This is a genomic window from Enterococcus moraviensis ATCC BAA-383, from assembly GCF_000407445.1.
Classification (GTDB): Bacteria; Bacillota; Bacilli; order Lactobacillales; family Enterococcaceae; genus Enterococcus_L; species Enterococcus_L moraviensis.
This window is the reverse complement of record NZ_ASWB01000005.1, coordinates 1-57,671: the sequence shown is the minus strand read 5'-3', so window position 1 is coordinate 57,671 and position 57,671 is coordinate 1. Positions and strand designations below refer to the sequence as shown.

Annotated in this window: 48 protein-coding genes, 25 tRNA genes, 1 riboswitch and 3 other annotated features (1 of these 77 running past the window's edge); of the genes, 10 read left to right on the top strand and 63 right to left on the bottom strand. The window is 36.5% G+C overall.

What is annotated here, in order from left to right; genetic code table 11:
* A protein-coding gene (locus I586_RS15770) for a peptide ABC transporter substrate-binding protein (RefSeq protein WP_010763850.1) crosses the window boundary here: on the bottom strand, nt 1–825 show its beginning. It extends 825 nt beyond the left edge of the window; only the first 825 of its 1,650 coding nucleotides appear in the window; its start codon is at nt 823–825; the stop codon falls past the left edge of the window.
* A 62-nt stretch (nt 826–887) separates the two neighbouring features.
* Entirely contained in the window at nt 888–1,610 is a 723-nt protein-coding gene (locus I586_RS15765) for a gamma-glutamyl-gamma-aminobutyrate hydrolase family protein (RefSeq protein ID WP_010763849.1), read from the bottom strand.
* Nucleotides 1,611–1,865: 255 nt separating this feature from the next.
* Nucleotides 1,866–2,096 (top strand) — a binding site (T-box leader).
* Between the two features lie 147 nt (nt 2,097–2,243).
* Nucleotides 2,244–2,489 (top strand) — a binding site (T-box leader).
* Between the two features lie 67 nt (nt 2,490–2,556).
* Here I586_RS15765 and I586_RS15760 point away from each other — a divergent pair.
* Genes I586_RS15760 through I586_RS15750 form a run of 3 tightly spaced genes read left to right on the top strand, consistent with a single transcriptional unit; the run spans nt 2,557 to nt 4,710 of the window.
* Nucleotides 2,557–3,198, top strand: a complete 642-nt coding sequence (locus I586_RS15760; RefSeq protein WP_010763848.1) for an amino acid ABC transporter permease — start codon at nt 2,557–2,559, stop codon at nt 3,196–3,198.
* A 42-nt stretch (nt 3,199–3,240) separates the two neighbouring features.
* Nucleotides 3,241–3,876, top strand: coding sequence for an amino acid ABC transporter ATP-binding protein (locus I586_RS15755; RefSeq protein ID WP_010763847.1), 636 nt, complete (start codon nt 3,241–3,243; stop codon nt 3,874–3,876).
* Between the two features lie 18 nt (nt 3,877–3,894).
* Nucleotides 3,895–4,710 carry an amino acid ABC transporter substrate-binding protein gene (locus I586_RS15750; RefSeq protein WP_034702834.1) on the top strand — a complete coding sequence of 272 codons (816 nt, stop codon included), beginning with the start codon at nt 3,895–3,897 and terminating at the stop codon, nt 4,708–4,710.
* Between the two features lie 80 nt (nt 4,711–4,790).
* Here the strand turns inward: I586_RS15750 and I586_RS15745 are convergent, their stop codons facing one another.
* From I586_RS15745 to I586_RS15695, 11 genes are all read right to left on the bottom strand, one after another.
* Nucleotides 4,791–5,399, bottom strand: coding sequence for a flavodoxin family protein (locus I586_RS15745; protein ID WP_010763845.1), 609 nt, complete (start codon nt 5,397–5,399; stop codon nt 4,791–4,793).
* Between the two features lie 174 nt (nt 5,400–5,573).
* A complete protein-coding gene (locus I586_RS15740) occupies nt 5,574–5,891 on the bottom strand; it encodes a rhodanese-like domain-containing protein (RefSeq protein ID WP_010763844.1) in 318 nt (105 codons plus the stop codon).
* Between the two features lie 182 nt (nt 5,892–6,073).
* Complete coding sequence (locus I586_RS15735; RefSeq protein WP_010763843.1) at nt 6,074–7,540, bottom strand: glycoside hydrolase family 1 protein; 1,467 nt, start codon at nt 7,538–7,540, stop codon at nt 6,074–6,076.
* 307 nt (nt 7,541–7,847) lie between these two features.
* A complete protein-coding gene (locus I586_RS15730) occupies nt 7,848–8,174 on the bottom strand; it encodes a hypothetical protein (RefSeq protein ID WP_010763842.1) in 327 nt (108 codons plus the stop codon).
* A gap of 24 nt (nt 8,175–8,198) precedes the next feature.
* Nucleotides 8,199–8,855, bottom strand: a complete 657-nt coding sequence (locus I586_RS15725) for a hypothetical protein (protein ID WP_010763841.1) — start codon at nt 8,853–8,855, stop codon at nt 8,199–8,201.
* A gap of 63 nt (nt 8,856–8,918) precedes the next feature.
* Nucleotides 8,919–9,449 carry a hypothetical protein gene (locus tag I586_RS15720; RefSeq protein WP_010763840.1) on the bottom strand — a complete coding sequence of 177 codons (531 nt, stop codon included), beginning with the start codon at nt 9,447–9,449 and terminating at the stop codon, nt 8,919–8,921.
* Nucleotides 9,450–9,459: 10 nt separating this feature from the next.
* Nucleotides 9,460–12,135, bottom strand: a complete 2,676-nt coding sequence (locus tag I586_RS15715; protein ID WP_010763839.1) for a fibronectin type III domain-containing protein — start codon at nt 12,133–12,135, stop codon at nt 9,460–9,462.
* A gap of 345 nt (nt 12,136–12,480) precedes the next feature.
* The gene (gene abc-f / locus I586_RS15710; protein ID WP_010763838.1) at nt 12,481–14,076 is read right to left on the bottom strand and encodes a ribosomal protection-like ABC-F family protein; all 1,596 of its coding nucleotides are present in this window, start codon (nt 14,074–14,076) and stop codon (nt 12,481–12,483) included.
* 440 nt (nt 14,077–14,516) lie between these two features.
* On the bottom strand, nt 14,517–14,918 hold the full coding sequence (gene fosX, locus I586_RS15705) for a FosX/FosE/FosI family fosfomycin resistance hydrolase (protein WP_010763836.1): 402 nt from the start codon (nt 14,916–14,918) through the stop codon (nt 14,517–14,519).
* A gap of 153 nt (nt 14,919–15,071) precedes the next feature.
* On the bottom strand, nt 15,072–17,585 hold the full coding sequence (gene leuS, locus I586_RS15700; protein WP_010763835.1) for a leucine--tRNA ligase: 2,514 nt from the start codon (nt 17,583–17,585) through the stop codon (nt 15,072–15,074).
* 293 nt (nt 17,586–17,878) lie between these two features.
* Nucleotides 17,879–18,104: a binding site (T-box leader), on the bottom strand.
* 51 nt (nt 18,105–18,155) lie between these two features.
* Nucleotides 18,156–20,198 carry a LysM peptidoglycan-binding domain-containing protein gene (locus I586_RS15695; protein ID WP_010763834.1) on the bottom strand — a complete coding sequence of 681 codons (2,043 nt, stop codon included), beginning with the start codon at nt 20,196–20,198 and terminating at the stop codon, nt 18,156–18,158.
* Nucleotides 20,199–20,506: 308 nt separating this feature from the next.
* On the opposite strand from I586_RS15695, the gene I586_RS15690 reads away from it, so the two are divergent.
* The 5 genes from I586_RS15690 to mnmM all read left to right on the top strand — a co-directional run bounded on the left by I586_RS15690 (nt 20,507) and on the right by mnmM (nt 24,521).
* Nucleotides 20,507–21,163 carry a DUF1700 domain-containing protein gene (locus I586_RS15690; protein ID WP_010763833.1) on the top strand — a complete coding sequence of 219 codons (657 nt, stop codon included), beginning with the start codon at nt 20,507–20,509 and terminating at the stop codon, nt 21,161–21,163.
* A 1-nt stretch (nt 21,164) separates the two neighbouring features.
* Nucleotides 21,165–22,196 carry a DUF4097 family beta strand repeat-containing protein gene (locus I586_RS15685; RefSeq protein ID WP_010763832.1) on the top strand — a complete coding sequence of 344 codons (1,032 nt, stop codon included), beginning with the start codon at nt 21,165–21,167 and terminating at the stop codon, nt 22,194–22,196.
* Between the two features lie 129 nt (nt 22,197–22,325).
* Complete coding sequence (locus tag I586_RS15680; RefSeq protein ID WP_010763831.1) at nt 22,326–22,976, top strand: phosphatase PAP2 family protein; 651 nt, start codon at nt 22,326–22,328, stop codon at nt 22,974–22,976.
* Nucleotides 22,977–22,989: 13 nt separating this feature from the next.
* Nucleotides 22,990–23,958 carry a tRNA modification radical SAM protein MnmL/YtqA gene (gene mnmL, locus I586_RS15675; protein WP_010763830.1) on the top strand — a complete coding sequence of 323 codons (969 nt, stop codon included), beginning with the start codon at nt 22,990–22,992 and terminating at the stop codon, nt 23,956–23,958.
* Entirely contained in the window at nt 23,958–24,521 is a 564-nt protein-coding gene (gene mnmM / locus I586_RS15670) for a tRNA 5-(aminomethyl)-2-thiouridylate-methyltransferase MnmM (RefSeq protein ID WP_010763829.1), read from the top strand. Before mnmL ends, mnmM begins: the two co-directional genes overlap by 1 nt.
* A gap of 124 nt (nt 24,522–24,645) precedes the next feature.
* Here the strand turns inward: mnmM and I586_RS15665 are convergent, their stop codons facing one another.
* Together I586_RS15665 and I586_RS15660 are read right to left on the bottom strand one after the other, a co-directional pair.
* Nucleotides 24,646–26,415: an ABC transporter ATP-binding protein gene (locus tag I586_RS15665; RefSeq protein ID WP_010763828.1), complete on the bottom strand. Its 1,770-nt coding sequence runs from the start codon at nt 26,413–26,415 to the stop codon at nt 24,646–24,648.
* A complete protein-coding gene (locus tag I586_RS15660; protein WP_010763827.1) occupies nt 26,408–28,117 on the bottom strand; it encodes an ABC transporter ATP-binding protein in 1,710 nt (569 codons plus the stop codon). Before I586_RS15660 ends, I586_RS15665 begins: the two co-directional genes overlap by 8 nt.
* A gap of 234 nt (nt 28,118–28,351) precedes the next feature.
* Between I586_RS15660 and I586_RS15655 the strand changes: the two genes are divergently transcribed.
* On the top strand, nt 28,352–28,999 hold the full coding sequence (locus I586_RS15655) for a TetR/AcrR family transcriptional regulator C-terminal domain-containing protein (protein ID WP_010763826.1): 648 nt from the start codon (nt 28,352–28,354) through the stop codon (nt 28,997–28,999).
* Between the two features lie 55 nt (nt 29,000–29,054).
* On the opposite strand, the gene I586_RS15650 is transcribed toward I586_RS15655, so the two are convergent.
* The 11 genes from I586_RS15650 to I586_RS15595 form a co-directional block, all read right to left on the bottom strand.
* Nucleotides 29,055–29,843 (bottom strand): alpha/beta hydrolase, encoded by a 789-nt coding sequence (locus I586_RS15650; protein WP_010763825.1) that lies wholly within the window; start codon nt 29,841–29,843, stop codon nt 29,055–29,057.
* Nucleotides 29,844–30,086: 243 nt separating this feature from the next.
* Nucleotides 30,087–31,550 carry a DHA2 family efflux MFS transporter permease subunit gene (locus I586_RS15645; protein WP_010763824.1) on the bottom strand — a complete coding sequence of 488 codons (1,464 nt, stop codon included), beginning with the start codon at nt 31,548–31,550 and terminating at the stop codon, nt 30,087–30,089.
* Between the two features lie 670 nt (nt 31,551–32,220).
* Entirely contained in the window at nt 32,221–33,408 is a 1,188-nt protein-coding gene (gene metK / locus I586_RS15635; RefSeq protein ID WP_010763823.1) for a methionine adenosyltransferase, read from the bottom strand.
* A riboswitch (SMK box riboswitch) is annotated at nt 33,406–33,546 on the bottom strand. Its footprint overlaps the gene before it by 3 nt.
* A 153-nt stretch (nt 33,547–33,699) precedes the next feature.
* A complete protein-coding gene (lepB, locus tag I586_RS15630) occupies nt 33,700–34,236 on the bottom strand; it encodes a signal peptidase I (RefSeq protein WP_010763822.1) in 537 nt (178 codons plus the stop codon).
* A gap of 174 nt (nt 34,237–34,410) precedes the next feature.
* Complete coding sequence (locus tag I586_RS15625; protein WP_010763821.1) at nt 34,411–35,073, bottom strand: hypothetical protein; 663 nt, start codon at nt 35,071–35,073, stop codon at nt 34,411–34,413.
* Nucleotides 35,074–35,140: 67 nt separating this feature from the next.
* Nucleotides 35,141–36,211 carry a WxLIP family cell surface protein gene (locus tag I586_RS15620; RefSeq protein WP_010763820.1) on the bottom strand — a complete coding sequence of 357 codons (1,071 nt, stop codon included), beginning with the start codon at nt 36,209–36,211 and terminating at the stop codon, nt 35,141–35,143.
* Between the two features lie 116 nt (nt 36,212–36,327).
* Nucleotides 36,328–37,101 (bottom strand): WxL domain-containing protein, encoded by a 774-nt coding sequence (locus I586_RS15615; protein WP_010763819.1) that lies wholly within the window; start codon nt 37,099–37,101, stop codon nt 36,328–36,330.
* Between the two features lie 50 nt (nt 37,102–37,151).
* Nucleotides 37,152–37,961, bottom strand: a complete 810-nt coding sequence (locus I586_RS15610; protein WP_010763818.1) for a WxL domain-containing protein — start codon at nt 37,959–37,961, stop codon at nt 37,152–37,154.
* The gene (locus tag I586_RS15605; protein ID WP_010763817.1) at nt 37,958–38,320 is read right to left on the bottom strand and encodes an LPXTG cell wall anchor domain-containing protein; all 363 of its coding nucleotides are present in this window, start codon (nt 38,318–38,320) and stop codon (nt 37,958–37,960) included. The genes I586_RS15610 and I586_RS15605 overlap by 4 nt, the downstream gene beginning before the upstream one ends.
* 22 nt (nt 38,321–38,342) lie before the next feature.
* On the bottom strand, nt 38,343–41,699 hold the full coding sequence (locus I586_RS15600) for an isopeptide-forming domain-containing fimbrial protein (RefSeq protein ID WP_010763816.1): 3,357 nt from the start codon (nt 41,697–41,699) through the stop codon (nt 38,343–38,345).
* 345 nt (nt 41,700–42,044) lie between these two features.
* The gene (locus I586_RS15595; protein WP_010763815.1) at nt 42,045–42,734 is read right to left on the bottom strand and encodes a winged helix-turn-helix domain-containing protein; all 690 of its coding nucleotides are present in this window, start codon (nt 42,732–42,734) and stop codon (nt 42,045–42,047) included.
* A gap of 358 nt (nt 42,735–43,092) precedes the next feature.
* Here I586_RS15595 and I586_RS15590 point away from each other — a divergent pair, with 358 nt between their 5' ends.
* The gene (locus I586_RS15590) at nt 43,093–43,410 is read left to right on the top strand and encodes a hypothetical protein (protein ID WP_010763814.1); all 318 of its coding nucleotides are present in this window, start codon (nt 43,093–43,095) and stop codon (nt 43,408–43,410) included.
* Nucleotides 43,411–43,615: 205 nt separating this feature from the next.
* On the opposite strand, the gene I586_RS15585 is transcribed toward I586_RS15590, so the two are convergent.
* The 37 genes from I586_RS15585 to I586_RS15405 all read right to left on the bottom strand — a co-directional run bounded on the left by I586_RS15585 (nt 43,616) and on the right by I586_RS15405 (nt 57,659).
* Nucleotides 43,616–44,047, bottom strand: a complete 432-nt coding sequence (locus tag I586_RS15585; RefSeq protein WP_010763813.1) for a hypothetical protein — start codon at nt 44,045–44,047, stop codon at nt 43,616–43,618.
* A gap of 239 nt (nt 44,048–44,286) precedes the next feature.
* On the bottom strand, nt 44,287–44,721 hold the full coding sequence (locus I586_RS15580; RefSeq protein WP_010763812.1) for a GNAT family N-acetyltransferase: 435 nt from the start codon (nt 44,719–44,721) through the stop codon (nt 44,287–44,289).
* Nucleotides 44,718–45,257: a GrpB family protein gene (locus I586_RS15575; RefSeq protein WP_010763811.1), complete on the bottom strand. Its 540-nt coding sequence runs from the start codon at nt 45,255–45,257 to the stop codon at nt 44,718–44,720. The genes I586_RS15580 and I586_RS15575 overlap by 4 nt, the downstream gene beginning before the upstream one ends.
* A gap of 10 nt (nt 45,258–45,267) precedes the next feature.
* Entirely contained in the window at nt 45,268–45,969 is a 702-nt protein-coding gene (locus I586_RS15570; RefSeq protein ID WP_010763810.1) for a DUF1003 domain-containing protein, read from the bottom strand.
* Nucleotides 45,970–46,078: 109 nt separating this feature from the next.
* The gene (locus I586_RS15565) at nt 46,079–47,716 is read right to left on the bottom strand and encodes a peptide ABC transporter substrate-binding protein (RefSeq protein WP_010763809.1); all 1,638 of its coding nucleotides are present in this window, start codon (nt 47,714–47,716) and stop codon (nt 46,079–46,081) included.
* 22 nt (nt 47,717–47,738) lie between these two features.
* The gene (locus tag I586_RS15560; RefSeq protein WP_010763808.1) at nt 47,739–48,056 is read right to left on the bottom strand and encodes a cupin domain-containing protein; all 318 of its coding nucleotides are present in this window, start codon (nt 48,054–48,056) and stop codon (nt 47,739–47,741) included.
* Between the two features lie 196 nt (nt 48,057–48,252).
* Nucleotides 48,253–48,735, bottom strand: a complete 483-nt coding sequence (locus I586_RS15555) for a nucleoside deaminase (RefSeq protein WP_010763807.1) — start codon at nt 48,733–48,735, stop codon at nt 48,253–48,255.
* 28 nt (nt 48,736–48,763) lie between these two features.
* Entirely contained in the window at nt 48,764–49,525 is a 762-nt protein-coding gene (locus I586_RS15550) for a tyrosine-protein phosphatase (RefSeq protein WP_010763806.1), read from the bottom strand.
* Nucleotides 49,526–49,661: 136 nt separating this feature from the next.
* Entirely contained in the window at nt 49,662–50,480 is an 819-nt protein-coding gene (locus I586_RS15545) for a histidine phosphatase family protein (protein WP_010763805.1), read from the bottom strand.
* A gap of 20 nt (nt 50,481–50,500) precedes the next feature.
* On the bottom strand, nt 50,501–51,934 hold the full coding sequence (locus tag I586_RS15540) for a 6-phospho-beta-glucosidase (RefSeq protein ID WP_010763804.1): 1,434 nt from the start codon (nt 51,932–51,934) through the stop codon (nt 50,501–50,503).
* 74 nt (nt 51,935–52,008) lie between these two features.
* Nucleotides 52,009–53,910: a beta-glucoside-specific PTS transporter subunit IIABC gene (locus I586_RS15535; RefSeq protein WP_010763803.1), complete on the bottom strand. Its 1,902-nt coding sequence runs from the start codon at nt 53,908–53,910 to the stop codon at nt 52,009–52,011.
* 156 nt (nt 53,911–54,066) lie between these two features.
* The gene (gene licT, locus I586_RS15530) at nt 54,067–54,906 is read right to left on the bottom strand and encodes a BglG family transcription antiterminator LicT (protein WP_010763802.1); all 840 of its coding nucleotides are present in this window, start codon (nt 54,904–54,906) and stop codon (nt 54,067–54,069) included.
* A gap of 243 nt (nt 54,907–55,149) precedes the next feature.
* Nucleotides 55,150–55,221 (bottom strand) — tRNA-Glu (locus tag I586_RS15525).
* Nucleotides 55,222–55,232: 11 nt separating this feature from the next.
* Nucleotides 55,233–55,306 (bottom strand) — tRNA-Ile (locus tag I586_RS15520).
* 12 nt (nt 55,307–55,318) lie between these two features.
* Nucleotides 55,319–55,389: transfer RNA gene (locus I586_RS15515), tRNA-Gly, on the bottom strand.
* Nucleotides 55,390–55,406: 17 nt separating this feature from the next.
* Nucleotides 55,407–55,479 (bottom strand) — tRNA-Phe (locus tag I586_RS15510).
* A 14-nt stretch (nt 55,480–55,493) separates the two neighbouring features.
* Nucleotides 55,494–55,567, bottom strand: a tRNA-Asp gene (locus I586_RS15505).
* Nucleotides 55,568–55,617: 50 nt separating this feature from the next.
* A tRNA-Met gene (locus I586_RS15500) sits at nt 55,618–55,691 on the bottom strand.
* Between the two features lie 123 nt (nt 55,692–55,814).
* A tRNA-Ser gene (locus tag I586_RS15495) sits at nt 55,815–55,904 on the bottom strand.
* Nucleotides 55,905–55,921: 17 nt separating this feature from the next.
* Nucleotides 55,922–55,993 (bottom strand) — tRNA-Glu (locus tag I586_RS15490).
* Nucleotides 55,994–56,002: 9 nt separating this feature from the next.
* Nucleotides 56,003–56,090: transfer RNA gene (locus I586_RS15485), tRNA-Ser, on the bottom strand.
* A gap of 18 nt (nt 56,091–56,108) precedes the next feature.
* A tRNA-Ile gene (locus tag I586_RS15480) sits at nt 56,109–56,182 on the bottom strand.
* Nucleotides 56,183–56,186: 4 nt separating this feature from the next.
* A tRNA-Gly gene (locus I586_RS15475) sits at nt 56,187–56,257 on the bottom strand.
* Between the two features lie 12 nt (nt 56,258–56,269).
* Nucleotides 56,270–56,343: transfer RNA gene (locus I586_RS15470), tRNA-Asp, on the bottom strand.
* 53 nt (nt 56,344–56,396) lie between these two features.
* A tRNA-Met gene (locus I586_RS15465) sits at nt 56,397–56,470 on the bottom strand.
* An 84-nt stretch (nt 56,471–56,554) separates the two neighbouring features.
* Nucleotides 56,555–56,644 (bottom strand) — tRNA-Ser (locus tag I586_RS15460).
* Nucleotides 56,645–56,681: 37 nt separating this feature from the next.
* A tRNA-Ile gene (locus I586_RS15455) sits at nt 56,682–56,755 on the bottom strand.
* A gap of 18 nt (nt 56,756–56,773) precedes the next feature.
* Nucleotides 56,774–56,847, bottom strand: a tRNA-Met gene (locus tag I586_RS15450).
* A 19-nt stretch (nt 56,848–56,866) separates the two neighbouring features.
* Nucleotides 56,867–56,939: transfer RNA gene (locus I586_RS15445), tRNA-Ala, on the bottom strand.
* Between the two features lie 10 nt (nt 56,940–56,949).
* A tRNA-Pro gene (locus I586_RS15440) sits at nt 56,950–57,023 on the bottom strand.
* 9 nt (nt 57,024–57,032) lie between these two features.
* Nucleotides 57,033–57,106: transfer RNA gene (locus tag I586_RS15435), tRNA-Arg, on the bottom strand.
* 27 nt (nt 57,107–57,133) lie between these two features.
* A tRNA-Leu gene (locus I586_RS15430) sits at nt 57,134–57,219 on the bottom strand.
* A 10-nt stretch (nt 57,220–57,229) separates the two neighbouring features.
* A tRNA-Gly gene (locus tag I586_RS15425) sits at nt 57,230–57,301 on the bottom strand.
* Nucleotides 57,302–57,309: 8 nt separating this feature from the next.
* Nucleotides 57,310–57,382, bottom strand: a tRNA-Thr gene (locus tag I586_RS15420).
* A 31-nt stretch (nt 57,383–57,413) separates the two neighbouring features.
* Nucleotides 57,414–57,495 (bottom strand) — tRNA-Leu (locus I586_RS15415).
* Nucleotides 57,496–57,507: 12 nt separating this feature from the next.
* A tRNA-Lys gene (locus tag I586_RS15410) sits at nt 57,508–57,580 on the bottom strand.
* Nucleotides 57,581–57,586: 6 nt separating this feature from the next.
* Nucleotides 57,587–57,659 (bottom strand) — tRNA-Val (locus I586_RS15405).
* Between the last annotated feature and the right edge of the window lie 12 nt (nt 57,660–57,671).

Below are 57,671 nucleotides of genomic sequence, written 5' to 3'. Positions count from 1 at the left end.
TAATACAGTGTAATCTAAATCACCTGCATCAAAAAGATTTGTTCCTGTCCCAATTTCTTTCACTACTTGAACATCGATTGTATCAAGTTTTACATTTTTTTGATCCCAGTAATCCTTGTTTTTCGTTAATTTCCAAGTTTCTGTATTGCCATCCCAACCAGAAATCACGAATGGACCATTACCAACAAAATTATCTGCCGAAGTACCATAAGCATCGCCCTTTTCTTTGACGAATTTTTCATTTTTAGGCATAAATGGTGTTCCAACCAGTACTTGTGCTAGATAAGGAATTGGATATTCTAATGTCATCTCTACTGTTTGATCATCAATTGCTTTCACGCCAAGCTCATCCAATTTCGCTTGTCCTTCACGAATTTTTCGACCATTTTTGAAAATATCCATTTGATTGCTGCTACTTGAACCAAAGCTTGGATCTACAACATTTTTGAAGGCTGACACAAAATCCCCAGCGACAACAGGATCTCCGTTGCTCCATTTTGTCTCTTTTAATTTAAACGTATACACTAAACCGTCATCACTAACTGTTGGTTCACTTGCGGCAACAGCCAACTCTGGATCATGATTTTTATCCATACGATAAAGACCTTCTACCACTTGGCCAATCATGTCTGAGCTATAAACATCTGTATAATGCGCGCTATCTAATGTTGACAGCTCACCACCAGAAGCAACTTTTATCACTTGTGTCTGAGAGCTTTTATCGCCATCTGTTTTTTCCTTAGAAGAACTCGTGCCATTTCCCCCACCACAAGCTGTCAATAACAACCCTGCTGCCAAAATAAAAATACCAAACTTTTTCTTCATTTCCAAATTCCTCCTCTTTTTAAAAGCTAAACAAAACAAGTTGTTCTATAAAGCTTCCTAGTTTATAATTTTTCAACGACATAACGAAACACTTTCATTTCTTGTTCTAAATGATCATAAGCAAAATCTGGATGCCACTGCACACCTAAGAATGTCAAACTTGAATCCTTACTTTCCACACCTTCAATAATGCCATCTTCACTGAAAGCAGTGACTTTCAAATTTTTTGCTAACTCTTTAACTGCTTGAAAATGAAAGGAGTTGACCGTTGTTTTTTCTCCATAAATACTACGTAAAATACTTGTATCCTCTGTACGAATTTTATGTGTCGGAATTTCTCTGGATACTGGCACCTGCATATGCGCTATTTTAGTATTAGTCAAACTGCTGATATCTTGGTGCAGACTTCCACCAAGCGCTACATTCACTAGTTGTAACCCGCGACAAACTGCAAAAATCGGTTTCTTTTGAGCGACGGCTTCTTCAATCAATGCTAACTCAAATTGATCTCTTGTTTGTGAGAGTGCTGCTTCTTCAACTTGAATTTCTTCTCCATATAGTGCTGGAGATACATTTTGTCCGCCAGCTAAAATCAATTTATCGATTTGAGTGATATATGCCTTAGCCAAATCAGGAGAACCGACTGGTAAAACCAACGGTAACCCACCGGCATTTTGAACTGCTTTAATATATCCACAAGGAGTGTAACTAATCGGTAAATGATATAATCGTGCTCCTGCATCTTCAATCTCATTTGCTGCAATGCCAATAATCGGTCGTCTCAAACGACACCACTCCTTTTTACTTTCCGCTAATAATTGTAACTAGTTTATCAGATATATATAGGAAAGGACAGTACAAATAGAGTGCGTGCGATAGTTTTTGACTATCACCAGTTTACTTACTTTTTAATAGGAAACAACTATTTCTATTTTACCTCAACTTGACCTAATCGGTAACTTTTATGCTTAAAAACTATTATTTTCTGAATTTTCTAAACAATTAGTTGTTGACAAGATGAAAAACTGGTGTTAAAGTAATAAAAAACAAAGAGCAGAAGAGTACCTTTATTTTATTCTCAAAGAGAGTCTTTGGTTGGTGAGAAAAGACAGAAAGATAAAGCGAACCACATCTGGGAGTTAACTTTTTGAAAGGTTCAGTAGGAAAGTTCGGGTATGCCCGTTATAGCATTGGAAGTCTATGACTTCATGAGGTTATCGTTGTGAGGCGATAATAAAAAAAGGTGGAACCACGAATTTTACGTCCTTTGGCTGAATTGCCAAAGGATTTTTTTGTTGTTTATCTTGAACTAACTTAGTGTTACTTGGTAAGCACATCAGCCTAGTGACGTCACTCAATACTTTCACAACAAATAAAAACAACCTATTAAAAAATTTCAATTAGCTACTCTAATACAAACAAAACACATGATCGGAACAAGTAATCACAGACACTTTCCTGACAGAGACTTTTTTATTCGCTGAGAAAAAAAGCTGGAAACCTTTGATGAACACATCTGATTCAGTCATCTTCTGAAAAAAGTAAGTAGATGCGGCATTCACCGTTATCAGAAAAGAATCTTTAGTTATACTAAAAATTCCATGAGGTTATTATCGCGAGGTAATAACAAATTGAGGTGGAACCACGATTATTTCGTCCTCTTGGCTAACTAGCCAAGGGGACTTTTTGCATTATCTAAAAAAAATGAACTTAACAACTGGAGGAAAAAACATGGATTACATTTTAGAAATCATGCCGGCATTATTAGACGGTGCACTTATGACATTGAAAGTATTTATCTTCACACTTTTAGGCTCTATCCCACTTGGAATTTTAGTTGCTTTTGCGTTACAAACAAATTTCAAACCGTTGAATTTCTTGATCAATATCTACATTTGGCTTATGCGCGGAACACCTTTGCTATTACAACTTATTTTTGTTTTTTATGGTTTGCCCTTGATTGGTATTGTTTTTGAGCGCTATGATGCAGCACTTTTTGCCTTTATTTTAAATTATGCAGCCTATTTTGCCGAGATTTTTAGAGGTGGGATTCAATCGATTCCAGAGGGCCAATATGAAGCAGCTAAAGTTTTACGTCTAACTAGTTTTCAAACTGTGACAAGAATTATTTTACCTCAAGTTGTTAAGGTCGTCTTACCTTCCATCGGAAACGAAGTCATCAATCTAGTGAAAGATACTTCCTTGATTTATGTTCTTGGGTTGGGTGATTTATTAAGAGCAGGGAAAATTGCAATGAGTCGTGATGTAAGTCTATTGCCTCTAGTCTTAGTTGGCATTATTTATTTGTTATTGACAGCAGTCTTAACTCTAGCATCAAAAAAATTAGAAAAACACTATCAATATTATAAATAAGACTAAGCGAATCTTTTCAGCTTTTAAATTAGGAGGAAAATCATGTTATTAATTAAAAACTTAACCAAAAGCTTCGATGGTCGTCGAATCATCGATCAATTAAATTTAGAAATCAAAGATGGAGAAATCCTAACGATTGTTGGCCCTTCTGGTGGAGGAAAAACAACGTTGTTACGCTGTTTAGCTGGACTAGAAACCATTGATTCAGGTGAGCTGACAATGGATGGTGTACCGTTCAATCCAGTCGAAATGGATAATGCAGATCAAGTCGTGGGGATCGTTTTCCAAGATTTCCAATTGTTCCCACATCTTTCTGTTTTAGACAATATTACTTTAGCTCCGATTCTTTCCTTGAAACAAACAAAAGAAGCCAGTGAAGCCGAAGCAATCGACCTACTGACAAAATTTGGCCTTAGCGGTAAAGAGTCGCTTTATCCTTATCAACTGTCTGGCGGTCAAAAACAACGAGTCGCTCTCGCACGAGCACTTGCCATGAAACCCAAAGTATTAGGATACGATGAGCCGACCAGTGCACTTGACCCTGAACTTCGTCAGCAAGTTGAAGAAGTGATTTTAACGTTAAAAGCTCAAGGCATGACTCAAATCGTTGTCACTCACGATATGAACTTTGCTGAAAATATTGCAGATAACTTACTGACCGTAACACCAGTTCAGTAGAAAGGATGGTTTAAGATGATGAAGAAAAAATATTTATTGTATACCCTAACCGCCTTATTCCTTTTCCTAACAATAGCTGGTTGTGGTCGAAAGAAAACAGATACAGATCAATGGTCACGTATCCATTCTGAAAAAAGAGTCATTGTAGGTTTAGATGATTCATTTGTACCTATGGGCTTTCAAAATAAGTCCGGAGAAATTATTGGTTTTGACGTCGATTTAGCTCGAGCAGTCTTTGACCTATACGGCATCACTGTTGATTTTCAACCAATTGACTGGTCAATGAAAGAAAATGAATTACAAAATCAAACAATTGATTTAATCTGGAATGGGTATTCTAAAAGTGCCGAACGCGAAGAAAAAGTACTTTTTAGTGATGAATATATGAAAAACGAACAAGTTGTCGTCTCACTGAAAAAAAATAACATCAATCACTTTAAAGATATGCAAGGAAAGGTTCTAGGTGCTCAAAATGGTTCTTCTGGATATAACAGTTTTGAAGAGCAACCTGAAATTTTAAAAACATATGTCAAAAACCAAACAGCTATTTTGTATGATGGCTTTAATGAAGCCTTTATGGATTTGAAATCAGGAAGAATCGACGGATTGTTGATCGATCGAGTTTACGCAAATTACTATTTGTCTCATGAAGATAATTTGGCTGATTTCTCGATTGTGAGTGGTGATTTTGAAAGCGAAGCTTTTGCCGTCGGTTTACGAAAGTCTGACAAAAAATTAGCAGAAAAAATCAATAATGCATTTGCAGAACTCAGAGAATCTGGTAGACTTGCCGATATTTCCAAAGAATGGTTTGGAGAAGATGTGACAAAGTAATCGCTACTAAATCAATAGAACGATTAAACCCCTCCAAGAGAATCATCTTCTCTTGGAGGGGTTTAATTTTAAAGCTGCTTTTATTCGCCTAAATATTTACTTGTTACATCGACCAAACGTTTTGTTTGATCTTGAACTGCTGCTTTTACTTCATCAGCTTTCAACATATTTCCTTCGCCATCAACTGACGCACTCGTTCCATAAGGATTACCACCCGCTGCAAAAGTAGAAGGATTTACATATCCTGCTGGTACGATGATCGCACCCCAGTGTTGCATTACAGTATAAATTCCTTGAATCACTTGTTCTTGTCCACCGTTTGGATTTTGTGCAGAAGAGAATGCTGTGACAAATTTATTCGCTAATTTACCTTGTGCCCAAAGTCCGCCTTGTAAATCAAAGAATTGTTTTAATTGGCTGGCCATTACACCAAAACGTGATGGTGAAGAGAAGATATACGCATCCGCCCACAATAGATCATCACTTGTCACTTCTGGAATATCCGTACTTGCATCAACATTTTTACGCCATGCTGGATTTGAATCAATTGCTACATCTGGTGCTAGCTCATGAACTTTTCTTAAACGAACCTCAGCGCCATTTGCTTGTGCTGCTTCTTTAGCCCACTCTACCATTTGTGTACCTGTTCCTGTTGAACTGTAATAAGCGATTAATAATTTTGTTGTCATGATTTATTCCTCCAATAACTGTTGTTTTCTTATCTATATTTACATACTAACAAAAAGTAAGTAAACTTACAAGAGAATTTACTTACTAAAAATAAGTTTTTTTATTTCTTCTCAATTTCTGACTATATTTGCAAAAAAGTCGCAATAAGCTGTCTGCTCATTACGACTTTTTTCTTATCTATAACTAGTAACTTTATTTTCGCCATCCCAGACTGACATACCTTCTGATACTGAAACTACATTGTATCCATAATTCTCTAGAAAAGAACAGGCATGCTCAGATCGTACACCATGCTGACAAATAACATAATGAGGTTGGTCATGATCGATTTCCGCCATTGCTTCTGGTAATGTGGACAATGGATAATTTTTAGCGGTTACGATATGGCCAGCAGCAAATTCATCTACTTCTCGCACATCAATGATTGAGACTGGTTCGTTCACTGTTAACTCGATTAATTTCTTTAATTCTTTAACTGATACTCTCTTCATTCTAGTAATTTTCCCCCTGTAGCTTTTTCAACACACTGACTACTGATACTCTATTCTGTAATCAATAAATTCGCTTCATTAGCAGTATACCACTGTTTCTTTTTACTACAACTTTTTACGTGCATTTTTTGAAATTCATAAAAAAAACTTACTTCAAAAGTTTGAAGTAAGTCCAATTCTTCTTAATCTTGTGCGCCATTTGCTGCAATTACTTTTTTATACCAATAAAATGACTGTTTTCTAGAACGCTCTAAAGTTCCATTTCCTTCATCATCCATATCAACATAAATAAAACCATAACGTTTTTTCATTTCACCCGTTCCTGCTGAAACTAAATCAATACAACCCCAAGGTGTATACCCAATCAATTCAACACCGTCTAATTCGATCGCATCACTCATTGCAGCGACATGTTTACTGAAGTAGTCGATTCGGTAATCATCTTGGATCGTACCGTCCGCTTCAACTTGATCAACTGCACCAAAACCATTCTCTACAACAAATAATGGTACATTATAACGATCATACAGTTTACACAAAGAAATACGTAAACCTAACGGATCCACTGCCCAGCCCCAATCAGATTCTTGTAAATAGGGATTTTTGACAGCAGGCATTTGGTTACCGCCCACATATTTTACTTCATCTGGATTAGATGCTGAAACGGTCGACATATAGTAGCTAAAGCCAATGTAGTCAACAGTTCCTTCTTGAATGAGTTTATCATCTCCAGCTTCTTTTTTGATTACAATATTTTCCCGTTCGAATTCTTTCAGTTTATGCGCTGGATAGTACCCCTTAACTTGCACATCAATATAAAATTCTTGCTCACGATTAAATTGGATTGCTTCCATCACATCTTCTGGATTGCAACTCATTGGATAACTTGGAATGTAAGCCACCATCATCCCAATATTAAAGTCTGGATTGATTTCATGACCTACTTTCACCGCTTTAGCACTCGCTACGAATAAATGATGTGCTGCTTGATATTTTGCTTGTTTATCATTTTGATGAATACCGATTTGAGTCCAACTGCGTAAGAAATTGATTTCATTGAATGTCATCCAATACTTCACCTTATCTTTGTAGCGTTTAAACAAGGTTTCACAGAAAAACAAGAAATAATCTATTACTTTTCTACTTGACCAACCATCTAATTCATCTGCTAAATACATGGGAATATCAAAATGATTGATTGTCACGATAGGTTCGATTCCATAGCGAAGTAACTCATCAAATACTTTATCATAAAAAGCCAAACCTTCTTCATTGATTTCCATTGTTCCTTTTGGACAAATTCTAGACCATGCAATCGAAAGTCTAAAACATTTAAAGCCCATTTCAGCAAATAAAGCAATGTCTTCTTTGTAATGATGGTAAAAATCGGTTGCTACATGGCTTGGATAGTATTGATCAGGATCAACATAACCAACTGCCCCTTCTGGTAAAGCGGCTCCTCTTGTACATGTTTCGATTTTGCCTTCTTTTGTTTTGTAAGTAATCATTCTTGGTTTTGTATGGCTGCCTCCTGTAATGGCATCTAAAGTACTTAGTTCTTTACCACCGGAAAGATAGCCACCTTCGTATTGGTTAGCTGCCGTTGCTCCGCCCCATAAAAAATTTTCTGGAAATCCTGATTTACTCATTGATCATTTCTCCTTACTCTACTTTTTTAGAAACACTAAATTGCTCGGTACATGATTTTTACTGATGCCAGAACACCGTCCGTTAAAACGAGAAAAACCATAATAGCGTAAACATGACAAGTCCTTGTCATCCTACTCCATTATGGTTATGCCTGAAAATATCAGTTACATTCCGTTGTCTTTTATTATACCACACAAGAAAACGCTGTCAATCCGAGTTCAAAAATAGAGAACAAAAACCGGACAAACTGAATAAAAAGGTTGTCCGGTTCAAACATTTATATACGTATGAAAATATAAAATTTTCCTACACTTCTTTTCTATGTGCTTTCCATCTATTCACGAGTAAATAAATCATTAGTAGAATCAATCCAATTGGCGTGATTTTTTCTACGATACTACCCATATTAGGAAATCTTCTTAGTTCTATGTGCGTTTGCTTTGGTTGTGCTAGTTGTGCTAGTTTTGTACCTGTATCTGCTTCTGATTCTTTTGGCGGATGAGAACTAGTTTGATTCCCACCGATTTGCCCATAAATTTCTACATCTGTTGCTGCATAAGCAGAACTTTGTAAAAAAATCGTACCGCTCACCAAAAGAATCAATGTAATGATGTGACAACTAAATCGTTTCATTGTTTATCACAGCCTTTGATTAAATTATGGCGTTACACCAAGTGTTGTACCATCTTTTTGAATTGATGTAAATTTCAATGTCAATGTGTAATCTTCTGCAGTTGTTTTTTGATTAACATCTGCTGGTAAGTTCGCAACTGTTGTACCTGTATAGTTAAATTTTGCAGAATTAGCATACGTTGAAGCAGCATCTGTCTCGATGTTCAAACGTCCATCTTTATTTGCTAAACGCATCCAAACAGGGGAACTTGTCAAGTCAACCAATGCATTTCCGTCAACCAAGTTCGTCGCTACAGGCGCTGCAACTAAACCATTGCCTTTAGCATTGATCGTTAGTGTATCAACATACGTTGGTGTTCCGACCATCTTATTCAAGGTCACTGCAACACCACGTCCAGAATTGTTCACAATACTGTAATCTGCTGATTCAATATTTTTGTGTGCACTAGCTGTTGTTGTGTGGAATGCTGTAGCAGTATCAACAGTAACGTTGATCCACTCATCAGCCCCTTCTGGAATAGCTGTATCTGGATTTTTGTTATCTAATTTACCGATTGTTCCGTTAATAATAACGTCCGCTGAGTTTTCCCCATCAATTGTTTGAGCAGAAGCCAGTTGTGTTAACCCAGATACGCTTAAACCTAGCATCATTGCAGCAAGTAAAAAGTTTGTTTTCTTCATATTGTTTCTCCCTCTTATGTGTGATTGATTTATTTTTAACAGAAATCCTGTTAAATAACATTATTAATTGTTGACGCGAATTGTAATACCAGCTTGTACTTGTCCACGTTTTTTATTTGTTTTTGAATCATAAATGTCAAATGTGGCTGTTGCTGGATGATCTCCTTGAGCAATTTTTTTATCTAGTTTTGCTCCGTTTATTTCATAACCTGGTTGAATTGCACCAGAAGAATAAATTTGTTCATTGTTGCTGTCTAAACGAATCACTACGTTGATAGGATAACCGTTTTCGACGGGATTTTGAATGTACAGGCTGCCTTCACTGTCACCTGTTTCAAATACGGCCTCTGACTTGATGACCATATTGAATTTGCTTGCATCAACAGCTTTTTGTTCTGCTGCTTTCACTTCTTTATCACTCATCTTTTTGGCACCTTTTGTTTCTGGTAAATAGTCCCCGGAAACAACTTGAACAGGTTCCGTTTTAGTAGAGAAATAATAGTATAAACCGCCAGCTGATAATACAAGTAACAATAACAATAATAGTAGCAGTAGTCGTTTCTTTTTCTTCTTCTCTTCGTTTGTTTTATCCATAGAATTCCTCTCATTGTCCATCTTTTTCAACTTTAAATGTCATTTTATAGGTTGGATACACAGCCTGCTCCATTGGATTGAAATATCTACCCTTTAGACTCAGACTTTTTTGTTCGTTGGCTTTTAAGATCACGACCGATAGCGGATTATTGACTAAGTCACTCGTTAAAAAGAGTGGGCTCGACTCATTATTATCCACAAGTAACTGTAACGCCAGTTCATTCTGCCCTGTGTTTCCAGAAAGGTTATCTAGTAATAACAATTGGTTTGCGTCTGTATTTTCCTTGGTCAGATTCGTTATCGATAGTTTAGTCGGTGTGTTTCCTTTATTTATAATTGGATAGTCCGCTGAACTAACTTTCCCTTCATTCAAAGTTCCTAAATCTTTATTTTCTGTCTGAAAAGCCATTTCAATTGGTACTTCCACCTTAATAATTTCCGTTACCGTTTGAAATTCGGTTAGAGGTGTCATTGCTAAAACTACTTCTTCTCCGTGAACACCTGCAACTCTTACACGAACATAATACGTAACATCTCCATCAAGGTCTTTTAATTTCGTACTAAATTTTTGATTCTTATCTCCCGAAAGATCCGCAATTTGGGTGCTTGTTTCAGTTTCTGGAAAATCTTTATTTTTACTATATTCTACTGTTACTTGTCGATACTTGGCACCAAAATCTGCTGGTTGATCGGGTATTGCTGCGGCTTCTCCGTTTGAATAGTCCGTCCACTTCCCTGAATCACTTGCCAGTTCGCCATTGATAAATGCAGTAGTTGTTGTGACATCTGCTGTGAGATTACTTAGTTGCGGTTTAGTAGCAAATAATTCAGTATCCGAAAACGCGCTTTCCCCAGCTTGATTGACCACCATCATTTGAGCCCAATAGAGAGTATTTGGATTTAGACCATCCACTACGACATTGTAATGTGACTTTACTGCTGTGTTTATCTGACCATCAAATGAATTTAACGTAACAATTTGCCTTGCATTCCTCAAATCATTTGCATCATCTTCATCAGAAAAAATGAAGAATTTTACTTCAGTTGCTGGACTTCCATTATTCATCGAACTTCCAGACAATGAAATAGAAGTATCCGATGCCTCAAGTGCAAATAATTCTAATTGATCTGGAACATCTATAAATTCACTAAATACAATTTTCTGTGAATTTTTTAAAGCAAGTAGTTCTGATGCATTAAATGGATCGATAGAAGTTGCTATATTCGTAAAATTCGTTCCTTGTGCACTCAAATCTGAAGCTTTCTTCACTATCTCTTGTTCCGGTGTGCTACTTGTTCTGCTTGAGAATGTTTCTATTTTTTGTAAATAGTTACTTGTAAAAGATAAATTATTTACCCCATTCGCACCATTTAGTCCAAAAGTTCCAAGACTAGTTCCTGCAAACGAAGCTTGTTTTACCTTATCCATAGTGAGAGCAAAGGTGCTAGATGAGGATGTCGTGAAGACACTGCCGTTTTCAACATCAATTGAAACGTCAGCATTTTCCCCTATCGACATTCCTCCCTTAGCTGTATAAAGGTTAATCGGTAAAGGTAATTTAAAATTCACTTGGGCATTTTCTTTAAAATCGAAAGTAACTGGCTGAGTCAGGTTTGCAGCAAAGAAACGATTTTTTGAACTTGTTGATGCTAGTGTCACTTTATCCAAATTAAAAATACCATTTTTTTCAACGATATAACTTGGTGACAAACTACCATACATCACATTTCCATTCGTTTGTATATCAAGTTGAGCATTTTCCTTCACTACAATTTGGGAAGTCCCTGCGTGTGGATTAGCCGAGGTAGTACTGGTCGACCAAATAAACGCTTCTGTTGTTCCAGCATGTTTGATTGAAGTATGACCGCTTTGAATTTCTACGTAATTGATTTCTGCCCATTCCTGGGAATATGTATTCGTTCCTCTTTGATCGATATTGTTTTGCCCTCGCATAATGACCGACCCGTTTATGTTATGAATCATTTGACCATTTGTTGAATAATAATCAACACCATCAAATATAAATGTCATATTAGCAGCTGATCCTCCAGATAAAATACCATAATAGCCTACTGCACCAGAGCCGTCACTGTTTCCAAACTGTGTATTACGAATCTCAATTACCGCATTTGCTTGATTCGCATAAAAACCATTAGTTGGTGAACCCCCTTTGTTATATGTAACAACGTGATTAGCACCATCAATGATCATTTGATCTTTAAGCTGAAAACTATTTGATCCTAAATCAATATTAGCAGTCAAACGAAAGTTTAGTTTTTGACTATCTTTTAAATACTCTGTTAATGTAGCAGCTGAATCAACTAACCAAAAGCCGTCCGCATCTTGTGCAGCATCTAGCCTTAACATTTGTTTACTATTTATTTCAGATTTATTTTCATCTATTGAATTATTTATACTGCTATCGTCTGTTATTTTTTCACTTTCGACAGTTATTTCTTCCTCGGAGGATTCTTGCTCAACAGAGGAATCGTCGATTGGTAGTTCTGACGATTCAGAAACCGCCTCTTCTTCCGTAGACTCAGTCACCTCAGTCGTTTGTGAACTTTCTTCTGTCGAAGAGCTTTCTTCAATAGAATGCGTCGTTTCTATAGCGTAAGACCAATCAATCGGAAATATCATTAAGATAATGAAGCTAATAAAAATTAAATGAATACTTTTTTTCACGACATCCTCCCCTACTTTTTTCATAGAAATCAGATTTTAAAATCTTCATCCCTCTATCATTGTATTGTAATTTCAAGTAAAATTCAATTTAATAACAACAGTTTTTTTATTTCCATTATTATTTTATTCATTTTAGATTAATTTTTTTTAACTTTCTATACATTATTCACCATTTAAGTGCATTTGTTTTATATTTCAAAATCATTAATTTTTTTTAAAGATCTTCAATTTTCATATCGTTTTTGACCTTTTTATGGCAATAGTAAAAAAAATTATCACGGAACAGGATAAAAATTCCTATCATTTTTATCCTGTTCCGTGATATTTCTATTTATTAAATGATACTTATTCGATTATTTCTATATATTGGCTTGTTACTTTCTCGATTCTCTGTTGCCCAACCAGTAAAAACGTATTAAACATTTTTTGTAAAAAGAAGCGATCATGTGAAACAACCAGCATAGTCCCCTTAAATGCCTCTAGCATTTCCTCTATTTCCTCTCTCGTTTCAATATCCAAATGATTCGTTGGCTCGTCTAATACCAAGAAATTAACTTCATTTTGCATAAGTTTTGCTAGTTCTAAACGAATTTTTTCACCACCACTTAAAAAACGGACCTGCTTCATCACGTCATCACTATAGAACGAATACTTTGCCAAAACGCGTCGACTGTCTTGTTCTGCTAATGAACACGCATTGTTGAATGATTGTAAAATAGTTTCTTTGGGATTGTCATAGTGAATCACTTGTGGTAAGTAGCCCACCTGAAGATTTGTCCCATGTTTGATTTCACCGCCATCCACCTTTTCTAGTGACAGCGCCAGTTTTAATAAGGTGCTTTTTCCTGTGCCATTTTCTCCTACGATAGCTGAATGTTCTTGCCAAAACAATGAAAAATCTACCTTATCAAATAATAGGCGGTCGCCATATGTTTTACTGACTTCTTTGAATTGAAGGACTTCTTTTCCCGAACGATTCGTTTCTTTGAATGTTTTATTCATTATTGTTGTCTCTTCATTTGGCTTTGGAATTCTTTGAATTTTTTCTAAACGCTTCTCTAGCTGCTTTGCTTTTTTGAAAAATTTCTCATTATCTCCTTCATGTCCCCATTGGCGAAAACGTCGAATCGCCAATTTTATTTTTTGTATTTCCTTTTGTTGTTGCGCAAAGTCTTTTTTTAGTTTTTCAATTTTTTCTTCCTTTTGACGTTTATAAGAAGAATAATTTCCTTTGTATTCCTGTAAAGTTCCATCTTCTAATTCTACAATTTTTTCTACCGTTCGATCTAAAAATAAGCGATCATGAGAAACAATCAAATAAGCTGTTTTTTCATGAGTCAAATAGCCTTCTAGCCAAGCAATTCTTTTAGCATCTAGATGATTGGTTGGTTCGTCTAATAATACAAGATCATTTTCTTGTAATAAAATTCTTGCTAGAGTAACGATTGTTTGTTCTCCACCACTCAACTGAGCAAATTGTTTTGTTAACAAATGATCGATTTTCAAGCCGTTTGCAATCATTTCTAATCTATTTTCTATTTCGTAACCGCCTGCTTGTTGGAATTCTTCTTGTTTTTGTCCATAGCGATCTAGTAATTTATCTAAATCACATTCTGGTTGTGTCATTTGTTCCTCTATTTGTGTTAATTGCTTTTGAATGGAATTTACTAATGTAAAAGTCTCCAGCAGATATGCTTTCACCTTTTTCTCATAAGCTTTTGGCATTTGCGCTAAGTAACCAATACGACTATTTTTTTTAGAGCTAACTGTCCCTGAGTCAACATTCTCAGCACCCGTTATGATTTTTAAGAGTGTTGATTTACCTGATCCATTTGTACCAATCAATCCTATTTTTTCTCCTTTATTTATTTGTAAGTTTAACGCCTCAAAAAGTGGCTCTGTTCCATAATTTTTAGTTATTCTTTGCAGTTGTAGTAACATGTTTTCCTCATTCTGCCATTCAGACAGATTAAATATATGAAACAATCTTCTCTTTTATATACGTTTTAAAAAATAGCATGCACAAAAAAAGCTGAACAAAATTCCTCGTTCAACCTTCATTTTACTACTTAATTCAAAATATACACTGATTCTCTAATTGAATTTCGTGAAAGAAATTCTTTTTTCTTGTTATATTATGACTGATTCGTTTTAAGTAAATAAGTCTGAATGGCCTTTTTATTTAATTTTTTATCTCTTTTTGGACACACTTGTCCCTTGAGATAAAAAAATGGAAATAATGGCATGACAAAAAGCTAGGTATGTTATTATATATGAAAAACCTGCTGTTATTTTTGGCATGTCGACCATTGTACTTATTCACCTCCTCGTCATTTCTTGTACACATTGTAGCATGATACATTATTTTGTGCAAAGTAGGATTATTTTGATTTTTGTTTATAGCACCTCAATCGCTCATCTAAAGTACCTGTATGTAATTCAAATAAGTGATGATCAAAATCATAAAAATAAATGGCGTTTGCTTCGCCTTTTACTCTTGTACGTCCTTTCATTATTTCCAAATTTAGTGAATTGATTTTTTCCATATAATAATCGTACTCTTCTTCCTCAATTTTGAACGCGATATGATTGTAAGTTTTACTAGGAAGAGAATCGCCTTGCATGATCGCTATCCACAACTCACCAATTAAAAAAAATTTTTCTTCCGCTACTGAATATGTATCTGCTCCACTTGAATAAATTTCTTTAGCATCAAAAATTGTTTCAAAAAATAAGGTTGCTTTGTCTAAATCATGCACAATAAATGTTATGTGACTGATCATTTCATTTCCTCCCATGCTCTCAATTCTATAGTGTAATAAGGTTACGTCAAAAACAAATTAAGAAGCAACGGCTTTTTTACTAGCTTCTATTTTAAATGCTAAAAGGCTGGAATGTAACTCACAGAGTTAGATTCCAGCCCAATTTTTATGTTATTAATTTGCTACAATGTTCACCAATTTATCTGGAACGACAATCACTTTGCGTACCGTCTTTCCTTCAATAAATGATTGAATTTCTGCGGTAGCTAGCGCTTTTTCTTCTAGTTCTTCTTTACTTAGCCCTCTAGTGATGTTTAGCTTTGCCCGAACTTTCCCATTCACTTGGAAAACGACTTCGACTTCATCTTCGATCAATGCAGCTTCATCATAAGTTGGCCAAGGTGCATTCGTTAAGCTCTCTTCATTTCCAAGAATTGCCCATAACTCTTCACCAAGATGTGGTGCAATTGGTGCGAGTAATTGAACAAACCCTTCAATGTATTCGTATGGTAAAACATCTACTTTATTTGCTTCATTTACAAAAACCATTAATTGTGAAATTGCTGTATTGAAGTGTAGATTTTCCATATCTTCTGTTACTTTTTTGACTGTTTGATTATATACTTTAGTCAAACGTCCATCGTTGATCGTAGTAATACGATCACGCATTTTATCATTTTCATCGACAATCAAACGCCATACACGATCTAAGAATTTACGACTTCCTTCAAGCCCATTTTCACTCCATGCAATAGATGCATCAAGTGGACCCATGAACATTTCATACATTCTTAGTGTATCTGCCCCATATTTTTCCACAACATCATCCGGATTGACAACGTTTTTCAACGATTTACTCATTTTAGCTGGCGCTTCTTCAAGCTCTTCACCTGTTTCGATGTTCACCCAAACGCCATCTCGTTTTTCAACCATATTTGTAGGAACCAATACACCACGATTATCACGGAAACTTTGGCCTAAAATCATTCCTTGATTATATAGTTTTTGATACGGTTCTTTTGTTGGTACAACACCGATATCGTACAAGAATTTGTGCCAGAAACGAGCATACAACAAATGAAGTACCGCATGTTCCGCTCCACCAATGTAGATATCTACAGGTAACCAACGTTCTAATTTTTCAAAATTGGCAATTTCATTTTTGTTGTGTGGATCGATATATCGTAAGTGATACCATGAACTTCCTGCCCATTGTGGCATTGTGTTGGTTTCACGTTTCCCTTTTTTTCCAGTTTCTGGATCAACTACATTGATCCATTCAGTAATATTGGCAAGCGGTGATTCTCCAGTTCCACTTGGTTTGATATCATCTGTTTTTGGTAATCTCAACGGTAAATCAGATTCTGGGACAGTTGTCGTTGTACCATCTTCCCAATGGATCACAGGAATCGGTTCCCCCCAATAACGTTGACGAGAGAATAACCAATCACGTAAACGATACGTCACTTCTTTTCTACCACAGCCTTTTTCTTCTAACCATTGGTACATTTTCTCGTTGGCTTCATCCTTTGTTAGGCCATCTAAGAAGTCGGAATTGATATGTGGACCATCGCCTGTATAGGCTTCTTTCGTAATATCGCCACCTTCAATGACTTGAATCATTTCGATATTAAATTTATCAGCAAATTCATGATCTCTTTCATCATGAGCAGGTACAGCCATAACAGCGCCAGTACCATAACTTCCTAAAACATAGTCCGCAATCCAAATTGGTATCTCTTTGCCATTCACTGGATTGATTGCATACGCACCTGTAAAAGCACCTGTTTTTGTTTTAGATAAATCGGTACGATCTAAATCAGATTTTTTACTAACTTCTTCTTGATATGCAAGTACTGCTTCTTTTTGTTCTGGCGTTGTGATATCCTCAACAATTTTTAATTCAGGTGCAACGACTAGATAGCTTGCTCCAAATAGTGTATCTGCACGCGTTGTGAAGACCGTAATGGTTTCATTACTTCCTTTGACTTTAAAATCAACATTCGCACCTTCAGACCGGCCGATCCAATTGCGTTGCATATCTTTAATATTTTCAGGCCAATCTACTAAGTCTAAATCATCAAGCAAACGATCTGCATATGCTGTAATTTTAAGCATCCATTGACGCATTGGTTTTCTAACAACATCGAAACCGCCTCGTTCACTTTTCCCATCAATAACCTCTTCATTTGAGATTACTGTTCCAAGTTCTGGAACCCAGTTAACAGCAACTTCCGCTTCATAAGCTAAACCATGTTCATATAGTTTTGTGAAAATCCATTGTGTCCACTTGTAGTACTCTGGATCTGTCGTATTGATTTCACGATTCCAATCGTAACTAAAACCTAATGAATTAATTTGACGTTTAAAGGTTTCAATATTCTTTTTCGTAAATTCTGCTGGGTCATTGCCTGTATCTAAGGCATATTGTTCTGCTGGTAAGCCAAATGCATCCCAACCCATTGGATGCAAAACACTGTATCCTTGGCTTCTTTTCATTCGAGATAAAATATCTGTTGCTGTATATCCTTCTGGATGCCCTACATGAAGCCCTTGTCCTGATGGATAGGGGAACATGTCTAGCGCATAAAATTTTTCTTTATTAGGATCATCATGTGTTGTAAAACTATTATGCTTCGCCCAATATTTTTGCCATTTTTTCTCAATTTTCTTGTGATCGTAACTCACGTTTTTCTCCTCCTATTTAGGTAGCTTTTATTCATTGTATTTAGTGGCGATTTAACTTTACTGCCATTGTACGCCTTGTATTGTTCATCATCTACTCTGGCGTAGCCTGGCTTTGATCATTTAAGACCTTAATGGTGATTTACTTACATCTCTTAACTTTTTTAGATCTAGGCTTTTGGTGATTCACTAGTAAGGTTACTTCGCTCCCTGTGGTCGCCAAGTATTGTTCATCATCTACTCTGGCGTAGCCAGTCATAGTGATTCACAACAAAAACGTCCTACAGGAAAAACTCCTATAGGACGTATAATTGACAACGTGGTACCACCTAAATTCGCTTGTATAGATACAAGCCTCAGCGCTGTAACGGCCGCCACCGATTTTACTTAGTAAAGTAGATTTTTTCTCCTTGTTCAGTAAAATAACTCAAAGGCGAGTTCGAAAGCTTCTGTGCGTATTTTCACCAACCATACGCTCTCTAAAACATGGTTCTTTCTACTATTCCTTTTCACTGTTTCAATATCTATCATGTGGTATCATACTACCAAATATTTCAGTTAATTTCAATCGTTTTATTTCACTTTCAGTTTCTGACCAATATAAATTGTATCACTGGATAAGGCATTCAATTGTTTTATTTTTTGAACGCTAGTTCCATATGTTTGGGACAGTCCCCATAACGTATCGCCATTTTTTACAGTGTGAGAGCCCGCTGTTTGACTACCACCTTGATTATTTGATGTGCTCGTTGAACTTGATGAGCCACTTTGACCTTTTTTCACAATTAGTTTTTGGCCTGGGAAAATAATATCACCATTTAAATTATTCCACTGACGTAAATTTGCAATGCTTACGCCATTGGCATTGGCTATCGCCCATAATGAATCACCTGATTTTACTGTATAGTTGCTATTCGAAGTGCCAGCGTTATTTGAACTACCAGTATTTCCTGAAGAGCTGCTGTTACCGCCATTCGTATTACTGCCTCCTGAACTACCAGATCCTTTTTTCACAACCAATTTTTGACCTGGGTAAATAATATCACCGTTCAGATTATTCCACTGACGTAAATTCGCAATGCTTACGCCATTGGTATTCGCTATTGCCCATAGTGAATCGCCTGATTTTACTGTGTAATAAGAGCTTGTTGTTCCTGTATTGCTAGAACCACCTGTATTACCGCTATTGCCTCCAGTGTTCCCGCCTGTATTGCCCCCACCAGTACTGCTAGAGCCTTTTTTCACAATCAGTTTTTGGCCTGGATAAATTATATCACCACTTAAATTGTTCCATTGACGTAAATTAGTAATACTAATACCGTTGGCGTTAGCTATTGCCCATAATGAATCACCTGATTTTACTGTGTAATAAGAGTTTGTTGTTCCTGTATTACCAGAACCACCCGTATTTCCACCTGTATTGCCGCCTGTATTACCGCCACCAGTACTGCCAGAACCTTTTTTCACAACTAATTTTTGGCCTACATAAATGACATCACTAGACAGTTTATTCCAACTTTTGATATTCGCGATAGATGTACCGTATTTGGCAGATAATCCCCATAAGCTATCACCAGCTTTTACTGTGTGTGTCACATCTTGGCTACTTGTTCCGCCTGTGTTGCCACTGCCTGTATTTCCACCTGTATTGCCGCCACCAGTTGAAGGGGTATCATATTGTGTCAAATTATACGTAGTAATAATATTATTTAATTTTGTATTATAGCTAGGATCTGTTGCGTAGCGACCTGTTAACCAAGCCGTTGCATCTCTGTATGAACTTGTATTGCTTTTCCACGCACCTGAATAGTAATATACACCAGCTTGAAAGGTTGTATTTTTTAAAACATAGGCATTGTCACTAAATGATTCTGAATAAGAAGGATACTTTCTAAATGCAGCATCTACTTGAACCCATTGCCCATTATACACTTCCCAAGTTTTCATCGTAACAGATTGACCTTGATAACTTCCTTTTATACCAAATAAGTTATGATTTGGTGCTGCTGATAATGTGCTTCTTCCCCAATCACTTTCAAGAATTGCTTGAGCCATCATCACAGATGCGTATAAATCGTTCGCTGAAGCAACTGATCGAGCATGACCCGCTATATCAGCGATAAAGGTACTTGGGCTGATGCTTCTAGTTTGTGATAATGCTGCTGAGCGCATCATAATTTCTGGTGCTGTTGTTTCTTGTGTTTCAGTTGTTGAAGAGTCTGTTGATTCAGTTGATTCTTCAGTCGGTTCAGTTGTCTCAGTACTTTGCGTTGTTTCTGATGTATTTAATTCTGATGATTCTTGTGTTTCAGACGTTGCTTCACTGGATGTTTCTTGTTCTGTTGTCTGAGTTTCTTGTGTCATCGAATTGTTAGTGTCAGTTGTCGTGTCCTGAACGACTTCTGTATGTGTAGGTGTATCTGAGTAACTTACTTGTGCACTTGAATTTTGGTCTTCTGCAGCTTCCGCTATTTTTGGAGCAGCGATTGGGGCTGCGATCGAAGATACGACGATTGCTGAACTCAGCATAGTGGTCCCTTTTTTTAACTGATCGTAAGCAAGCTTGTTCTGTTCGGCTTTCCTCCGCTCTTTCCTTGTTGTGTTGTAGTTCTCCATAATATGTCCTCCGAATTTTCTAAAAAAAGTATTCTTTGAATTACAGTATACCCTTTTTTAAAAGAAAATAGAAATTTTTTTTATTTTTTTCTTCCCTAATATACAAAAAAATGTGTTAAACATTTCTTTCTATTTTCATTTTTTGATTTTCCAATTCTTTCATGATTCATTGAAACTGAACTAGGTCTCAAGTCTGATTTAACTCTTTACCTTAGGCTGATTTTTTGATTCAGGACTTGTTATTACTTCCAAAAAAAATTATAGTGGAGAAGAAGAAGTCAGATTGTAAAATGAAATGGGGGAAAAAGATGAATAAAGAGCACTTTTTAATTGAATTGAAAATCTACTTGAAGCCTTTGAGCAGTCAGCAGCAGTCCTTTATCTTGAATAAATATGAAGAAATTTTTAAAGAACGTTTAGCGAATGGTGAGACAGAAGAACAGATTGCAAAAAGCTTAGGCAAACCAAGAGGAATTGCAGAAGAAATTTTACAAGAATTTGATATCACTGTTCCGGAGAAAAAAATTGAACGAGGAGGCTGGCAAGAAATTCAGCCCGTAGCCACGAATGATTATTATTATGAAGAGGCACCTGAGCATCCTTATGATTATACCTATCGTACTGATGATCGACCTCATCACAATGGCTTTGTCCGCTTTTGCCAAGTAGCGGGTGTCCTTTCACTTAACTTTCTTTTTATGTTTTGGATGATTTTTACTGCTATTATGCTTTTATTTTCAGGTTGGTTGGCAGCTGTACTATTCTTATTTTCACCGATCTTAGGAGGGATCTCAGTTTTCGCTGGTTTTAATGATGGGACAATGTTCCAACTGTTCCTTAGTTTATTCCTTTGCGGTGCTGGTATTATCGGGTTATTGATTTTGACGCCCTTAACAAAATTCTTTGGAAAAGTCCTGAAACATTACCTACAATGGAATATACGTGTTTTAAGAGGAGAGATTTAGTATGAAAAAGACAACTGCTTTTTTTCTATCCATAGGTGTTTTAGCTATGATCATCGGCGGGATTGGCAGTGCCGTTTATTTCAAACGGGCTGAACACTCTATGACCGAGATGAAAACTCAAACCTATGAGATAAAAAATAAACAAAGTTCAAAAGAAATTCATCTTGATCTTTCCGGAGATGCTGAATTTTATATTCTAACTGAAAATTCAAATACAGTAACGATGGATACACGAAGTTCTGTACCTGTTTCACTTAATAGTTCATTAGATGTTAAGGAACAAAAGGATCAACTAACTATTTCAGCAAATAGTACAAAGAAAAAGTCCGAATTTGATGGGTTTAAATTTGGCATTTTTGATGGCGGATCTGCAGTGACTTTAACGATCCCAGAGAATACTGAACGTCTAGTAATAGACGGAAAAGCAACTGGCGCAATCAATGTTTCATTAGCCACAACAAAAAATTTAGCCATCACAATGAACAATGCAGATGTTACTGTTAGTGATATCAACACGGAAAAATTAGCGATCGAGACCACTAACGGTAATCTGAACGTTCATACTGACGTTCGTGCTGATGACGCAACCTTCAAAACCCAAAACGGTGAAATTCAATTAAATGATTTTGCTGCCTCTAAATGGTCTGCTAGTAGTACTTCAGGCGATATTTCATTGAATAGTGTCAAAGGGATGTCTACTATTGAAACAACTAATGGTGAAATCCACGCAACAGACCTTAAAGGGAACGCAAAAGTTAAAAGTATCAATGGTGATTTTTCACTATACGGCACTGAACTTCCTAAAGAGTTACTCGTTGAAACACAACAAGGAAGTATTGACTTGTTTACAGAAGAAGTACTATATGATGTAACAATCAAAACCAAAACTAAGTTAGGTGATAGTACCATTTTCGGTAAGGAACGCACTTCTTATAAGCAAGGAAAAGCAACAAGAACGTTCACGTTACAAACAAATTCTGGGGATATTTCAGTTGAAGGTCCATCAGATTATGAAGATGGTGAGGATAGCTAATCTTCTTTTTAAATCAAAGTCTATATGAAACGTTGAAGTTTTCATATAGGCTTTTTTAGTATTCTCAGATGTCTTCTTATTTGTTTGGTGTTATAATAAACTTTATCTATAATTGGAGAGGATTTTTTAATGAAGAATAAGTTATATTATCAGTTTGCAGGAAGCTGCTTTCTAGTCGTTTTTATGTTTTTAGGTTATGTCGTTCGTTTTTATCCTGGTTGGTTAAAAAGTTTTGACCAAACGATCACTTCCATTGTACGTATGCCTTATCCTTCTGCTAATCCATTCTTTATTTGGTATACGAAGTTCGCAGATCCATTGACCATAGGAATCCTTACTTTAACTATTGCTTTTATATTGTTTAGAGGAAGCTATTATGCCGAAGTCCTTTGGCTTTTAATCAATACAGCATTAATTGCAGGTGTGGCAAATCCATTGATCAAGTTAGTATTTATGCGCACTCGTCCAACTTTACATCATTTAGTAACGGAACATAGTTATAGCTTTCCCAGTGGACATTCTACTGGAAGCGTCCTTTTGTATGGCACGATTATTTTATTGCTTCCACAATTTATTAAACAAAAAAATCTTTGTTTGTTTTTACAAATTATCTTAGGTGTCGGCATTTTTCTGATTGGGATAAGTAGAATCTATGTAGGCGTTCATTTCCCTAGTGATGTTTTAGGAGGCTTTTGCTTTGGTTTAGCTTGGCTCTTGATGACCTATCCAATTTATTTAGAAAAACGTTTTGTTTGGCGCTTTAAAAATAAACAACAATAGAAAGAAGAAGAAAATGTCAAAATTTTTATATACTGAAGATCCAAATAAACGATATCATACATGGAATTATGCTTTACGACAACAATTTGGCGGTAAAATTTTTAAAGTTCCTTTAGATGGTGGTTTTGATTGTCCAAACCGTGATGGAACAGTTGCAAAAGGCGGCTGCACTTTTTGTAGTGTTTCAGGTTCAGGCGATATGATCGTAGCACCACAGGATCCTTTACCGATTCAATTTCAAAAAGAAGTACAGATGATGCATAAAAAATGGCCACAGGTTGACCAGTATATTGTTTATTTTCAAAATTTTACAAATACGCATGCTCCTGTTGAAGTGATTCGACACCGTTTTGAACAAGTTGTCAATGAAAAAGGCGTTGTGGGTATTTCGATTGGTACGCGTCCTGACTGCTTGCCCGATGATGTTGTAGAATATCTAGCAGAACTGAACCAACGTTATTATGTATGGGTAGAATTAGGTTTACAAACAACCTATGAACATACGAGTAACACAATCAACCGCGCCCATAATTATCAAACGTATTTAGATGGTGTTGCTAAATTACGTAAACATAATATTCGGGTCTGTACACATTTGATCAATGGTTTACCTGGCGAAAGTTTAGAGATGATGCGAGAAAATGTCCGTCGTACGATTCTTGATTCAGATATTCAAGGAATCAAGTTACATTTACTGCATTTAATGACGAATACGCGTATGTTGCGTGATTATCATGAAGGACGTTTGCAATTGATGACGAGAGAGAACTATGTCAATGTGATTTGTGATCAATTAGAAATGATCCCACCAGAGATCGTGATCCATCGTTTAACCGGTGATGCGCCCACTGATGCTTTAGTTGGACCAATGTGGAGTTTAAAGAAATGGGAAGTGTTGAACGCAATTGATGATGAAATGAAACGTCGAAATAGTGTTCAAGGACTCTACAATGTTCGAGATGTAAAGGAGGTTTCTATCTAATGTTACAAACGGCGATGCGTTTTAGTCATACATTATTAAAAGAAATAATCCAAACTGGTGATACGGTTGTAGATGCAACTATGGGCAATGGAAATGATACAGCTTTATTGGCGCAACTCGTTGGTACAAATGGTTTAGTTTACGCTTTTGATATTCAAGAACAAGCTTTGCAAAATACTGAAAATAGGCTTTTGGAATCTGGAGTACGAGAGCAAGTCCGCCTATTACATCAAGGTCACGAGACGATTGAAACAGCTATTCCTGAAGAAACAGCTTTACGTGCTGCTATTTTCAATTTAGGGTACCTACCTAAAAGCGATAAACAGATCATCACAAAACCAGATACAACGAAACAAGCTTTAGATGCACTACTCACTCGATTAGTCTCTAACGGTCGAATCATTTTAGTCGTTTACTATGGTCACGCTGGTGGTGAAGCTGAATTAGCGCTGATAAAAGAATATTCGCAACAGCTTCCACAAGAAGAATACAGTGTTCTGACTTATCAATTTATTAATCAGAAGAATAATCCTCCAATTTTATTTTGCATTGAGAAAAAATAGGTAGTAAAGCAAAACATAGACAGTTTTGCTTTACTACCTATTTACTTTTATTTAGAACCTTTAGATATATACTACTTTAGAGATTCCAAACCGTTTGTAGGAATTAACCCCTAAGGACATTTATTTATTCAAATACAAACTGATTATAGTACAATTCTGAATAGAACCCTTCTTGTTTCAATAATTCATGATGACTTCCTTCTTCAATCACTTCACCATTTCTTAAAACAACAATACGATCCGCATTCAAAATGGTTTTCAAACGGTGAGCAATCACAAAGCTTGTTCTGCCTTTGATTGCTTCGTCCATCGCTTTTTGGATTTTCGATTCAGTCACGGTATCTACATTACTTGTTGCTTCATCTAAAATTAATAATGATGGATTTGTGATGATTGTACGTGCGATACTGATCAGTTGTTTTTGACCTGTACTGAAAATGTTATTTTCTTCCGTAATTTCAGTGTCGTAGCCATTTTCCTGTTCCATAATGAACTCGTGAATATTCGCTTGTTTTGCCGCTTCAATAATCTCTTCTTCAGTAGATTCAGGTTTACCAAAAGAAATATTGTCTCGAATTGTTCCTGAGAATAACACTGAGTCTTGTAAAACAATTCCTACATGGCTTCGTAAACTGCTTAATTCTATTTCGCGAATATCCGTACCATCAAAGGTAACGGAACCGCTATTTACATCATAAAAACGATTCAACAAGTTCATGATCGTCGTTTTTCCTGAACCCGTTGGTCCAACTAATGCAACCATTTCACCTTTGCTTACATTGATTGAAACATCTTTTAAAATCGGCACTTCTGGATCATATCCAAACTCAACATGATTTAAAGAAACAGATTCATTAATACCAGCGATTTCTTTTCCATTTTTCGGATTGATTTCATCCGGTTCGTCAAACATCTCATTTAAACGACGAGCACCTGTGATCGCTAACTGGATCATGCTGTAACCTGAAGAAATTTGCATTAATGGTTGATAGTATTGTTGCGAATATTGAACAAAGGTTACCACTAAACCTAACGCAACTGTTTTTTCTAAATCACCATTTAATGCTAACCAACCACCAAAGAAAATCACGATAGCTGTATTCACAAGAGACATGCCTTGCATCATTGGAAACAGCAAACCAGAGTATACTTGTCCTTTAAATGTCGCTTTGCGTACAGTATCATTATGTTCTAAGAACCCCTCAATGGTTTCTTCTTGCAAACCATTCGTAATAATCACACGTTGTCCGCTGATTTTTTCATCCATATATCCGTTTAACTTTCCAACTTCATCTTGTTGAATATCAACATATTTACGTGCTTTGCTGATGACAACTACCGCAATCAAAATCGCAACTGGCGTTGAGGCAATCGTTGCCCACGCCAACTGAACATTTTGGCGGAACATCATAATCAAAATCCCTACAAATAAAGCTGCATTAGTCAATACTTGAAGCAATGCTTGATTCAAACTATTTTGGATGTTATCCAAATCACTCGTAAATCGACTTAAAATTTCACCATCTTGATGAGAGTCAAAGAAACGAATCGTTAATTTTTCTAATTTATTAAATAAACCAATCCGCATCCGATTCGTTGACTTTCCAACAACTTGTGTAAATAGAATACTATAAATAAAATTGGCTGCACTTGTTAATACATAGAAAATAAATAGCTTCCAGATAATATCAATAAACTTACTCTTATCATCTGTTCCTTGCCCTAAAGCTCTAGCATAATTAGCTAATTCTTGAATCGCTTCACCAACAAATTGCGGTGCTTTCACTTGTAGATAAGTTGCAATCACAATCGTTATAAAGATGAACAAGAAGGAAAGTTTATATCGTTTTAAATAATGAAAAAAGAATTTACTTGCTCTTATTAAATCAGTCATTATTTTCATCCTTTCCTTTTTGTGTTTCGTAAATCTCTTGATAGATTGGGTTTGTTTTAGCTAATTCTTCATGTGTTCCTTCGCCTACTAATTGCCCTTTATCTAAAACTAAAATACGGTCAGCATGCACAACTGAAGAAATCTTTTGAGCGATCACGATCGTTGTTGTATCTTTTAAGTCCTTATCCAACGCTTCTCTAACTAAACGTTCTGAACGTGCATCTAAGGCACTTGTGCTATCATCTAAAATTAAGATCTTAGGATCACCGATCACACCACGAGAAATAGACAAACGTTGTTTTTGTCCACCAGAGAAGTTATTGCTTCGTTCAGCAACTGGTGCTTCATACTGCAACGCAAGTTTCTCAATAAATTCTTTTGCCTGCGCAATTTCTGTAGCTCGACTCATGTCAGCTTCACTAGCATCTTTTTTCCCTTGACGTAGGTTTTGTGAAATCGTACCTGAAAAGAGAATTGCTTTTTGCAAGACGAATGAAACAGCTTTACGTAGACTCTGTTCATTAACATCCTTTAAATCCACACCACCAACTTCTACAGTTCCCTCAGAAGGATCAAACAATCGTGGAATCAATTGCGCTAAAGTTGATTTACCTGCACCTGTCGCGCCAACGACACCAATCATTTCACCTGGCTTGATAGAAAATGAAATATCTTTCAGTGTATCTGACTCATCTCCTGGATATCGGAAACTAACATGGTCAAACGTCACACTACCATCTAGGTTTTGTTCTGGCACTTCTTTATATGTCAATGCAGGAACTGTATCCATGACTTCTTTGATCCGTTTGATTGAAACAGCGGCACGAGAAGTCATCATCATCATCATTCCGCCGATAATGATCGCCATCATGATTTGCATCAAATAACTCATAAATGAAGCAATTCCACCAACAACAGTTGGATCATCTTTCACTAGATTACTAACAAGAAAAATCGATCCTGCAATCGCTAAGTTAGCTGCCAACATAAATGACGGAATCATAACAGAAAACAATGTTCCTACAATCAAATTATGTTTCGTCAACTCTTCACTGACTTTACTAAAACGATTTAATTCATTATCTTCTTGAACAAATGATTTCACTACTCGAATCCCTAAAAGATTTTCTTTTGCTAACCCATTCACTTTATCGATCAATGTTTGAATGATCATAAAATGTTTGCCCATTTGAGAAAATGATAAAGCTGTGATAATAAATACTGCCACGACAAGTAAAATAATTACCCACCATAATTGAGGCAATGTCATCATCGCTAAAATAAAACTTCCGATAAATAGGATCGGAATTCTAAACAATGACTGCAACGCAATCATGATCACATTTTGAATTTGAGTAACATCATTTGTTAAACGTACAACTAAATTTCCAGCAGAAAATTCTTCAATATTTCCAAATGAAAATGTTTGGATTTTACGAAATGTTGCTTCTCGAATATCGGCACTAACACCTTGCGCTACTTTGGCAGAATAAATTGTATTGAAAACTCCGGCAATCAATCCTAAGCCTGCGATTCCAATCAAGTATAATCCTAGTTCTTTCATTTGGCTTTTATCTTCTTTAATAATGGCTTCTAACACTTTTTGTAATAATTTAGGTTGCCATAAGGCCGACATGACCATGATAACAACGGTAATCAATGCTATGGTAACTTCCAACTTGTACTTCTTGACGTGTTCCATAATAATACTCACTTAATCCCAACTTTCTTTGTAAATCTAGCCTATTCAATTCATTGTGCAACTTTCAACGAGTATTTAATGTTATTATGTGTTAATGGATAAATAAAGTGGTCTATTTCATTTATCAAATTCACAAACTTAACACTGTAAAATTAGGCCGCATAACAATTTACCATTTTTAACAATGAAATTCAAGAAGTTAGCTTATATTTTTTAAATAAAAGGATGATAAAATTGGAATCAAAATTATCAAAAGATAAAATCGTTCAGGCAGCATTTCAGTTATTGACAGAAAACCCTGAATTAGAAAAATTATCTATGCGCAAAGTAGCGCAAAAACTTAATATCCAAGCACCTGCAATCTATTGGCATGTAGAAAATAAACAAGCCTTGCTCCAAAGTATGGCTGAAGAAATAGAAAACCAGTTTATCCCACCAAAACCTCAAGAGAATTGGAAAGAAACAATCTATGCTTATATGGAAAATTATTATGAATTATACCAACAATACCCATGTGCCATAGAGATCGAAATTCAAACGATTCCTTCCTACCCCTCTCGATTAAGGAATCTTGATGCAATCCTTGGTATACTTCATGAAGCTGGTTTCTCAATCGAATTAAGTTACATGACTGTCACGTCCTTACAGCATTTATTATTTGGTATGCTGATGGATTCTTCCGAAGAGAAGAAGTTATATACGAAAGTGATGGCTGGCGATGATTATTTAAAAAAACAGATCATTTTGATGAAACAATATGTCCAAGAAAATGAGCTGAACAATATCAGCGAAAGTATTCACTATCGACAAAAAGAAAAACAAAAAGATTTCTTCATGAAGACACTACGGGTATTTTTAAATGGATTAGATACGCTCGTCTAACTATAAATACGTAAAAAAGCTCGGACATTTTTTAATGACCAAGCTTTTTTTATCTTTATCTATTTAAAGGTAACCATGCCAAAACTCTTTGAATCCATTCATCCCAAAAGACCCAATCGTGCTGACCAGGACCCGTTTCAAAAGTATGCTCAACATAATTCTCCTGTAATGCTGCCGCCATTTTTTTATTCCCATATAATAATGGATCTGCTTCACCACAACATAGAAAAATATTCGGCGCATTTTTCCCACTTTTAACTAACTGATCTAGTAAAAACATTGGATCATTGATCGACCCTTGAACCTGTTCTAACGGACCAAAAATTCCTTCCCAGTAATTCTTACTTTTGACAGATAGCAGGTCTTCCATTCGATCAGCTAAATTTACAGCCCCAGACAGTGAAGCCACAGCTCCAAATTTTTCTGGTTTTGACAACCCAAGTTTTAATGCACCATATCCCCCCATCGAGAGTCCAACAGCAAATGTTTTTTCTCTTCTAGTTGTTAATTGAGGAAATAATTCATGGCAAATCATTGGCAATTCTTCAGCAATAAACGTCCAATAATTCATGTCGTATCTCGTATCTGTATACCAACCTAAGTCTGTAGAAGGCATGATCACAGCGATTCCAAGATCAGAGACATATCGTTCAATCGAAGTCCGACGTTCCCATACACTATGATTTCCCCCCATCCCATGAAGTAGATACATCACAGGAACATCGTTACTATTGCCTTTTGAGGCTGTTCCAATTTTTTTCTCCGTTTTTTGAGGTAAGATCACATTCAATGATACTTCCATCTCTAATATATTTGAATAAATATTTGCTTGTAAAAAGGCCATCCAACATCCCTCATTTCTTTTTCTATTATTGTAGCACTAAATCCATCATTTTTTGACTAAATAGATAAAACAAATAACTCGTTCTTCTAATGAAGAACGAGTCGAGGAGGAGTTAAAAATGAAAAATACTTTTGTTCAAGTTGTCTTCTTTTGGTATGTCTCAATCATACAAAGAAAATATGAACATTTTGTGTTGAAACTTCGTATTCTATCGTCATTTTTTATAAAGAAATAATAACTCCTCTATTTTGCTATTTTCTTTTTAACACTTATGTTTAAAATAATCGCCACAATAATCAGACCGATGCCAACGATATATACATTATGAAGTCCTGCATAAAGCATTCCACGTAATGGTTTCAATAAATCTGCTGGAATGGTATTAGCCGTGTGGGGATTCACAAGTTGATTCATCACATCTGAATCAACTTTTAAGGTACTTTTCGCTAATTCAGAAGTTGTCACAGCATTGATAATAACCCCAAAAATCGATACCATCAAGGTTTGCCCAATTGTTCTCGCTAATGTATTGAAGGATGTTGCCACACCCATTTCAGAAGGATCAACACTGCTTTGTGCTGTCACAGTTGTGGTTGTAATCGTAATCCCAAAACCAATCCCTAAAACAGAAGAGATTGCAAAGAACCAGACAAATGAAATCGTTGCTGGAACCAACACTAAGAAAATACCGCCTAATAGCGTAATACTCAAACCGATCGTTAATACTCTTTTTGTTGTATGTTTCTCCATTAAATTACTGGCAATAAACGATCCAACCATCCATAAAATCGACATTGGCGCTAATACTAATCCACCGATTCCAGCGCTTTTGCCCAATACACCTTGCATCCACATTGGAATATACACTTCTACACCCATCAAAAATCCACTGATCAATGCTGCTACGATATTCACAATCACAAAAGTAGAATTTTTAAACAACATCAAATCGATCACGGGATCTTTGGCTCTTTTTTCCACAAAAATAAAGCTAATAAAGAATAACACAGAGGCTCCTAAGCATAAGAACACTTTTAAATCAAAACCGCCATCTCCAATTAATTGAAATCCTAATAATAGCGTTAATAAAACAAACATCAACTGAATGCTACCCAAGATATCCATTGGTACTTTGGATTTTTCTCTTTTAGGTTCCACTAAAAAGTAAGCAATCAATCCCATCAACACAAGACCAATCGGCACGTTAATGAAGAAAATCCAATGCCAACCAACTGTATCCACGATAAAACCACCCGCAAGTGGTCCAAAAATACTGGCAATTCCCCAAGCAGCACTATTCAGCCCTAACATCTTTGCACGTTTATCAATTGAATAGATATCTGCAAGAATTGTTAATGCAACAGGCATAATCGCTCCTGCCCCAATTCCTTGAATTGCTCTGGCAATGATCAAGGTGATCATATTTTGCGCCAAACCACAAAGTGAAGATCCTATAATAAAAATAATAATACCAATCATGAAAATCGGTTTTCGTCCAATTTTATCCGCTAACTTTCCATAAATAGGCGTTAGCATTGCATTTGTTAATAAGTAAATAGAAAATACCCAGTTCATAATTTCCATGCCATGTAAGGATCCTACGATCGTTGGCATAGCAGTTGAAACGATCGTTCCTTCAATTGCTGTCATAAACGTTGCAACAAAAACACTGATCGTTACAAGTTTGACGTTTGTTTTTCTTTCCATGTATCTCCATCCTTTTTGCTATTTTTTGATATAGTTACTTATTCATTTACAGAGTTTTGTTGCATCTATTGCGAGACTTTACATTGAATATGAGCGTTTTTAAGTTTATTGTAACTGACTTGATGATTGATTTTGTGGGTTGTTGGCTTGTATTTGTTGTTTGGTTTAACATATTTGGTGATTTACTAGTAACGAAACTTCGCTCCCTTTGGTCGCTGGCTTCTATTTGTTATTAGCATTATAGCATTTGGTGATTCACTAGTAATGAAACTTCGCTCCCTTTGGTCGCTGGCTTCTATTTGTTATTAGCATTATAGCGCTTGGTGATTCACTAGTAATGGAACTTCGTTCCCTTGGTCGCTGGCTTCTATTTGTTATTAGCATTATAGCGCTTGGTGATTCACTAGTAATGGAACTTCGTTCCCTTGGTCGCTGGCTTCTATTTGTTATTAGCATTATAGCGCTTGGTGATTCACTAGTAATGAAACTTCGCTCCCTTGGTCGCTGGCTTCTATTTGTTATTAGCATTATAGCGTTTGGTGATTCACTAGTAATGAAACTTCGCTCCCTTTGGTCGCCAAGTACTGTTCATCATCCACTCTGGCGGAGCCAGTCGTGGTGATTCACAGCAAAACGGCGCCACTAATTTTCATTAGTAGCGCCGCCTCGTTTACTCCATCAAGCTTTTCTTGATTGCATCGACTTTATCTGTCTGCTCCCAAGGTAGTTCAATGTCTGTACGACCAAAATGACCATATGCTGCCGTTTGTTTGTAGATTGGACGGCGTAAGTCAAGCATTTCTATAATTCCCGCTGGACGCAGGTCAAAGTTTTTACGAACCGCTTCAATCAATTTGCTTTCAGGTACTTCGCTTGTCCCAAAAGTGTTGATTGAAATCGATACAGGTTGTGCTACACCAATGGCATAAGCTAACTGAACTTCAACTTTTTCAGCTAATCCTGCTGCAACGATGTTTTTTGCAATGTAACGTGCTGCATAACTGGCAGAGCGATCGACTTTCGTCGCATCTTTTCCAGAAAAGGCACCGCCACCATGACGCGCATAACCGCCGTAAGTATCTACAATGATCTTACGTCCTGTTAAACCTGCATCACCTTGTGGTCCACCAATCACAAAGCGGCCTGTAGGATTTATAAAATATTTCGTTTCTTCATCTAATAGTTCTGCTGGAATTACTTCTTCAATAACGAGTTTTTTTACGTCTTTTTGAATTTGCTCCAGCGTAGCTTCTTCATCATGTTGTGTACTGATTACAACAGTATCTACACGTTGTGGTTTACCATTTTCATCATACTCAACTGTAACTTGTGATTTGGCATCTGGACGTAAGTAAGGTAATTTTTCCTCTTTACGCAACTGAGCTAAACGACCAACCAGTTTATGACTCAATGAAATCGGTAAAGGCATTAACTCTGGTGTTTCATCAACCGCAAAACCAAACATCAGCCCTTGATCTCCAGCACCAATATCGTCTTTGGTATCTTTGTCGCCGCGTGTTTCTAATGCGTCATCCACACCTTGTGCAATATCTGGTGATTGCTCATCGATTGCAACTAAAACAGCAACTGTGTCTCCATCAAACCCATATTTTGCTCGAGTATAGCCTATATCTTTTAATGTTTGTCGAACAACTTTTTGGATGTCTACATAAGCCGTAGTCGAAATTTCTCCAAAAACTAAAACTAAACCAGTCGTAACACTTGTTTCGCATGCCACACGGGCTTTTGGATCTTGTTCCAAAATCGCATCTAGTATTGCGTCACTCACTTGATCGGCAACTTTGTCCGGATGTCCTTCTGAAACGGATTCTGATGTAAATAAATGTCTCTCTGTCATAATGTATTCCCCCTATTTATATTCGGTTACAAGGCATCTTTGTATAAAATATAGAGTAACTTTTAGACTAGTTCCACTAGCTAATCATTTAAAACTCTATAATTTCACAACAAATCCTTTCGGGAACTTGTAACGCTTATTAGTATAACAGATTTCCAAAGAAAAAACTTACTTTTTATTCTTTCCTAGAAAAACTCTTTTATTTTTTTATCAGCGCTAGAAGATAAGTTGATTTATAGAAATAAAAACACCTGCGGCTCCGTAAAATCGCGGTGTTTTCCCAGTGTTTCATTAGAATTTTTGTAATTTATGTAACGGCAACACTCTCATTTCGACAGTTCCAATAATCTCATTTTCATCTACTAGCTGATAATAACGACTATCCGTTGCATAGGGACGATTATCGCCTAAAACCAAATACTTCCCCTTAGGTATCGTAGGTTTTCCTGTTAAAGACCTTAATGTGAAATCTTCGGTAAACATCATACCATCTTTTTCAAATTGCCTTTTGTAATCAGCAATAAACCGTTCCTCTTTTTCCTCTTCGTTAATATACAACTGTCCATTTTTATAATAGACATTTTCTCCAGGACGACCGATGATCCTTCGAATTGATTTATCTTTAGAGTTAGGTACCTGCATGTAGACAAGATCAAAACGCTTGATATCTGTTAGTTTATTGACAATAACTACATCTTTATCTTCCAACGTATCATTCATAGAGTAACCTTCAACTTTCGCAAAAGAAAAGGTAAATAGAGACAATAGATAGACCACCACAGTTGTTACCAGTATAGTTAAGCCTATTTCAAAAAAAAGAAGCTTCATTTTTCTTCTCTTTTTCTTATTCTGTTTCTTCTTACGCTTTTTTGAAGGTCTCTTTGAATTGATAGGAACTTTTTTTTTGCCTGTTTTTTTAGCGTTTATTGTTTGGGCGGTTTGTTTTTTTGGATTTCGTTTCGCTCTATTTTTATGAGTTGCTTTTTTCATAAAATCACCAGGTTATTTTTTATTTACCAACGCTTTTTCATTGATTTTAAAGTAACTGACTACTGCTTCTTGATTTTTCTTAACTGCCGCAACATCTGCTTCAAACGCATTTAAGAGTGTCTCATCTTTGAAAAATTCATCTGTTTGAGAGGATAAGTTTATTCCTAACTCTTTCATTGACTTATAGTATTTATTCAACGTTTTTTGCCCTTGTTCTGTATTTCTGATCGTTGCTTTATAAATACCATAACTTGAAAGCTGCCCTGCTAGTAATTTAATATTTTTCCCAGCTTTAACATCATTATCCGTTGTTTTTGCTGCTTGCAGTTCTTTTTCGATATTGTCTACTAGATAATACCCTTGAATGACCGCTTTAGAATCTTTTTGACTTAAATGCATGGATTGATAATACAATGAATAACCTGCGCTTAACGTTGACAGTAAAAATAAAATGCTTAATACGATCCCAAACGTCCGCTGCTTTTTGCTTTTTCTTGTTAGTTCTCTGATTTTCCGTCTTTTTTGTTTCTTTTTTTTCTTTTTGACTTTTGTTCTTTTTACTTTTTTTAAAGCTTTTTTAGTTTGAATCATCAGATAAAAGGAGGTCCCTGCAAATAATAATCCTACACTGGCTATGGATAAAGAAACAATAAAAAACCAATCTAATATAGTCATTTGTTTACCTCCTTCATTTAAAAATATCGCTAGCTTTTTACACTAGATAATTGTTTTGTGTTCTTTATTACTTTTTAGGTTTCTTTTTTCTTGCTTGTTTTTTCTTTGCTTGTTTCTTTTTATTTACGGCTCTAATTACGAAGAAAATAATAACTGCTAAGGCTACTACGCCTCCCACAATTCCTGCAATCAACTGCCAGTTGAAGGTTTGAACATCTTCTAAACCAGCGTCTTGATTATTGAATTTATCTGCTTCTTCATCTGTAATCTTGAACGTTTCATCCCATTCCCATTTCTTCTCACCAGAAGTCACTAAGATTTTAGCGCGATAGCCTCCTGGAACCATGCTATCCCCTTCCATACTGACTGGAAAATCGATCAAAGAATTTGGTGCCATTCTCATACCAGAACGTTTTGTTTCATATAAAACTTCGTCACTGCCGTCTTTCATGATTTGAACTTGTGTTGTCATATTCTCTAGATAGGCAGGTTGCACATTAGAAAAGTTCACAAAAAATGTATTACGAAAGTTGTTTAATTCAGCATAAACTTTATTTAATTCTAAATTTGGTTGAACTTCGTTGTCCGTTTCAGAAAGCAACATCCCGATGACATAAGCGTATTTATTGATAACACCCGTTTTCTTAGGTTTTGAGGCTTCTTCTTTTTCAATTTTTTGCAGTTGGATTCCGCCTGAAATCACTCCATCAAATGAAGCTTCTGGCATCGTAATTTCTATGTCGACATCCTTTTCGCCATTGGCTGGCAATTTAACTGTTTCAGGAGCTTTAACAATACTTTCAAAATCATATTTTAATGAATTATCTTTTTTGATCGTTGTCGGACCATATTCAATAACTCCATTAGCGTTTGTCTTAGCACCATTTAATTTCACTGAGATTTCTACCTCTTCTGATGCCAAGTTTTTAAGTTTGATTTTAACGGTTTGTTTTTGCCCAGGTGTCATCTTTAAATCAAAGTAGCCTGCGTCTTGACTCTTCTGATTGTCAGGTTTAATTGTTTCATATGTAAAGCCAGTTGCGTTGCCGCCGCTGTTTTCTTCTGCGTATGTCTTGATTGGCAAAAGTATTGTTATCATAAGTGACATTACTAAAAATAATAGATGCTTTTTCTTCATCGCTATCCCTCTCTTTAAAAAGGCTGAGACAGAAATAACTATTTCTGTCTCGCCATTTATATGAACATAACTACTTAAAGTATGCGATATAATTCAACCTACTTATTCAGTGTAAATTATAATACTTCCGCAATTGTCCAAGTGATTTCAGCTGTATATTCATCAGCTAGTAAAACGTTTGTGTTTGGTACAGTTAATTTAACAGATTCAGCAGTTGTATCCGCTGTTCCGTCACCATATTGACCAAATTCAATTGTGTATGTTCCGATTCCTTTAGATGCGTCTTTGTTATCTAAAACTACTACTGAAGAACCAGCGCCTGTTCCAGCTGCATCTGCTGCTAATTGGAATCCGGCAACAGTTGTTGCTGGCCATTGTGTTGCTGGATCAGCAGATGTGATTGCTGCATTTGAGTAATCAATCGTAGCTGATTTCAAGAAAGTTCCAGCGTTAGCGTTTGCTTCGAATTGTTTTGATAATTGTGCACTTACTTGGTATTTATGGTTTGCAACACCACGTACGTCTGTAAATTGTACATAGTTTCCACGAGTAACATCCCCTTTAGAAGTTGTTACTGGGATTGCTGCAGCAAAGTATTCTGGGTTAGAAGCGAAAGCTTTTACTTTATCTTCACCAAAGTTTAATTCAGTTACAGCGTCAATACTGAATGAACCACGATCTGGGTTAACGATGATTGGTTCTTTTGGATCTATAACTGGTTCTTTTGGATCTTCTGGGTCAACGATGTCTTTCGGACCGTTGTCTTCAGTAAATTTGATTTTACCGTTAGTTGGTAAAGATTTTGCTTCAGCGTTAGCTACCGCTGGTGTTGCTAGACTTACTCCTAATAAAGTTAATAATGCTACTGAACATAATGTTTTTGTTTTCATGTGTGTTTCCTCCTAGTTTGTGTATGTTAGTGTGTGTGTGTTGTTTCTATTTATGGCAACTCGGCTAATATCCAAGTTAACACCGTAGTATAAGGTACCGGATCAACGATTGTTGTTCCCGGAATTGATAGTGAAACAGCTTTATTCAAATAGACAGGTTTGTTATCAAATACTGGATCTAAAACTGCTTGACCAGTATGATCTAATCTAGGTTCCAGTGTATTCTTTTGGTTATTCTGATTTTCTTCAGATGCACCAAAGGAAATTGTCCACGTTCCTGCGCCTTGACCAGCATTTGCTTGTGCTAAGTTATACGAAGCACCTATATTGTCTATATTAATGATCTCTTTTGAGAGTTGGGGCGCGCCACTAGCATCTCGAGTAGAACTTACCCAAGATTTATCTAGTGATAACATTGCCCCGTTTATTTCGCTGTGTTCAGTCTCTTTATTGGTAAATTGCATTTCCTGACGCAATTGTAACGTCCACCCTGTTGGCTTTTGTCTCAAGTCAGTGACTTGAACAAAGTTTCCTCTAGGTTTGGTTGCACCAAAGAAATTTTGTGCATTTCCATAGTATGTTTCATCTTTATCGGAAATTTTATTCTGATAAAAATCTAGTTTAGGAACAAAATCAATTCTCAAATCCCCTTTAAGTTGGGGTGTTTCTCCTGGATCGACGATCTCACCTGGTTTTTCTGGATCAACAATGTCTTGCGGATATTCACCTGAAAATTTGATTTTGCCAGGTCCACTTATTGCTTCTGCTTCTGCGAATGCAGTATCACTGGTAAGCGCTAATAAAGAAATCACAGCAATTGGCATAACGAGAAATTTAATTATTTTTTTCAATCTTCTCATTTGTTATCCCGCCCTTCTTTCTCTTTCTTGCGTTTCCAGAAAAACAGAAGTAATCCGATAATGACCAAAGCGACTCCGGTAAATACAAGACTTGTTTTTACCATTTCACCAGTGCTCGGATAACGTCCAACAGGTTTAGCAACTTGAGATGAGCTCGTTGACGTGTTACTTGACGGTTGTGTACTTGTTGATGTGCTTGTTGATGGCTCCGTTGAAGAACTATCTTCATAAAAACGAATCACACCATCTGTTTGCACTTCTCCTCCATTGTTATTAGCCATAGCAGTCAAAGGATAACTGATTGCTAGCGATAATAGCAAAGTAAAGGAGAAGATTAATATATTGATTTTTTTTCTCATAGATTAAGAATCTCCTTTACTTTTATGGAGCATCGCCCAATTCCCAAAGAATTTCTCCTTGGTAAGAACCAAGTGCTTTCACATCTTGAGCAGAAACCTCAAATTTGAATCCGTCACCAGACTCAGACCATGTATCACTAATGTTATAGGTAGCTCCTTCAATTGATCCACCAGTAACAGCATCCTGTACCATAATATCTTGTGCTCCACCGTTTAGCGTGATCTCACGGTTTTTGTAAACATACTTCACCGCTCCATCTAGTGTATAGACAGGTGCATCTGGTGTTGTACTTGTCATTGGTGTCGTCATTTTAGCAGTCAAAGACCAGCCTTTTTTATTTGCTCGGCTATCTTTAACGACAAGATCAGCACCATGATGTTCAGCCGCGTTCACTCGGGTTTTCTTCCCTTGATATTTCACACTGCCGAAATCAATTTCTGTTGGTGCAGAGGCTAATTCTAAAACACCAAAAACTGTGCCACCAGGATTATCTACTGCAAGTGATTTTGCTGAATAGGTTTCATATTTTGCATTTGGATCATTTGGACCTTCGACAAATGGGGTTTCTCTTGGAGAATCACCGATTGCTTCCGCCTCATTCGTAATGATCGTCCCAACAGCTTTGGCTGCAACGGTTGCTTTAAATGTCACCTTAGCGGTTGCTCCTGTTGCTAAATCTCCAACATTGATTGTTAATACACGAGAATCAGAATCATACGTATAATCAGCTGGACTTACAGCTGTAACATCATTAATTTTAATATCAGCTGTTGCTGGATCAAAATCTAAGCCAGCAGGAAGGGTATCCGTTATCACAACTTTTGACCAATTTGTAGTAAATGTTGCTGCCTTGTTATTCTTAGCAGTTAACGTATACGTCAACACATCTCCAACTTGGGTTGTTTGTCCACCAGAAGAAACAACCGTTTTTTCCATAACTGGTTTATCTGGTAATACATCTTCGACGGTATACTTCGTCGCTGCCTTAAATGTAGCATCGCGATATTTCATTTCAGTAGCTGGGTTGATATTTCCAGTATCACTATTGGTCGATGGTGCAGCTGGATCTAAAACTTCTGTGATCTTACCAGCGTTATCTTCTAAGAAAATTTGAACTGTTTCACCAATATTTAAGTAACGAGGCAAGTTGTAAGCCCAAGTACCATCATCATTGACTGTTCCCACAGTAGATTGGCGTGTACCATTAATATCAACATAGATTTTTGCTTTTGGTTCAGCATCTTTCCCAATCAATTGCTTCATTCCATTGGTGACTTTATCACCCGTAACAATAGCTGGTTCAGGTGGTGTGACATCAATTACTGTTGTCGGTGTCTTTTCTCCTACTCTATACGGTGTCAAAACACTATTGACAAATGATGCACGATACGGTGTTCCGAACATGTCTTTTTGAGCAAGTTGAAATCCTGGTATCGTATGATCTGCCTTTTTCCAGTGTACATAATTATCATCCGTACTTATTCCAGTAAACGTATTTCCCAAAGTATCTGTAAAGTCGACATAGGCTTTACGAATACTATCTGCATAAACTGGCTTTGTTTTTGCATTACCATCCTCATCAAACGGATCACTACCACCAACTGCTGTGTATCCTATTAAAATACGATTCTGTTGGTCGAAATCCGCATCAGTTACTGGCGTCCATGTCAACTCTGGTGTGCTATTCATTCCAGAAATACGTTTGTAATTTGGACGACTGTATTGACTTTGAAGTGTTGGATCAGAACTTGTAACACTTCCGTTCGCTATGCCATTTGTTACAGTGAAATCTGTTACGTTTGAATAGTCATAGGTTGGAGCACCATCAATACCTGCTTGATTATTCCAAATAGATATATCAGAATTTTTTATAGTGAAACTGTTGGTTCCTCTATTCGACGTTGTATCACCCAAAAAGGCATTGGTCGTTGTTGTACTATTAAACGAATTACGAATATCAAATGACTCTGGACTATCAAATATAAATTGATTTCCTCCATTAGTTGAGTTATACGCAACTACTCCACCATTGTTATTCCCAACAATAAACACATTTGATTTAGGCTTAAATTCATATTTAGTATTTTTAGGATTCGCTTGTGAACCAGTATTCGTAGCATTTACAGCACCAGATTGAACAGTAGCTCGACTGCCTGCACGAGAAAGTAAATTAACTGTTGAACCTTCTTCCGCTATAAAGCTTGCATCGTCCACATTAAAATAGGCAGCTGACCCTGGCATATTTGCATTATAAGTTGCATTTTTCCCGACTCTTAGCTCATCGAAAAAGTTATACACAGCAGGGTAATTGGTCCCGTTAGCTGTGTAATTTAAATACACAAAACTACCTTCTCCAATATCAAATTTCCTTGTCCCTGTCGAATCAGTATCACCATTTTTACCAGTATTATCCATGAACCAAACAACGGAATAATCATACTCAGCGTTTGTACCTTTATAAAAGGTACTAGGTTCAAAAGTCATCCCACCGGTATAGAAATTTTCAGCACCTGTTACAATGACATTGTATCCGTACATGCTGATTTCAGCACGAGGAGCACTGATCAAACGGCCACCTACACGTTGGTTATCACTTTTTTTACTAGTGTCATAAGGAGTGTAAATATTTCCAATTCTGTAACGCCATAATCTTCTATTTGAGCCAGTTGAACCACCTGTCCCCCATTGTCCTTTACCATTAACAAACGACCACGCAGTTCCCAGATTCCCCTCTAACGCTCCATATCCAGTATTATTCGCAATTTGAATATCATGCATGTGGAATACTGGTACGTCAGAAAACGCTTTGCCGAAACTTGCCAAAGAACTTAAGTCATCAACGTTGATTGAACCATTTCGCATCTCAAGGAGATGCCCTTGACCATCTATTTCAATTGATTCTGCTCTAGAAATAGCAATCGCAGTAGCATAATAAATATCTGCATCAAGTATGATCTTTGAGACTTTATTATTCTCAAATGCTGCTCTAAATTCAGCCCAAGTTGCTACATGGACGGCATTGGTATCAGGTCGGAAATTATATTGAGTATTCCATGCTTGATTTTGCTGAGCATTCAAATCAGCATATTGTGTTTGATACTGCTCATTTGTCATGCTTCCAGTGATTTTGTTCTCAATTTTTGTCTGAGTAGGTTGATAATTAGTTCCATCCATATAGGCTTCCATCTGGGGAATAGTAATCGTTTCTTGATTATGCAGGTCCTCTTCGGTTTTTAATAGGGTAGAAGAATCAACGTTTTCTATCAAAGGTTCCTCAGCTGCTTCAATTTTATTAGAGTTATTAAAGAAAATAACCGCTAAAATACTGAATAGAACAAAAGCTAGCCCAATAAAATAAGACTTTTTTCCGATTTTCATATATTCTCAACTCCTCCCCAAAACATTTTTTGCACGTTTGTCTTAAAAAAACGTACAATCTATTTCTATTTTCCTTGCCAATTGTCTACTTTTTTGATACATTCACAATGCAGGGGAAAATTAGTGTTTACCTTTTGTTTACTATTCAACTTGAGAATGGCTGTTCTCTAATTGTATTCTGCAAAAGAACACTTATTTTCTCTATTTTGTTTATGTTCAATAGTTGGCTTGAAAAAGAGAAAACTTAGTTTTTTAGTTTTGTCACCGTCATTGTCTTCGATTTTTCGGAGCAACCGCCATGACATTTAGATTTTTCAAAAAATGGTTCATTTTTACAAACTGATTTTACGAAGTCAGCTTATAACCTTTCGAGCGAACTGTCTTAATGTATTGGGGATGTGCCGCATCTTTTTCGATTTTTTGTCTTAAATGAAAAATTAGATTTGATACTCGGTACTGCTTATCATTTCCATCATTTTCCCAGACGTTCTTGTAAATATCTTCATAAGATACTGCGACACCTTGCTTTGTTTGCAGAAATTCGATTGTCTTAAATTCCAACTTAGTCAAGTTGATTTCTTCTCCATTTAATAGAACACTAAAATTACACGGACGTAACTGAAGCGTCTGAACACTTGGTACCTTTCCAACCTGTTCATCAGCAATCAAACGTTCTCGATTATACCTATTAAATGCATTTATCATTAACAGCTTACTTTCTTCTGGATCACATTCATTATCTATAATCCCGTCTGCTCCCAATTGTAAATAAACAATATGGTTCATTTTATTGTTTCGCTCTGAAATCACCCAAATAAACGTATTATGATTTTTCTTTAATAGAATAATCAGTTCGCAAATCATACCGATATTTTGGATATGCTGTTCATTGATGACGATACCGTCATAATTCCCAATTGTTTCAGCAGCCTCATTTTTATTGATTGGATGTACGTCCAATTGAGTACTCTTTAGTGTATCTATGTATTTTTGCTCATCTTTATTATCAAACAAGACAAATCCTATGTTGTACATATGGTGCTCCCCTTTAAATTTTTTGGTAATCCAGCATCCAAACCAGCATTCCATACTTTTATTTTAAATTATTTTTCAAAAAGTTATAAATTCGATATATTATCGATATACTTTTCAAACTAAAATAAGTTTAATCTATTTCATTTACTAAGTCCACTTAATTTCAATCATTTATTTATCATTTTTTTGAAAGAAAACACAAATATTTGAGAATTATGTGAAAAATACATTAGGCTTTATTAAATCATATAGTATTTCAATTAGATTTTTATTGTCTAAATTGTTGATTTATAACACTTTTTACTGGTCCTCCATGGTTTGCGAAGATATGGTACAATAATTAAAAAGGGGGGAGAAAATGAATAGAAAACAGCAACTTGACAAGCTATTAACAGCCTTTACAGAGGAAAAAAGATTTATTTCTGATGGTTATTATCGAATCCGAACAATTAATCCAAGCACACTGGAGCTTGCCTATTTACTATCTGGTCCCTGTGGTGATAGCATCGTACATCCTCAAATCACACTCTCTATAAACGGTGAGGAAGTAGTTGGAATAAAATTAATTGATATGTATTCCTCTCCACAATTATTTATGCACAGAAATGACGAGAATAGTAACCAGATTGATAACGCCTTAGACAAGTTAATTGAAAAATTCTTAACAAAAATGTAGAAATAAAAAAATACCAAGACTACAGAAAGCATAGTCTTGGTATTTTATGAATTTCAAATAAATAATTCAAAAAATTACAAAATGAATGAAATTAAATATGCATTATATATGTTTACAATTAATTATTTCAACGAAATATCTTTTTCAGATACTAATTAACAAAATATCAGTGTCACTTTTTCCCTTGATCTTTTGGTGCGATTGTTTACATTTTATGTACACTATGTGCACTTTGAATTCCCCCGCATGCCTCTTTACATGCTTGATTGATCAATCTAAACGAACTTTCTGTACTGTTTAATCCTCGCTTATACTGAAGTTCATCGATAACTTCACATTTGTCATTTAGCGCTTCCAACCAGAAGTAGATTCCTTCTTTATAGGTATCTAAGCCTTCTAACAAAATCTTTGTTGCTTCTTTTTCGCCATAAAATACTAAGTTTTTCCTAAAACTTGCTTCTTCTACAAAGAACCGGTTAACATTGCTGCGGCAAAACAAGTATGTATCTTTGCCTCTTCTGTTAATGGCTTGGCTACAGCTGTTCTCTTGTACTTCCTTAGAAATGGCATTAAAAATCTCATTGTAGACTTCAACACGTTGCATTACTGACAAAATCATATCTGTATAACTGAACATAATGCTCTCTCCTCCCATAACTAAGCAGCTAAAACCGCTGACTTATCTTCATTATAGTATCTCTCAATCTTTTATATCAAGTAATATGCTATTAAAATGAAGTTTTTTTGTCATTTTTTTCATTCCTATGTCTATTTTTTTTCAACTTTACACACAAAAAAAAGCTCACTTTCCTTTATTTACAAGGGAAGTGAGCCTTTTTTTATTTTGATTACTATAATATTTTTTAAATAAAATTTTTATCTTGTCCTTCGTTTTAAATGTAAAATAGGATATTCTCTACCTGCGTCATCTATCTCACTTCGATCATATTCCTCAAACCCCATGACTTGATAAAATAGTTTAGCAGATTGATTTTGCTCATTGACGTCCACATATTGAATCCCTTTTTCTTCAAGTAAGTAAGTTATTATTTGTCGACCATATCCTCTTCCTATAAAATCAGGATCGAGAAAAAGCATTTCTAGCTTATTGCCATCCACGCCAGAAAAGCCAATAGTTTTTTCTCCATCTGTCCAAACGTTTAGATCCACATATGGAAAGTAGGTTGGTAATTCATTTTTGATTCTTTCAAAATCTTTTTCTAGTAAAAAGTCATGGGTTTTCTTAACCGATTTTGCCCAGATTTCTACTAGAAGATCGTATTCGGCTATAATTGCTGGATGTTGTTTCATTCCGACCTCCTAAAACGATGCTTATTATCATACCACTTTTCAGCTTTTTGATCGATATTTTTAATAAAGGCATCTTTTCCCGCCATGTACGCGTCAATATCATTAGAAAACTGCTGTGCCAGTGTTTCCTTCAGGTAACTGTATGTTTTAACCTCTTCTGGGTGACAATTCATGAACTCTTTAAAAATCAAATGGCGCTTAATTTCTGGATTTCCCACTTGAAATACATGAAGATGGTGACTTCTATTGTCTCCTCCCTTACTAAAAAAACGTCGTTCAGAAATGCCATTTTCCAAAAGACATTCGTATCCTATTTTTTCTATCTCTAAATTGTACTTGTCCACTTTTGATAGCTCTTTTACTACCATTAACATATCGATCACGGGTTTTGCTTTACTATTCTTGATTGCTGTACTACCAATATGATGGAGCGCGATTATTTCTTGAGTATAAATGTCTTCTAATAATTGTTTCTCTAACTCAAATTGTTCTATCCAATTGTCTTGAGGCGCAACTACTTCTATTATTCTAACCATTTTTATTTTCTCACTTCTTTTCCTTTAGTTCATTGATCTGTTCTTGTAATTCGCCTAATAGTTCTATCTGCATATTTTGCATTTGAACTAGGTGTTGCCATTGGCTATCAATCAAGTAATCCATTTTTTCATGAAGTAAATTTACCTCTATTTCGGATTTTAGATTGATTTGATAATCATTATTTGCTTCTGCTCGATCTCTTTGTTCTTGCCTATTTTGACTCATCATAATAATGGGTGCCTGAATTGCCGCTAAACAAGATAAAGCGAGGTTAAGTAAGATGTATGGGTAGGGATCAAACGGTTTAAAAAAAATCATGGTAGAATTAACAATGATCCATACAGCCAAAACAATGATAAAAATAAAAATAAATGGCCAACTACCACCAAATTTAGCAATCCCATCTGCCGTCTTTTGTCCCAACGTTAATTTTTTAGTTGATGTTGGCTTCAATTTATCCGTAATCGTTGTATTTTCTTTGATACTTTGAACAATTGTCTCATTTAATTTTTCCATTTTTCCAGAGTCAGTGGAAATCAACTGTTTTATATAGTCTAACCGGTAATTTAGTAAATTGGGAAAAGCAATTTGTGACTCTTCTGTCAAATCAGGACGTATTTTAAGAATAAATCGTTGTATTTCTTCTTCTACATTTTTCAGCTGGATCATATTATTATGACCAAAATTTTTTTTACTTCTCATTTGCTTCATCCTTTTTCTCCTTCACATTGTTTAACTCTATCATACAATGTTCTAGCAATTTCATACATTGATTTGACTAAAAAAAGTCTTTCTTGTTTGAAAGACTTTTTTAATATGATTAATTTACTTCTTTATACACATTTTTTAAGGTTAATGGTGCTGCAAATGTATGATAGTTCAACCCTTTAACTTGTTCGTTTTGTAAAACGGCTTGCTGGTTCTGACTGATAATGATCATTCCTGCGGTATTTTCGATTCCTTCTTTTTCAGCAGCAATCAATGTTTCCCAGCGTTTTTCTAGATCAGTTGCATATTTTTTTGACGCTTCATACAACAATGCATCATATTTAGCATTGGAATAGTTTCGGTCATTCCCTGTTCGTAACATATTTAGCGTCGATATTGGATCTTGATAATCTGGTGTCCAGTAAATCAAGAACATATCGTAATCACTTTCACGACTAAGGTTCAATGCTGTTTCAGTTGGCAGAGCAGTGACATTGATTTTTAGCCCTGGGAACAGTTTCTCTAAACTCCCTTGAAGGCTCTCTCCCATCTTTTTATACGATCCATCATCGGTTACCATCAAATCAAGCGTAATTTGATCACCTAGCTCTTTCTTAGCTAGTTCCCACTGTTTCAACGCTTCTTCTTTATTATACTTCATCAAGTCGCCTGCTTCTTCTCTGAAGTCAACACCTGTTTCAGGATTACTTACAAATCCTTCTGTGATTGCTCCATACAATGGTTTTGAGCCATCTGCAATAATATTATTCACTAGATTTTCTTTATCTATACCTAACGCTAAGGCTTTTCTTAGGTTTTCATTTTTTAAAGGTGTCTCTTGATTTTTACGTTTTTGATTTAATCGAATATAATTCATTGTTGCAGTTGGATATGAATGATAATTGGGATTACTTTGGTTTTGTTTTGCTAGCTCACCTGTTACTGTTGCAACATCTAGTTGTCCATCTTCAAAGAGATTCAGTGCAGTTGAGGCTTCTTTCACTACTTCATAATGGATTTTATCTGATTTTACATTTGATTGATCCCAATATTTTTCATTTTTCTTTAAATCCCAGCTTAAATCGGTTTGTTTCCAATTTTCTACAGTAAATGGTCCATTGTAAACAACATTTTCGCTTGTTGTGCCGTAGTCTGTCCCCTTAGATTCAACAAATTTCTGATTTTGCGGGAAGAAAGTTGGAAATGCTAAAACAGAAGTAAAATAAGGCTTTGCTTCTTTTAATTTGACTTCTAATGTATGGTCATCAATCGCTTTGACGCCAAGATCATCTACCGGTTTTTTACTTTCTGAAATCTCTTCTGCGTTTAAAATTGTATCCACTACTAAAAAGCTATAAACAAATCCATTTTTAGGATCGATCATTTTTTTCCAAGCATATTCAAAGTCAGCTGCTGTTACTGGATCATCATTGCTCCATTTTGCCTCTTCTCTTAATTTGATTGTATAGGTTTTACCATCTTCAGAGATTTCTGGCATTTCTTTTGCCGCTGCTGGTATTAGTTGATCCTTATCATCCAAAGCATATAGGCCTTCAAATGCGGCTGTTTGAACGATTGCATCTGGAAAATCCAACATAACTGATGTATCCAATGTAGTCAATTCCGATGGTGACATCAAATTTAATGGTTTTGTTTCTTGCGCTTTATTTTCTTCTTTACCACCAGAACATCCCGAAATGATGGTCATCATTGCTGTTAGTCCGATGACTGATTTAACTACTTTTTTCATATAATTCTCCCTCATGTTTATGTTATACGCGTTCAACTAGCATCCAAACGACAACGGCAGCTTCTTTTCCATCATTATAGTTGATATGGCCTTCGCCTGCTTCTATCAGCTGAGCATCTCCTGGTTTTCCGACTAAATCTTGTCCGTCTTCTAAGATCGTATGTGCTTCACCAGAAACAACATAAGAATATTCATCTTGGTCATGCCTAGCAAATCCTTCTAAAGGTCTTTTTTCTCCAGGCTGTAAGATAACGACGCCCATCTGAACATTTTCGTTTGGTTGATTTTCTGCATCAAAAAAAATCGTCATTTCTTGTGGCAGTGATGGTTTAATAATCATTTTTTCATAACAACTCCCATTCATTTTTAAGTGATTTTATCTATTATTGCCTTAACGCATAGAGAAGTCAATAACATTTTAGAAAATTCTGACATTTTAATTTACATTTCAAGAATTCATTATACTTTAATAGACGAAGATATGGGGAAAACGTTCATTCGTTTTCCCCATATCTTTAAACCTTATTTAGCAAAGCTTAATGCCAATAATTTTGGTGAACCTCAGCCGCTTCTTGTTCAACTTCTGGAAATGGGCCGATTATTTGAATATCTTTTTGACCATGTCTTATTATCTCTTTTGTAGGCAAATCAAAGGTTGGGTTTTGTTCGTTATCGCCGGTTAACTCCAACAAACGTTTCTCTGTCATAGCATATACGATCGTTCCAATATTTCCCCAGTAAATTGCTCCAGTACACATCGCACAAGGTTCAGCCGTGGTATATAATAAACAGTCCCATAAAAATTCTTTGCTATATTTTTGTGATGCTCTTGCTGCTAAAGTTGTCTCAGCATGCCCTGTACAAATTTTCTCTGTAATCTCAATATTTTCTTGCTCTAAAAGAATATTCCCCTCTTTATCAGCTAGCAAGGCTCCAAAAGGAGTATTCCCATTTTCACGTGCCTGTTGAGAGATTTCGATGCAGCGTGTCAATAATTCAATATGTTGATTTTTATTCATAGATGATTCCTATTCTTTCTATAGCTTTTTAGTTCAAAAGAAAGCGATGATTAAATGCTTCTTTTGTTGCTTTATCCATTCCGATTGCTTGTGTCAAATAAGTAGAGACATCTCCATATTGTTTTTCCACAGTTTGATAAAAATTATCTAGGTAACTGCTGTCTACGTTCAATGCAACATGTAATGCATCTAAGTTTGCTGGCTCAAGGTGAGCCTTTTTAGCTTGCTCTAAAATTTGTGCATTTTCTTTTTTTCTCAGGTTATTTGTCAATAAATAGTCTGTATAAATAGCCTCTCTTGGCACCTCTAGCGTTTCTAATATTAACAATGCTGCAATACCTGTACGATCTTTTCCAGCAAAACAGTGAAATAAGATACTTTCTTGTTGAGGTAAAGCCAAAATTTCTTCAAAAAATTTATTATACCCTTTTTGTGATGTCTTATTTAATGCAATATCTGCGTATAGCTTTTCCATATAAGCCGCTGATTTTTCTGGAGATCCAATCTTAACGAAGTCTTCAATTGATGCGCCTTCGTCTTGAATATCTTCTAAAATATCAATGTGGATGTATTCCGCTTTTGGAACAGACATATCTGGTCTTTCCTTAACTTCAGCTTCACTTCTCAAATCGATGATCTTTCCTAAACGATAAGTTGTTTCTAAACGTTGTTCATCCTCTTTTGCAAGACTTGATAGTTCCCCTGATCTTAAAAAGAGATTTTGTTTAATCTGTTTCCCTTCTTTATTCTTAATACCACCGATATCACGAAAATTTGTAATCGTCACCATAATCAACATCCCTTTTCTTTCTTTTTGTTCTCATTATACACAAAATTCGATCAAAAATGTTTCTTTGATCGAATTTTATGCGAGCATGATTGAAACAGATTGATATTTTACTGCTTTTCAATTAAGCTTTTCACTATTATTTTTGTCCTGCTTCCACATAGCTTAAATCATTCACTTTATCTAGTGTGAATTTTCCATCTTTATACTTCACCGTACAAACACTCGCATTTTTTAAACCACCTTCGGGGATTTTAAAATCATCGAACAAGGTATCAAGCATTGCAGAAATACTTAGTCCGTGTGAAGCAATCAAAACATTACCCGAGCCTTCATTCTTCATTTCTTTTTCGACGATATCATCGATTCCAGCTTTCAAACGAGTCGTGATTGTTTCATAATCTTCTGCTGGCCAGTTTAGCTTAACCTCTTCTACATTTTTTGCATCTAATTTAGCAACACTATTAGCAAATGATTCTGGCGTCATATTTTTTAAAAATTCTTCCAATGTTATACCTTGGTCATCTGCGATATCTTGCCACATTGTATGATTCAAATCACCTTCATACGTACCAAAATTAAATTCTCGTAAACGCTCGTCTGTAATGACTTTCAAATCGGCTGATTTTTTATTTTCTTTTATAATTAGGTTTGCGGTTTGAATTGCACGGCCACTGTCGCTACTATAGGCATTTTGAAAATCGATATCTTTTAAACCAATGCCGGCAGCTGTTACTACTTCTTCACCAGCTTCTGTTAAAACTGCATCTGACCATCCTTGAACGCGATCTGTTGTGTTTAGCATTGTTTTACCATGACGGACAATATACAACGTTAATTCTTCTGGTGCTTTTTTAGCAGTGGAGGAATCCTCTTTTTTTGCACTACCATTCCCACATCCTGCTACTGCTAATAAGCCTAACATTAAAACCCCTAATAGTTTTACACTTTTTTTCATTTTCTCTCCTCCTATTTTATTTATGCGTTCGTCAAATCTTCCCCATTTGTTGCGATAACTTTTTTATACCAGTCAAACGATTTTTTCTTCGAACGTTTTAAGGTTCCATTGCCTTCATTATCACGGTCTACGTAAATGAAGCCATAACGTTTTTTCATTTCACCTGTTCCTGCAGATACTAAATCAATACAGCCCCATGTTGTGTACCCTAATAAGTCCACACCATCAAGTTCTACGGCATCTTTCATCGCTTGAATGTGTGCTGCTAGATAGTCAATACGATAATCATCAATGACTTGGCCATTTTCATCTGGTACATCTACTGCTCCTAAGCCATTTTCCACGATAAATAATGGTTTTTGATAGCGATCATACAAATCGTTCATGGTTGTGCGTAACCCTAGCGGATCAATCTGCCAGCCCCATTCACTTGCTTCTAAATAAGGGTTTTTCACTGAAGCAAAAATGTTTCCTGCTGTTTTTTCATTGATCGCTGGATCTGTTGATTGAACACGTGATGAGTAATAGGAGAATGAAATAAAGTCGACTGTGTGTGCTTTCAACAAGTCTAAATCCCCGTCTTCAATTGGCAATTGGATGCCTTCACGTTCTAATTCTTTAAGTGCATACGCTGGGTATTCTCCACGAGACTGAACATCGATAAAGAAGAAGTTTTCGCGATCTGCTTTACGTGCCGCCCAGACATCTTCTGGTTTACATGTATAGGCATAATTTGTTCCAGCCGCTAACATACAACCCACTTGGTTTTCAGGATCAACTTCATGAGCGATTTTCGTAGCGATGGCACTTGCCAATAATTCGTGGTGTGCCGCTTGGTATTTCACTTGTTCTTTATTTTCGCCTTCTTCAAAATAAAGACCAGCCCCCATAAACGGTGCGTGTAAGATCATATTGATTTCATTAAACGTCAACCAATATTTTACTAGCCCTTTATAACGATTAAAAATAACGTTACATAGATTTTCATAGAAACCAACCATTTCGCGACTACGCCATGCCCCATATTTTTCCACTAAATGCATTGGGCAATCAAAGTGAGTGATGGTTACAAGAGGTTCAATGTTGTGTTTGCGACATTCTTTAAACAAATCTTCATAGAATTTCAAGCCTTCTTCATTCGGCTCTGTTTCGTCTCCCAAAGGGAAAATTCGGCTCCAAGCAATAGATAAACGGTAAGTTTTAAAGCCCATTTCACCAAATAAGGCGATATCTTCTTTATAACGGTGATACATATCGATTGCATTTTGTGCTGGGTAAAAATGTTCCTCGTCAAACGCAAACATTTTTTTCTCCCCAGTGATCACTGGAAAACGATCTGGTCCAACTGGTGCTAAGTCAACGTTCGCTAAACCGCGACCACCTTCGTTATAGCCACCTTCGCATTGATTGGCCGCAGTTGCGCCGCCCCATAAAAAGTCTGTTCTAAATCCCATTTCAAAAATCCTTTCTTATACAGACATACAGCAAAACTATCTTTTTACTGTATGTCCGTTCTTTTCTTTTATTTTTAAGTTAAACCTGTAATTAATGTATCATTTGAGGTAACTTCTTGTTCTTGCGTTTCCACGATATCTAAATAGTCAGCTGTGTTCGTAACTATAATGGGAGTTTCCACACTATAACCTGCGGCCTTGATCGATTCAATGTCAAAAGTAACCAACACTTGACCTTTTTTCACTTTATCACCTTGTGCCACTTTTGCTTCAAAACCTTGTCCTTCTAATTGAACCGTGTCCATGCCGATATGGATCAATAACTCCATCCCTTGATCTGATATCAAGCCAATTGCATGTAATGTTGGGAACAATGTCATCACTGTCCCATCAAACGGAGCTCTCACTACACCTTCTGTTGGCTCAATCAAAACGCCTTTGCCTAAAGCTCCTTGTGCAAATGCTTGATCACTTGCTTTGCTTAATGGTAAAACACTTCCTTTAACTGGACTTAAAATTGCTTCTTTTAGCGCTTTTTGAGCTTCTTTATTTTCTGTAAGTTCTTCTACGACTGTTTCATCTTTCCAGAAAAAGAATGTTAAGGCAAATCCGATAACCACCGCAATTAAAATTGCGACAAATGAATGAATCATCCCACTTGCATCGTCACCATTGATAAAGTTTAAAACACCGAAAATACCTAATCCACCCATTGTATAAGACGTTACGCCATTTAACATTAAATAAAATCCACCTGCAGCTGCACCGATCATTGAAAAAATGAATGGTGTTTTTTTCGGTAATGTAATACCGTAAATTGCTGGTTCAGTTACACCAAAAATTCCAGAAATAATGGCAGGTGGGCATAAAGCTTTCATTTTTGCATCTTTAAATTTAAAGAACATTGCCATAACAACTGCTGTTTGAGCAAAACTTGCTGCAAAAGAACCTACCAATACTTGGCTTGCACCTTCTTGTGTAATTTGCATGATTGCAAGAGGCACAACACTCCAGTGTAAACCGAAAATAACTAATACTTGCCAGAAGAAACCAAGAATAACACCATACAATGCTGGCGAGAAGCCCATTAAAGCTTGGAATCCAGCGCTTAATAGATCTGTCAACATGCTAATGATTGGGCCAATCACTAAGAATCCAATTGGTAAAGCAATCAACAACACAAAGAATGGTACTAAGAATGTTTGAACAACTTCAGGAATAAGTTTTTTGAAAAGCTTTTGAATTTGCGCGGCAAATGCCACAATGAAGATAATCGGTACAACACTACTTGTATAACCAGCACCAACCCATGGGATACCTAAGAACGTATCATACGCAGGCAAACCTAATAGGCTATATGGCGCAGCAGCGCCAGCTCCTGCCGTTGTTTCAAAAGCAGCTTGCAAAGCAGAGCCTTGAACAGTTGGGTAACAAAGAGCCGCTCCAATAACGATTCCCACCATTGGGTTTAAATTGAACTTTCTAGCTGCTGTATAACCTAAAATCACTGGCATGAAATAAAAAATTGCATCGCCAATCCCATTTAGCATTGTATATGTTCCAGAAGTAGCAGAATATAATTTCAAGAAAACAAGCAAAGCGTTTAATCCTTTTACCATACCAGCTGCTGCTAATGCACCTAAGAATGGTTGGAAACAACCACTTAAAATATCAATCAAACGATTGAATAGATTGCCACCAGATGATTCTTGTTCTGCATCTGCTGAAATACCAGCAATGCTTACAACGTCTTCGTAAACAGCAGGTACATGATTTCCAATGACTACTTGATATTGTCCACCGCTTTTCATCACAGTCACAACACCATCCATATTTTTTAATATGTCGTCATTTGCTTTTGATTCATCTTTCAATTTGAAACGTAGACGAGTAATACAATGCGTTAAGCTATTGATATTTTCTTTGCCACCTACATTTTCAACAATTTTCTGTGCTAGATCATGATATTTTCCCATTTTTTGTTCCTCCAAAGTTTAGTTTTTTTTACTTACATTACATTTGAAGGTTTAGCCAACTTAATGTCACTATCCAAAGGGTCTCTTTTTTTCAATATTGTTCTTTTAGTCATCCTTCATTTTATTTTAAACATCTATTAAAACTTAATAAGTATATTAACAATTGGTTTGTACTACTCGTGCAATATGGATGATCAAATACATCTTCTCTTCTTTAGAGACGGTGTAATCATAACTATCCGCTAAAAAACACGCAATTTTATTCACACAATTATAAGCATTACAGTACTTCTTCTTGATCATTTCATATAATTCTCCATCATCTTCATCACGAAATTCTTTATGATTTAATAAACGATATGCAAAAAATTTTAAATGAGTACTAAAACGATAAAAATAGACAGAGTCTTCATTAAAAGTAATTTTGAAATGATACTTAACAATATTTGTAATTTCTTGCATTATTTTGGTCAATTCATAAATGTTTCCCACTTCTTCATCCATTTCAGCATTGACTAGGTGTAATGCAATAAATCCTGCCTCATCTTCTGGCAATTGAATATCAAATTTATCCTTAACCATTTCCAGAGCCTTATTCCCAATAAAATATTCATCTGAAAAAAAGCGTTTGATATCCCACAAAAGAAAGTTTTTTACCTCTATCCCTTGTTTGATTCGCTCTAAAGCTGTGTGTAGATGATCTGTTAATGAAATAAAAATCATATCATTTAACTTTCTACCAAGCTTAGTTTTCGCATATTTGATGATTTCATCTGATAGCTGCATTACTTCCAAAGGCATTTCCCCAAGCAGTTCTTGAAATTTCAAAGATGTGTCCTGGTTCGCTAACCGAAATACTTGATCAATCTGTTCTTCTAAAATAATGTCACCTGTTTTTCTTTTAAAAGCTATACCACGTCCCATCACTATTTGTTCTTGCCTATTTGCATCCAACGTAATCACAACATTATTATTCAAAATTTTTTGAATAATCATCTTTTCGCTCCCTTCTTCACGTTTAACTCCTTAATTGTAAAAAAGAAAAACCCAACCTTTCCAAAAAAGAAGATAATCCTCTTCATTGGAAAAATTAGGTTTAGCTTGTATTTAAACAATCACTATCCAGTTATTCACTTGTTGTGTACAAGCATAGAATACCTTATTACAGGTACAATGTCAACGTTTTCATAAAAATATAAAATAAAAAAACATCATGCTCAAGCAAAATGTTTCAATACATGACCCGTACGGGAATCGAACCCGTGATACCGCCGTGAAAGGGCGGTGTCTTAACCGCTTGACCAACGGGCCTTTTAAAATTATGGGCCTAAATGGACTCGAACCATCGACCTCACGCTTATCAGGCGTGCGCTCTAACCAGCTGAGCTATAGGCCCTTCAAGAAAAAAAGCGGGTGACGAGAATCGAACTCGCGACAACAGCTTGGAAGGCTGTGGTTTTACCACTAAACTACACCCGCATGTTTCTTCTTTCAAATGGCGCAAGACAGAATCGAACTGCCGACACACGGAGCTTCAATCCGTTGCTCTACCAACTGAGCTACTGCGCCAAAAATTATTATAACGGTCTGGACGGGACTCGAACCCGCGACCTCCTGCGTGACAGGCAGGCATTCTAACCAGCTGAACTACCAAACCAAGGTAATGTGTTACATCACTTTAATACTTAGCTTTTTAATTAAAAGCAATTGCGGGGGCAGGATTTGAACCTACGACCTTCGGGTTATGAGCCCGACGAGCTACCTGACTGCTCCACCCCGCGATAATTATAGTCTTTTTGACTACAGAAAGGTGTTAACTTGGTGATTTCTAGTAAGGTTACTCTCTCACTTCATTCGCCAAGTACTAATCATCATCAATGCTAAAGCATTGTGATTCTCAATAAAGGAGGATAAGGGATTCGAACCCTTGCACGGTTTTACCCGCCTGACGGTTTTCAAGACCGTTCCCTTCAGCCGGACTTGGGTAATCCTCCGAAATAATATAAAAAAATGACCCGTACGGGAATCGAACCCGTGATACCGCCGTGAAAGGGCGGTGTCTTAACCGCTTGACCAACGGGCCGCTATGAAACGGAGAAGGAGGGATTTGAACCCTCGCGCCGGTTTCCCGACCTACACCCTTAGCAGGGGCGCCTCTTCAGCCACTTGAGTACTTCCCCAAGAAAATAATTTAAAAATGGGCCTAAATGGACTCGAACCATCGACCTCACGCTTATCAGGCGTGCGCTCTAACCAGCTGAGCTATAGGCCCATAAAGCGGGTGACGAGAATCGAACTCGCGACAACAGCTTGGAAGGCTGTGGTTTTACCACTAAACTACACCCGCAATACTTCAAAACGGTCTGGACGGGACTCGAACCCGCGACCTCCTGCGTGACAGGCAGGCATTCTAACCAGCTGAACTACCAAACCAAGGTAATGTATTGCATCACTTTATGATACTTATGCTTTTTATTTAAAAGCAATTGCGGGGGCAGGATTTGAACCTACGACCTTCGGGTTATGAGCCCGACGAGCTACCTGACTGCTCCACCCCGCGATAATTATAGTCTTTATGGACTATAGAAAGGTGTTACTCTTGATGATTCCTATTGATCAACAAGTACTAAGAAATTCTTAGCAAAGGAGGATAAGGGATTCGAACCCTTGCACGGTTTTACCCGCCTGACGGTTTTCAAGACCGTTCCCTTCAGCCGGACTTGGGTAATCCTCCGAAATAAAAAGTACTATTAAATGAATCGTCACTACAATGGACCTTGTAGGACTCGAACCTACGACCGGACGGTTATGAGCCGTCTGCTCTAACCAACTGAGCTAAAGGTCCTTGGCTCTTAAAAAGGAATCGCGGCGAAGGGGATCGAACCCCCGACCTCCCGGGTATGAACCGGACGCTCTAGCCAGCTGAGCTACACCGCGAAAATAATAAAAGTACTAATGGAGCCTAGCGGGATCGAACCGCTGACCTCCTGCGTGCAAAGCAGGCGCTCTCCCATCTGAGCTAAGGCCCCACAAAATGAATCGGGAAGACAGGATTCGAACCTGCGACCCCTTGGTCCCAAACCAAGTGCTCTACCAAGCTGAGCTACTTCCCGTAGCTATAATGCACCCAAAGGGAGTCGAACCCCTAACCTCTTGATTCGTAGTCAAGCACTCTATCCAGTTGAGCTATGGGTGCTACATGTATACATCTGTATCAATGCAATGCCGAGGACCGGAATCGAACCGGTACGGTGATCACTCACCGCAGGATTTTAAGTCCTGTGCGTCTGCCAGTTCCGCCACCCCGGCGAACAAGCTAAGCGGAAAACGGGGTTCGAACCCGCGACCCCCACCTTGGCAAGGTGGTGCTCTACCACTGAGCTATTTCCGCAATTTGGATGCCGGCTAAAGGATTTGAACCCTCGACCCTCTGATTACAAATCAGATGCTCTACCAACTGAGCTAAGCCGGCGTAATCGCCAAGTATTAAACGAGACTAAAAATGCGGGTGAAGGGACTTGAACCCCCACGCCGTAAGGCGCTAGATCCTAAATCTAGTGCGTCTGCCAATTCCGCCACACCCGCAAAATATTTCTATGAGCCGTGCAGGGCTCGAACCTGCGACCCTCTGATTAAAAGTCAGATGCTCTACCAACTGAGCTAACGGCTCAAAAAATGGAGGTTGACGGGATCGAACCGCCGACCCCCTGCTTGTAAGGCAGGTGCTCTCCCAGCTGAGCTAAACCTCCAAGACAACACTT

Bases quoted from the DNA above. Each gene is read 5' to 3' on its own strand.
- I586_RS15760 (WP_010763848.1), top strand. From the start codon at position 2,557: ATGGATTACATTTTAGAAATCATGCCGGCATTATTAGACGGTGCACTT.
- I586_RS15755 (WP_010763847.1), top strand. From the start codon at position 3,241: ATGTTATTAATTAAAAACTTAACCAAAAGCTTCGATGGTCGTCGAATC.
- I586_RS15750 (WP_034702834.1), top strand. From the start codon at position 3,895: ATGAAGAAAAAATATTTATTGTATACCCTAACCGCCTTATTCCTTTTC.
- I586_RS15745 (WP_010763845.1), bottom strand. From the start codon at position 5,399: ATGACAACAAAATTATTAATCGCTTATTACAGTTCAACAGGAACAGGT.
- I586_RS15740 (WP_010763844.1), bottom strand. From the start codon at position 5,891: ATGAAGAGAGTATCAGTTAAAGAATTAAAGAAATTAATCGAGTTAACA.
- I586_RS15735 (WP_010763843.1), bottom strand. From the start codon at position 7,540: ATGAGTAAATCAGGATTTCCAGAAAATTTTTTATGGGGCGGAGCAACG.
- I586_RS15730 (WP_010763842.1), bottom strand. From the start codon at position 8,174: ATGAAACGATTTAGTTGTCACATCATTACATTGATTCTTTTGGTGAGC.
- I586_RS15725 (WP_010763841.1), bottom strand. From the start codon at position 8,855: ATGAAGAAAACAAACTTTTTACTTGCTGCAATGATGCTAGGTTTAAGC.
- I586_RS15720 (WP_010763840.1), bottom strand. From the start codon at position 9,449: ATGGATAAAACAAACGAAGAGAAGAAGAAAAAGAAACGACTACTGCTA.
- abc-f (WP_010763838.1), bottom strand. From the start codon at position 14,076: ATGTTACTACAACTGCAAAGAATAACTAAAAATTATGGAACAGAGCCA.
- fosX (WP_010763836.1), bottom strand. From the start codon at position 14,918: ATGATCAGTCACATAACATTTATTGTGCATGATTTAGACAAAGCAACC.
- I586_RS15695 (WP_010763834.1), bottom strand. From the start codon at position 20,198: ATGGAGAACTACAACACAACAAGGAAAGAGCGGAGGAAAGCCGAACAG.
- I586_RS15690 (WP_010763833.1), top strand. From the start codon at position 20,507: ATGAATAAAGAGCACTTTTTAATTGAATTGAAAATCTACTTGAAGCCT.
- I586_RS15685 (WP_010763832.1), top strand. From the start codon at position 21,165: ATGAAAAAGACAACTGCTTTTTTTCTATCCATAGGTGTTTTAGCTATG.
- I586_RS15680 (WP_010763831.1), top strand. From the start codon at position 22,326: ATGAAGAATAAGTTATATTATCAGTTTGCAGGAAGCTGCTTTCTAGTC.
- mnmL (WP_010763830.1), top strand. From the start codon at position 22,990: ATGTCAAAATTTTTATATACTGAAGATCCAAATAAACGATATCATACA.
- mnmM (WP_010763829.1), top strand. From the start codon at position 23,958: ATGTTACAAACGGCGATGCGTTTTAGTCATACATTATTAAAAGAAATA.
- I586_RS15665 (WP_010763828.1), bottom strand. From the start codon at position 26,415: ATGACTGATTTAATAAGAGCAAGTAAATTCTTTTTTCATTATTTAAAA.
- I586_RS15660 (WP_010763827.1), bottom strand. From the start codon at position 28,117: ATGGAACACGTCAAGAAGTACAAGTTGGAAGTTACCATAGCATTGATT.
- I586_RS15650 (WP_010763825.1), bottom strand. From the start codon at position 29,843: ATGGCCTTTTTACAAGCAAATATTTATTCAAATATATTAGAGATGGAA.
- I586_RS15645 (WP_010763824.1), bottom strand. From the start codon at position 31,550: ATGGAAAGAAAAACAAACGTCAAACTTGTAACGATCAGTGTTTTTGTT.
- metK (WP_010763823.1), bottom strand. From the start codon at position 33,408: ATGACAGAGAGACATTTATTTACATCAGAATCCGTTTCAGAAGGACAT.
- lepB (WP_010763822.1), bottom strand. From the start codon at position 34,236: ATGAAGCTTCTTTTTTTTGAAATAGGCTTAACTATACTGGTAACAACT.
- I586_RS15625 (WP_010763821.1), bottom strand. From the start codon at position 35,073: ATGACTATATTAGATTGGTTTTTTATTGTTTCTTTATCCATAGCCAGT.
- I586_RS15620 (WP_010763820.1), bottom strand. From the start codon at position 36,211: ATGAAGAAAAAGCATCTATTATTTTTAGTAATGTCACTTATGATAACA.
- I586_RS15615 (WP_010763819.1), bottom strand. From the start codon at position 37,101: ATGAAAACAAAAACATTATGTTCAGTAGCATTATTAACTTTATTAGGA.
- I586_RS15610 (WP_010763818.1), bottom strand. From the start codon at position 37,961: ATGAGAAGATTGAAAAAAATAATTAAATTTCTCGTTATGCCAATTGCT.
- I586_RS15605 (WP_010763817.1), bottom strand. From the start codon at position 38,320: ATGAGAAAAAAAATCAATATATTAATCTTCTCCTTTACTTTGCTATTA.
- I586_RS15600 (WP_010763816.1), bottom strand. From the start codon at position 41,699: ATGAAAATCGGAAAAAAGTCTTATTTTATTGGGCTAGCTTTTGTTCTA.
- I586_RS15595 (WP_010763815.1), bottom strand. From the start codon at position 42,734: ATGTACAACATAGGATTTGTCTTGTTTGATAATAAAGATGAGCAAAAA.
- I586_RS15590 (WP_010763814.1), top strand. From the start codon at position 43,093: ATGAATAGAAAACAGCAACTTGACAAGCTATTAACAGCCTTTACAGAG.
- I586_RS15585 (WP_010763813.1), bottom strand. From the start codon at position 44,047: ATGTTCAGTTATACAGATATGATTTTGTCAGTAATGCAACGTGTTGAA.
- I586_RS15580 (WP_010763812.1), bottom strand. From the start codon at position 44,721: ATGAAACAACATCCAGCAATTATAGCCGAATACGATCTTCTAGTAGAA.
- I586_RS15575 (WP_010763811.1), bottom strand. From the start codon at position 45,257: ATGGTTAGAATAATAGAAGTAGTTGCGCCTCAAGACAATTGGATAGAA.
- I586_RS15570 (WP_010763810.1), bottom strand. From the start codon at position 45,969: ATGAAGCAAATGAGAAGTAAAAAAAATTTTGGTCATAATAATATGATC.
- I586_RS15565 (WP_010763809.1), bottom strand. From the start codon at position 47,716: ATGAAAAAAGTAGTTAAATCAGTCATCGGACTAACAGCAATGATGACC.
- I586_RS15560 (WP_010763808.1), bottom strand. From the start codon at position 48,056: ATGATTATTAAACCATCACTGCCACAAGAAATGACGATTTTTTTTGAT.
- I586_RS15555 (WP_010763807.1), bottom strand. From the start codon at position 48,735: ATGAATAAAAATCAACATATTGAATTATTGACACGCTGCATCGAAATC.
- I586_RS15550 (WP_010763806.1), bottom strand. From the start codon at position 49,525: ATGGTGACGATTACAAATTTTCGTGATATCGGTGGTATTAAGAATAAA.
- I586_RS15545 (WP_010763805.1), bottom strand. From the start codon at position 50,480: ATGAAAAAAAGTGTAAAACTATTAGGGGTTTTAATGTTAGGCTTATTA.
- I586_RS15540 (WP_010763804.1), bottom strand. From the start codon at position 51,934: ATGGGATTTAGAACAGACTTTTTATGGGGCGGCGCAACTGCGGCCAAT.
- I586_RS15535 (WP_010763803.1), bottom strand. From the start codon at position 53,910: ATGGGAAAATATCATGATCTAGCACAGAAAATTGTTGAAAATGTAGGT.
- licT (WP_010763802.1), bottom strand. From the start codon at position 54,906: ATGATTATTCAAAAAATTTTGAATAATAATGTTGTGATTACGTTGGAT.